General features: G+C 61.3%; 47 protein-coding genes, 1 tRNA gene, 1 other RNA gene and 1 pseudogene. 20 read left to right on the plus strand and 30 right to left on the minus strand.

All coding sequences use genetic code 11. From position 1 onward, the window contains the following. Positions 1–856 precede the first annotated feature (856 nt). The gene (locus tag D3D01_RS20480; RefSeq protein ID WP_121513570.1) at positions 857–1,126 is read left to right on the plus strand and encodes an amphi-Trp domain-containing protein; all 270 of its coding nucleotides are present in this window, start codon (positions 857–859) and stop codon (positions 1,124–1,126) included. A 23-nt stretch (positions 1,127–1,149) separates the two neighbouring features. Here the strand turns inward: D3D01_RS20480 and D3D01_RS20485 are convergent, their stop codons facing one another. The 5 genes from D3D01_RS20485 to D3D01_RS20505 all read right to left on the minus strand — a co-directional run bounded on the left by D3D01_RS20485 (position 1,150) and on the right by D3D01_RS20505 (position 8,578). After that, positions 1,150–1,842, minus strand: a complete 693-nt coding sequence (locus D3D01_RS20485) for a metallophosphoesterase (protein ID WP_121513571.1) — start codon at positions 1,840–1,842, stop codon at positions 1,150–1,152. 155 nt (positions 1,843–1,997) lie between these two features. Beyond that, positions 1,998–4,307: a polyphosphate kinase 1 gene (gene ppk1 / locus D3D01_RS20490; protein WP_121513572.1), complete on the minus strand. Its 2,310-nt coding sequence runs from the start codon at positions 4,305–4,307 to the stop codon at positions 1,998–2,000. Between the two features lie 880 nt (positions 4,308–5,187). Next, positions 5,188–6,096: a CHAD domain-containing protein gene (locus tag D3D01_RS20495; protein ID WP_121513573.1), complete on the minus strand. Its 909-nt coding sequence runs from the start codon at positions 6,094–6,096 to the stop codon at positions 5,188–5,190. 163 nt (positions 6,097–6,259) lie between these two features. Continuing rightward, complete coding sequence (locus D3D01_RS20500; protein WP_121513574.1) at positions 6,260–6,979, minus strand: metallophosphoesterase family protein; 720 nt, start codon at positions 6,977–6,979, stop codon at positions 6,260–6,262. A gap of 351 nt (positions 6,980–7,330) precedes the next feature. Continuing rightward, positions 7,331–8,578 carry an ethylbenzene dehydrogenase-related protein gene (locus D3D01_RS20505; RefSeq protein ID WP_121513575.1) on the minus strand — a complete coding sequence of 416 codons (1,248 nt, stop codon included), beginning with the start codon at positions 8,576–8,578 and terminating at the stop codon, positions 7,331–7,333. Positions 8,579–8,963: 385 nt separating this feature from the next. On the opposite strand from D3D01_RS20505, the gene D3D01_RS20510 reads away from it, so the two are divergent. Beyond that, on the plus strand, positions 8,964–9,641 hold the full coding sequence (locus tag D3D01_RS20510) for an ATP-binding cassette domain-containing protein (protein ID WP_121513576.1): 678 nt from the start codon (positions 8,964–8,966) through the stop codon (positions 9,639–9,641). Beyond that, positions 9,641–10,489, plus strand: a complete 849-nt coding sequence (locus D3D01_RS20515) for an ABC transporter permease (RefSeq protein WP_121513577.1) — start codon at positions 9,641–9,643, stop codon at positions 10,487–10,489. Before D3D01_RS20510 ends, D3D01_RS20515 begins: the two co-directional genes overlap by 1 nt. A gap of 265 nt (positions 10,490–10,754) precedes the next feature. Here the strand turns inward: D3D01_RS20515 and D3D01_RS20520 are convergent. Both D3D01_RS20520 and D3D01_RS20525 read right to left on the minus strand, forming a co-directional pair. Then, positions 10,755–10,829: transfer RNA gene (locus D3D01_RS20520), tRNA-Arg, on the minus strand. Between the two features lie 74 nt (positions 10,830–10,903). After that, positions 10,904–11,179 (minus strand): DUF5798 family protein, encoded by a 276-nt coding sequence (locus D3D01_RS20525; protein WP_121513578.1) that lies wholly within the window; start codon positions 11,177–11,179, stop codon positions 10,904–10,906. A gap of 79 nt (positions 11,180–11,258) precedes the next feature. On the opposite strand from D3D01_RS20525, the gene D3D01_RS20530 reads away from it, so the two are divergent. Together D3D01_RS20530 and ffs are read left to right on the plus strand one after the other, a co-directional pair. Continuing rightward, on the plus strand, positions 11,259–11,672 hold the full coding sequence (locus D3D01_RS20530; protein WP_101350390.1) for a hypothetical protein: 414 nt from the start codon (positions 11,259–11,261) through the stop codon (positions 11,670–11,672). Between the two features lie 79 nt (positions 11,673–11,751). Next, positions 11,752–12,064, plus strand: an RNA gene (gene ffs / locus D3D01_RS20535) — signal recognition particle sRNA. Between the two features lie 384 nt (positions 12,065–12,448). Here ffs and D3D01_RS20540 read toward each other — a convergent pair. Next, complete coding sequence (locus D3D01_RS20540) at positions 12,449–14,122, minus strand: acyl-CoA synthetase (protein WP_121513596.1); 1,674 nt, start codon at positions 14,120–14,122, stop codon at positions 12,449–12,451. Between the two features lie 95 nt (positions 14,123–14,217). Here D3D01_RS20540 and D3D01_RS20545 point away from each other — a divergent pair, with 95 nt between their 5' ends. The 3 genes from D3D01_RS20545 to D3D01_RS20555 all read left to right on the plus strand — a co-directional run bounded on the left by D3D01_RS20545 (position 14,218) and on the right by D3D01_RS20555 (position 17,305). Next, on the plus strand, positions 14,218–14,820 hold the full coding sequence (locus D3D01_RS20545) for a class I SAM-dependent methyltransferase (RefSeq protein WP_121513579.1): 603 nt from the start codon (positions 14,218–14,220) through the stop codon (positions 14,818–14,820). 532 nt (positions 14,821–15,352) lie between these two features. Continuing rightward, on the plus strand, positions 15,353–16,216 hold the full coding sequence (locus D3D01_RS20550) for a fumarylacetoacetate hydrolase family protein (RefSeq protein ID WP_121513580.1): 864 nt from the start codon (positions 15,353–15,355) through the stop codon (positions 16,214–16,216). A gap of 324 nt (positions 16,217–16,540) precedes the next feature. Next, entirely contained in the window at positions 16,541–17,305 is a 765-nt protein-coding gene (locus D3D01_RS20555) for an IclR family transcriptional regulator (protein WP_101350387.1), read from the plus strand. Between the two features lie 668 nt (positions 17,306–17,973). Here the strand turns inward: D3D01_RS20555 and D3D01_RS24325 are convergent. Continuing rightward, on the minus strand, positions 17,974–18,150 hold the full coding sequence (locus D3D01_RS24325) for a hypothetical protein (protein WP_199722304.1): 177 nt from the start codon (positions 18,148–18,150) through the stop codon (positions 17,974–17,976). An 89-nt stretch (positions 18,151–18,239) separates the two neighbouring features. Between D3D01_RS24325 and D3D01_RS20560 the strand changes: the two genes are divergently transcribed. Continuing rightward, the gene (locus D3D01_RS20560) at positions 18,240–18,638 is read left to right on the plus strand and encodes a hypothetical protein (protein ID WP_101350386.1); all 399 of its coding nucleotides are present in this window, start codon (positions 18,240–18,242) and stop codon (positions 18,636–18,638) included. A 27-nt stretch (positions 18,639–18,665) separates the two neighbouring features. Here D3D01_RS20560 and D3D01_RS20565 read toward each other — a convergent pair whose 3' ends face one another. From D3D01_RS20565 to D3D01_RS20580, 4 genes are read right to left on the minus strand one after another with little or no spacing between them, the layout of a single operon-like run. After that, the gene (locus D3D01_RS20565) at positions 18,666–19,709 is read right to left on the minus strand and encodes a cytochrome b/b6 domain-containing protein (RefSeq protein WP_101350385.1); all 1,044 of its coding nucleotides are present in this window, start codon (positions 19,707–19,709) and stop codon (positions 18,666–18,668) included. After that, positions 19,706–20,116, minus strand: a complete 411-nt coding sequence (locus D3D01_RS20570) for a hypothetical protein (protein ID WP_101350384.1) — start codon at positions 20,114–20,116, stop codon at positions 19,706–19,708. The genes D3D01_RS20565 and D3D01_RS20570 overlap by 4 nt, the downstream gene beginning before the upstream one ends. Then, positions 20,113–20,775, minus strand: a complete 663-nt coding sequence (locus D3D01_RS20575) for a 4Fe-4S dicluster domain-containing protein (RefSeq protein ID WP_101350383.1) — start codon at positions 20,773–20,775, stop codon at positions 20,113–20,115. The genes D3D01_RS20570 and D3D01_RS20575 overlap by 4 nt, the downstream gene beginning before the upstream one ends. A gap of 11 nt (positions 20,776–20,786) precedes the next feature. Then, positions 20,787–24,188, minus strand: coding sequence for a formate dehydrogenase subunit alpha (locus D3D01_RS20580; protein WP_121513581.1), 3,402 nt, complete (start codon positions 24,186–24,188; stop codon positions 20,787–20,789). 235 nt (positions 24,189–24,423) lie between these two features. Between D3D01_RS20580 and D3D01_RS20585 the strand changes: the two genes are divergently transcribed. Next, the gene (locus tag D3D01_RS20585; protein WP_121513582.1) at positions 24,424–26,556 is read left to right on the plus strand and encodes a 4Fe-4S dicluster domain-containing protein; all 2,133 of its coding nucleotides are present in this window, start codon (positions 24,424–24,426) and stop codon (positions 26,554–26,556) included. Then, positions 26,553–27,179, plus strand: a complete 627-nt coding sequence (locus D3D01_RS20590) for a molecular chaperone (protein WP_121513583.1) — start codon at positions 26,553–26,555, stop codon at positions 27,177–27,179. The genes D3D01_RS20585 and D3D01_RS20590 overlap by 4 nt, the downstream gene beginning before the upstream one ends. Position 27,180: 1 nt before the next feature. Here D3D01_RS20590 and D3D01_RS20595 read toward each other — a convergent pair whose 3' ends face one another. The 3 genes from D3D01_RS20595 to D3D01_RS24330 are packed head-to-tail and all read right to left on the minus strand — an operon-like array spanning position 27,181 to position 27,831. Continuing rightward, complete coding sequence (locus D3D01_RS20595; protein ID WP_101350379.1) at positions 27,181–27,414, minus strand: hypothetical protein; 234 nt, start codon at positions 27,412–27,414, stop codon at positions 27,181–27,183. Continuing rightward, the gene (locus D3D01_RS20600; RefSeq protein ID WP_101350378.1) at positions 27,407–27,682 is read right to left on the minus strand and encodes a hypothetical protein; all 276 of its coding nucleotides are present in this window, start codon (positions 27,680–27,682) and stop codon (positions 27,407–27,409) included. The genes D3D01_RS20595 and D3D01_RS20600 overlap by 8 nt, the downstream gene beginning before the upstream one ends. Then, positions 27,682–27,831, minus strand: coding sequence for a hypothetical protein (locus D3D01_RS24330; protein ID WP_198560178.1), 150 nt, complete (start codon positions 27,829–27,831; stop codon positions 27,682–27,684). The genes D3D01_RS20600 and D3D01_RS24330 overlap by 1 nt, the downstream gene beginning before the upstream one ends. Before the next feature lie 97 nt (positions 27,832–27,928). Between D3D01_RS24330 and D3D01_RS20605 the strand changes: the two genes are divergently transcribed. After that, positions 27,929–29,146, plus strand: coding sequence for a hypothetical protein (locus D3D01_RS20605; protein WP_121513584.1), 1,218 nt, complete (start codon positions 27,929–27,931; stop codon positions 29,144–29,146). 39 nt (positions 29,147–29,185) lie between these two features. On the opposite strand, the gene D3D01_RS24890 is transcribed toward D3D01_RS20605, so the two are convergent. The 6 genes from D3D01_RS24890 to D3D01_RS20625 are packed head-to-tail and all read right to left on the minus strand — an operon-like array spanning position 29,186 to position 32,655. Beyond that, the gene (locus D3D01_RS24890) at positions 29,186–29,314 is read right to left on the minus strand and encodes a hypothetical protein (protein WP_255410190.1); all 129 of its coding nucleotides are present in this window, start codon (positions 29,312–29,314) and stop codon (positions 29,186–29,188) included. 44 nt (positions 29,315–29,358) lie between these two features. Then, positions 29,359–29,703 (minus strand): hypothetical protein, encoded by a 345-nt coding sequence (locus D3D01_RS20610; protein ID WP_198560177.1) that lies wholly within the window; start codon positions 29,701–29,703, stop codon positions 29,359–29,361. Next, positions 29,700–29,843, minus strand: coding sequence for a hypothetical protein (locus D3D01_RS24335; RefSeq protein WP_199725537.1), 144 nt, complete (start codon positions 29,841–29,843; stop codon positions 29,700–29,702). The genes D3D01_RS20610 and D3D01_RS24335 overlap by 4 nt, the downstream gene beginning before the upstream one ends. Continuing rightward, entirely contained in the window at positions 29,840–30,106 is a 267-nt protein-coding gene (locus tag D3D01_RS20615; protein WP_121513585.1) for a hypothetical protein, read from the minus strand. The genes D3D01_RS24335 and D3D01_RS20615 overlap by 4 nt, the downstream gene beginning before the upstream one ends. A 48-nt stretch (positions 30,107–30,154) precedes the next feature. After that, a complete protein-coding gene (locus D3D01_RS20620) occupies positions 30,155–30,886 on the minus strand; it encodes a hypothetical protein (RefSeq protein WP_121513586.1) in 732 nt (243 codons plus the stop codon). Further along, positions 30,883–32,655 (minus strand): aldehyde ferredoxin oxidoreductase family protein, encoded by a 1,773-nt coding sequence (locus D3D01_RS20625; protein WP_121513587.1) that lies wholly within the window; start codon positions 32,653–32,655, stop codon positions 30,883–30,885. The genes D3D01_RS20620 and D3D01_RS20625 overlap by 4 nt, the downstream gene beginning before the upstream one ends. An 86-nt stretch (positions 32,656–32,741) precedes the next feature. On the opposite strand from D3D01_RS20625, the gene D3D01_RS20630 reads away from it, so the two are divergent. Next, positions 32,742–33,347, plus strand: coding sequence for a molybdenum cofactor guanylyltransferase (locus D3D01_RS20630; RefSeq protein ID WP_121513588.1), 606 nt, complete (start codon positions 32,742–32,744; stop codon positions 33,345–33,347). Between the two features lie 27 nt (positions 33,348–33,374). On the opposite strand, the gene yqeC is transcribed toward D3D01_RS20630, so the two are convergent. Further along, complete coding sequence (gene yqeC, locus D3D01_RS20635) at positions 33,375–34,094, minus strand: selenium cofactor biosynthesis protein YqeC (RefSeq protein ID WP_121513589.1); 720 nt, start codon at positions 34,092–34,094, stop codon at positions 33,375–33,377. A 106-nt stretch (positions 34,095–34,200) separates the two neighbouring features. On the opposite strand from yqeC, the gene moaA reads away from it, so the two are divergent. The 3 genes from moaA to D3D01_RS20650 all read left to right on the plus strand — a co-directional run bounded on the left by moaA (position 34,201) and on the right by D3D01_RS20650 (position 37,557). After that, entirely contained in the window at positions 34,201–35,283 is a 1,083-nt protein-coding gene (moaA, locus tag D3D01_RS20640; RefSeq protein WP_121513590.1) for a GTP 3',8-cyclase MoaA, read from the plus strand. Between the two features lie 51 nt (positions 35,284–35,334). After that, a complete protein-coding gene (locus D3D01_RS20645; RefSeq protein ID WP_121513591.1) occupies positions 35,335–36,420 on the plus strand; it encodes a putative sulfate/molybdate transporter in 1,086 nt (361 codons plus the stop codon). Between the two features lie 123 nt (positions 36,421–36,543). Further along, positions 36,544–37,557, plus strand: a complete 1,014-nt coding sequence (locus tag D3D01_RS20650) for a bifunctional oligoribonuclease/PAP phosphatase NrnA (RefSeq protein WP_121513592.1) — start codon at positions 36,544–36,546, stop codon at positions 37,555–37,557. A gap of 8 nt (positions 37,558–37,565) precedes the next feature. On the opposite strand, the gene D3D01_RS20655 is transcribed toward D3D01_RS20650, so the two are convergent. Further along, entirely contained in the window at positions 37,566–39,488 is a 1,923-nt protein-coding gene (locus D3D01_RS20655) for a beta-CASP ribonuclease aCPSF1 (RefSeq protein WP_101350367.1), read from the minus strand. Between the two features lie 174 nt (positions 39,489–39,662). Between D3D01_RS20655 and D3D01_RS20660 the strand changes: the two genes are divergently transcribed. Beyond that, positions 39,663–39,842 carry a DUF5786 family protein gene (locus tag D3D01_RS20660; protein ID WP_053969115.1) on the plus strand — a complete coding sequence of 60 codons (180 nt, stop codon included), beginning with the start codon at positions 39,663–39,665 and terminating at the stop codon, positions 39,840–39,842. An 18-nt stretch (positions 39,843–39,860) separates the two neighbouring features. Here the strand turns inward: D3D01_RS20660 and D3D01_RS20665 are convergent, their stop codons facing one another. The 3 genes from D3D01_RS20665 to D3D01_RS24340 all read right to left on the minus strand — a co-directional run bounded on the left by D3D01_RS20665 (position 39,861) and on the right by D3D01_RS24340 (position 40,742). Continuing rightward, positions 39,861–40,199, minus strand: coding sequence for a glutaredoxin (locus D3D01_RS20665; protein ID WP_101350366.1), 339 nt, complete (start codon positions 40,197–40,199; stop codon positions 39,861–39,863). A 71-nt stretch (positions 40,200–40,270) separates the two neighbouring features. Further along, entirely contained in the window at positions 40,271–40,513 is a 243-nt protein-coding gene (locus tag D3D01_RS20670) for a BolA/IbaG family iron-sulfur metabolism protein (RefSeq protein ID WP_101350365.1), read from the minus strand. 52 nt (positions 40,514–40,565) lie between these two features. Then, on the minus strand, positions 40,566–40,742 hold the full coding sequence (locus tag D3D01_RS24340; RefSeq protein ID WP_198560175.1) for a hypothetical protein: 177 nt from the start codon (positions 40,740–40,742) through the stop codon (positions 40,566–40,568). A 79-nt stretch (positions 40,743–40,821) separates the two neighbouring features. Here D3D01_RS24340 and D3D01_RS20675 point away from each other — a divergent pair, with 79 nt between their 5' ends. Beyond that, the gene (locus D3D01_RS20675) at positions 40,822–41,205 is read left to right on the plus strand and encodes a DUF393 domain-containing protein (RefSeq protein WP_121513593.1); all 384 of its coding nucleotides are present in this window, start codon (positions 40,822–40,824) and stop codon (positions 41,203–41,205) included. A gap of 9 nt (positions 41,206–41,214) precedes the next feature. Here D3D01_RS20675 and D3D01_RS20680 read toward each other — a convergent pair whose 3' ends face one another. The 3 genes from D3D01_RS20680 to D3D01_RS20690 form a co-directional block, all read right to left on the minus strand. Beyond that, positions 41,215–42,525, minus strand: coding sequence for a lipase maturation factor family protein (locus tag D3D01_RS20680; protein WP_121513594.1), 1,311 nt, complete (start codon positions 42,523–42,525; stop codon positions 41,215–41,217). Positions 42,526–42,605: 80 nt separating this feature from the next. Further along, positions 42,606–43,016: a CoA-binding protein gene (locus D3D01_RS20685; RefSeq protein ID WP_101350362.1), complete on the minus strand. Its 411-nt coding sequence runs from the start codon at positions 43,014–43,016 to the stop codon at positions 42,606–42,608. A gap of 46 nt (positions 43,017–43,062) precedes the next feature. After that, on the minus strand, positions 43,063–43,437 hold the full coding sequence (locus tag D3D01_RS20690) for a helix-turn-helix domain-containing protein (RefSeq protein ID WP_004956789.1): 375 nt from the start codon (positions 43,435–43,437) through the stop codon (positions 43,063–43,065). Between the two features lie 356 nt (positions 43,438–43,793). Here D3D01_RS20690 and D3D01_RS20695 point away from each other — a divergent pair, with 356 nt between their 5' ends. Together D3D01_RS20695 and D3D01_RS20700 are read left to right on the plus strand one after the other, a co-directional pair. Continuing rightward, positions 43,794–44,519 (plus strand): ThuA domain-containing protein, encoded by a 726-nt coding sequence (locus D3D01_RS20695; protein WP_121513595.1) that lies wholly within the window; start codon positions 43,794–43,796, stop codon positions 44,517–44,519. A 226-nt stretch (positions 44,520–44,745) separates the two neighbouring features. Beyond that, positions 44,746–44,988 (plus strand): annotated as a pseudogene (locus tag D3D01_RS20700) (NAD(P)/FAD-dependent oxidoreductase); the annotation flags it as partial.

The following is a 44,988-nucleotide window of genomic DNA, read 5'->3' on the forward strand; positions in this document are numbered from 1 at the left end:
TCTCCGACGAGGTGCTGGCCGACGTCGAAGCGGTTGAGGGCGAGTTAGAGCGCGGCGAAACGGTGTCGCTCGACGAGCTTCCCGACGACCTGACGGACTGAACCCTGAGAAGGCTCCGGCTGGTGTCGCAGAGGGAACTACAAAATTATTCGTCGTCCATGGAAGTATATTGCTTCATACGTTATAAGCGGGAGGATGACCACGTTCGTCACTCGATGAGATGAGCGGACCGAGTCTATCAGGGTGGTTTGTCTCACGGGTTACTTCTGAAGGGGAACAAGTCAGCATCTGCCAAGCGACTTCGGATCGCAACTCCGCCAGCTCTTCAGGAATTATAGAATGGTGCCGAAAGGAATCCGGCGGTTTTCGCATCGCTGATGCTTACCGGCCTCGGACAGTCTCTCATTCAGCCCAGTGGGTACTGGACATAGATGGCTGGCCCACATAGACGATCGCCGATGATGTGCGAGCAGGCGCTCGTTGAGCGAGGCTACGTGGTCACGGTTCGGCATCGGCAGCTGGCGGCACCCGTCGTAGCGACTGAACGGGTTCTGGTGTGTGGTAGGTGGCCGACGCCCGGGAGTGCATACGAGTGGGTACGGGCGCGTGCGGCGTACGAGCGGTGGTGTGGAGAGGTTCGCAGTCAGAGATGGCTGCGGGGCCTGACACCCAGTTTTCTTGCAGCCCTCGTACCCCCTCATCGCACCGTGTACCGGGTGTGATCAGCGTGCAACGAATTGCCTCAAAATCCGGAATCACTGATACCGTACTAGCTTGGCAGTTGCGTCCTATGTCTGGCCGAGATGGTTGGTAGTATTTCGAACAAGTTTTGTATTCTACCTACGATATATATACAATGGCAGAAGCCACCGAACTTGAAACTGAGACGAACCACTCACCAGAACAGGCAGCCCAAATGCTCCGTGATCTCGCCGACGAGATTGCCTCCGGCGACGACATAACCGTGGAGGGCAACAATGCAACAATGACTGTTCCTGGAACGGTTGACAAGATCAGCACCGAACTCGAGGCCGAACACGAAATCAAGGGCGAGTACGATCAGGTCGAAATCGAGATTGAACTCGGATGGACAATCTTCTCTGACGAAGACGCTCAGTCAGAGTAACCGTTGCACCCAGGAAGCGAATTTTACAAGGACTGCGGATCCAGAATTTTATCGCCTGATCGCCGTTCGTAACTCCGCGCAGCTGGGACGCTTACGAAGTCATCTTCAGTCACGTTGTAAGCGGTTAACTCACCACCATGGACACACCCCGTGTCTACCCCGACCGTCCACTCGTTCACGACCGGCTTGCGGCACACGGTGTGTCCGAACACCACGCGAGGAGGGCCACTGTATTGTTCAAACCAAAACAGTCCGTCGTATCCGTTTTCGGGTGAGAGTGAGCGTAATTCTACAAAATCTGTCGGAGTATGCGCTGAAAGCGGTTTATTCGGGAAGACGCCGCCATGGACAACCATTGTATCATTCCAAGAAATAATAAGTGGGAACGATTCAAGAACATCCAGGATTGACGTCGATAGCTCTGTCGGCCGGTCTCCGCGGAGAAGATTTTGCTCCATGTTCCCACGAACGCTCATTGCACGTTCTCTCTCTTTTACAAATTCAACGACAGCGGCACTCGCGGGCCCCTTTCGTATAAGATCACCAACAAACACGACGAGGTCTGACTCGCTCAGTTCGAGACGCGTCCACAGAGCCCGTAACTCGCTAATGCAGCCGTGCACGTCTCCAACAACGTACATTGAGCCGTATTCGTCAGCATTGAGTCGCCTGTGGTGTTTCGCTATGTCTGGCGCGAGGTCCGCGTCCTGAACCATTGCTCGTCATATATTGGACACGCTGGCTCAAATATACACGCTGCACTGGTGAAGGCCAGACAACAAATCAACGCGGCCGGGAAGAACAACGTAGCGCTCCTCCCGGATTTAGTCGGTACCGCGCTGTGCAGATGTGACACGAAACTCATTGTGCATTAGTCACTGTCGCCACTCGCCGCGGACTCCCGGTGAATTTCCTCTGTCGTTTTGGTTTTCTGTGTCGTATTTCCTTCGCCCTGTGCGGAAATCAGTATCCCACCGTCGAGTGGGTAGTCACCGAACGGTTCTGTTGTAGACTGCTGCTCCCGACTTGCACGCATCGTTTCACGCATCAGTATTTCTTGGGTGTTTATAACCGGCTCACCGTCACTCGGATGGCGTTGGTGATACTCTCCGTCGCTGTCCATCTCCCATACTTTGCGGTTATCCGCAAGAATCAGTTCAAGATTGAACGCAAGTTGTTGTCGTATCACTGGATCGTACACCGGCGTGACCGCCTCGACTCGGTAGTCGAGATTTCTGGTCATCCAGTCGGCACTACCGATATAGTACTCAGGGTCGCCCCAGTCGTCGTCTCCATCGGGATCGGCGCGTGCCCCGTTCTCGAAGTAGAAGATGCGGGAATGCTCTAGGAATCGGCCGACGAGCGAGTACACCGAAATGTTCTCGCTGATACCGTCAAGCCCGGGCCGGAGCCGGCAGATATCCCGGACGATGAGGTCGATCTCAACGCCGGCCATCGACGCACGGTACAGCTCCTCGACGATAGCAGGGTCCTCCAAGCCGTTGAGCTTGACAACGATGCGGGCGGGGCGGCCGGCTTGGGCGTGTTGCGCCTCGCGGCGGATGTATCGGGTGAATTCCCGGCGCATCGTAACCGGTGCAATGAGCAGTTCGCGGAATTCCTCGTCCAGTGACGGCCCGGTAAAAAAGTTGAACACCTTGGTTAGGTCACGGCCGATGTCGCGGTCAGCAGTCAACAGGCCCAAATCGACGTAGCCTTTCGCCGTCTCGGAGTGGTAGTTTCCGGTGCCGATGTGGGAGTACAGTTCGACGCCGTTCTCTTCTTCCCTGACGACGAGCGCAGTCTTGGTGTGGGTCTTCAGCCCGACGGTGCCGTAGGCGACGTGGATGCCGTTTTCTTCGAGTTTCCGCACCCATTCGAGATTATTCTCCTCGTCGAAACGGGCTTTCAATTCCACCATCACTGCAACCTGCTTGCCGTTCTCTGCAGCGTCGATAAGCGACTGGATTACCTGTGAGTCGCTGGCGGTCCGGTAAATAGCCGCCTTTACCGCCAGCACATCCGGGTCTTCAGCGGCCGCAGAGAGGAACCGCTGAACGGTATCTCCGAAGTCGTGATACGGGTGATGCAACAGAATGTCATCCTGCTGAATGCGCTCGAAAATATCCCCCTCCCCGTCGCCGTCGCTCAATGACTGGTGCCCGCCATCCTCAAGGCGGGGGTGTGGCTGTGGCATCCACTCCTCCAACGACAGGTCCGGCCGGTCAAGATCAGTTAGCTTCGCAAAGTCGCGGTAGTCCAGCGGGCCGCCAAGATCGTATATTTCACGCTCCTCAAGCTGGAGCTGGTTTTTAAGTGTCGAGCGGATGCGCGGATCGGCGTCAGCGGATATCTCCATTCGAACGACTGTCGCAAACCGTCGCTGTTCCAGCACGTCCTCAACCATGTCGATAAGATCCTCGGCGACCTCCTCGTTGCGTCGTACTTCGGCGTTACGGGTGAGTCGAAACAGCGCTGTGTCGACAATTTTGACGTTCGGTAACAGCAAATCCATATTCTCGCGCACGATGTCTTCGATCAGGACGTACCGTGTATCGTCCCCAATCTGAATCAGTCGTGGCCGGTTCGGTGGAATCTTGATTCGGGTGAATGTCGGCTCTTCGGCGTCTGGTTGGCGTGTGAGGACCGCGAGCGACAACGAGCGGTTCGAAATAAATGGGAATGGATGGGCCGGGTCAAACGACAGCGGCGTCAGCGTCGGCAAGACCGAATCCTCAAAGTACTCGCGCATCGACGCTTGTTCGGCATCACTGAGCTCATGATAATCAAGAATCTGGACGCCTTCATCGGCGAGCGCCGGACGAATCGTCTCTTCGTAACAACGGGATTGCTCTTCCAGGAGCGGTTTGAGCGTCTCGTGTACCTCGTCCCACTGCTCTTGTGGTGTCCTGCCATCAGGAGCGGTTGCCGTCACACCAGCCTCCATCTGTTGTTTAAGCCCACCAACTCGCTTCATCACAAACTCATCGAGATTCCGCGTAACGATAGAAAGGAATCGCACACGCTCTAATAAAGGGTTACGCTCGTCAAGAGCCTCGTGGAGCACTCGACGCTGGAAGGCCAGCGCACTAAGCTCACGATTGAGGTACAGTGACGGGTCGGATAGGTCAGTATTTTCTGCGGTGTACTCTTCGATGTCAAGCGGATCGTTGCTATTCATGTGGGTTTTTTACGTATGTTTTGAGATTTCGGTTTTTAGAATACTCCCCAGAAATCTTAGATTTCAATGCATAGAGGGTAATATTGCTATCGTTCTCTACTTTCCGAACACTAACTTTGGGATATAGAAATATATATGTTTATATTGTAACTATATACTATTATGTACAGCAGTCGGTAGCTTTTGAATCATCACAGAGCGCACTAGCAAATCGCATCCACTGGCGGTTAGGGTTCAAATGCCGAAGTTACTGCTTTGACATCCAGGACAGACCATCCCTTGCGTATCGGCTTCTTCGGTTGCCTCTTTAATATCTCTAATATCGTATTCGTCATAGCATGATTTACAAATCAAGCCGTGGCGGACCATATGAAACACTCAATGTCATTTTAATATAAAGGTGATGGATATCATATATATTCGTATCAATATTTCTCTATTGCTCTCTATCGCTCTCTTGAGAACGGATTGGGTTATTCACAAAATAAAAGCTGATACATTATAAGAACGCTCTTCCGTAGGAGATTGTTGATACAGCTCTCCCGAACGAGGCGAGGATAGAAACTGACCGTTAGACCGTTCAGCGAACTGATTCTCATCTAGCTCGGTCTGTCGCAGAATCGCAAGACAGCTCTACATCAACAATGTGCTACGTATGAGCGTATAAGAAAATACTGGCAGTTGAACCACCTGCATCCGGGCATCATGGCTATGGCCTGTACCTTACCTAAAATCTGGTTCAGATCTATGACGGCAAACTCTCACTCGTTCAGACAGGACCTGACGGGACAGAGTTTTTGCTCCGTTTCAAGGACGGGTCAGGAGAGAACCGGACCACTGCGAAAATGATGAACGAAGCGGACGTGACCGAGCAACGGGCTCAGAGTTGAGGGTCGTACTCACGGGTCGCTGTCCAGTAGCTCCCGATGCGGTCGACGAGCTGATCAGGGTGCTCGGCAAACAGGCGCTCACCGAGTGCCCGCCCCTGCCGATGTAGCTCCGCGCGCCGACCAGTAATACGCTCTCCGAGTGTCGCTCGCGTCGCCTCGTCAAACAGCTCCTCATCGTGCATCATCATACTGAACTCCGCGAGGTCGTTTTCATCACCGATGACATCTGAGAGCGTCTTGAGTTCGGAACGTCGGGCTTTCATTGGGCCTATCCAGACCTGTCGAAGCAGTCGACAGTGGTATCGGTGGTACTTGATTCGCTTTCGCCACTCGTGAAACCGCTCGAATTCGGGGTCGTCGTACGCGTCTTCCATCCGGTTTCGGGCACGCTTGTACGACTTTCGAAGGCCACCTGCGACCGCGTCGTAGCCCTCCGTCGCGATAGGAAGCGTATCAATCCGGTTTCGACCCTCCACGAGATCGGCTCGAACCGCCGACAGGCGGCCATTGAGGTCCTGCTCGTTCGCGAGACGGTCCCGACGGTCCACCAAAACACCCCGAAGGTCAGCAAGCGTTTCGTCACTGAGCGCGTCACGCTCGGACATTATCGGCTGGATGTGGTCATCGAACGTCTCAATGGCCGCTTGGGCGTCCCGAATATCGGAGATGCGGCGACCGGCGTCGCGGTAGTGTGCGTTCTCTTTGCTGTAGGTAGGGAGCACCGGCCGGACTAACCTGATTGCAGCACGAACCTCTTTACACCGTTTCCGGACCTCGTGTACTGTCTCGTGACGGTCCATGTCGCCGTCAATGTGCTCGATTGCTCGGTTAACTTTTCCATCGATGATCCGCTTGATACCCTCGGAAACTCGCTCCTCTGGTTGTAGCGTGTACTCCATGCCTTGGCAATGACTAACGAGACATTAATAATCACTGTGATACATATTTCCCAATACCTTCCAGAGCTATCGCCAGCGGGGAGAGAACTACACCAGAGAATACGAGCGATTGCATAACTACCGAGATGGTAGTTTTCAATGTGCAGAACGAAACTCCCCGTTCTCAATCGGCGGATATTGCAGGGGTTGACTGAATGAGGTCACCAGCAGGTATCGCTTCGGTCGGATGGACCCACTTGTGCTCGGCCCGGTTCTCGTGGGTCTCTTCGGGGGCGACGCTGACCAGTCGGTCAACTGTGTAATTATATGCGGTTAGTTCGTTGCCGTACACGCACCCGGTGTCGAGCCCCAGTGCATGCGGGCCGGCGACCGGATCGGCTAGCGGTTTGTGGCCGAAGAAGACTCGACGAGGTCCAGTGTATGACTCCCACCAGAAGCTATCGTCTAACTCTGCAATGTTTTGCAGATCGTCGGCCGAATGGTTGATTAGCGGTTTTCGGGGATCAATGCCTCCGTGAAGGACGATTGCCTCATCCCATGTAATAGCGACTGGAAGGGATGCCAGATACTCCAGATCATCGTCGTCCAGCGTGTCTAGCTGTTTCTCGCCCCGTAGGAGTTTCTCCTCATTGTTACCTCTGACGGACATGAAATTCGGTCGCGAGCGGACAAGGTCAACCACGCTAGCACTGTTCGGGCCTTTCCGCACGAGGTCTCCGACGAATACGACGAGGTCCTCAGATGTCGGTTCTAGTTCTGCGAGGAGTCGGTCGAGGGTGGACCGACAGCCGTGTACGTCGCCGACAACGTACAGTTGATCCCAAGCATCCGGGTCGATTCGCTTGACTTGTGCTATGACGCTCTCAGAGAACGGCTCATTCATTACTGATACGGTTGGTATTGTCTTGAAAATACGTTTCTATTATAGATAACGGGAGCTATTGTTAAATATATACTTCCTCAGCCAGCTGCCAGTCCTGAACGGGTGGCTTGTCGATAGCATTCCGTAGCCCCTCTATTACACCAGATTTTGAAGTAGCTGTCACGTTGCGAGTACCAGCCTCAATTACTGATAAATACGTTGTTACTAGCACTGGCGCTGTTCAACAGACTGTTCCATCTGATCGAGAGCCCGCCGGCTTTCACCCCGGTTTCATGCAGATTTGAGACTCGGATCCAGAACAGACAGTTCAGCTGCAAGCAGACTGACTCTGTGAAGGGGCATTCTCAACCCTCACAAATCATCCGCTCGCTGGTGAAGCTTCCACATGGTGGTCTCCAGATTTCGAATGGCCTCGGCCTGTTGCCCGTTCACGAGGTCTGTCCAAGACTCGACGCCCGGGAAGACCAGCGGCGTCGTGTGTGTCGGGAGCGTGTCCCAGTCGATATCGGCCGCGGTGGACGCGGACTCGACCTCGTGAGCCACCAAGGGTGGTGGCAGGTCCGCCGTCCGTTCGGGAGTCACGCCGAGACCGAGTCGGTGCGTGTAACCCGCCCAGTGCCAGCGCTTCCCAGCCCCGTGGTGAATCGCGGGTGCCCATAGGTACGTCTCACCCGGAGACAGTTGGACAGTATCTGAGGGATCATTGGTAGCCAGAGAACGTGACATCGTAACGACCCATTCGTCGCCAGTCCACGTGCCAGAGGCAGCCCAGTCGGCGGCGCTCTCGGTCGGTTCACGAACGGGACGGCGGGGAATCATCGCTCCCTCCCACTCAGCCACATCTGGATCAAACGGCACGGTCACGTCCGGTGTGAGTGCGTAAGTTCCCGAGCCCTGTGCTGGGAATTCTCCAGCCGAAACAGCGTCGTAATTGAGCGCGCCATCCTCTACGATATCCGGATCAAACATCAGTTCCGGCCCCGAGTCCGGTGTCCACTCCTGGCTCGTGTATGTCCGACGACCGCTGTCGGCATGGCGATAGTCGAGAACGTGAGCGTCGGTCCCATATCCGACCGGGTCCGAGCGGTGGGCACGCCACATCGGGAGGTCGAGGAACTCGCCGCGGGCTTTCATCGCCCGTAACTCGTCGGGAGACCGCACTTCCCGCCACTTCCCCTCCCACCACTCGCCAGCACATGCGTGCGGGAGGAATTTCCTGATGTCAGATTTGCACAGACGGGTACCGTAGTGAGGGTGGGATTCGACATCGGCCGCAGAAGCCGCACTCGGCAGGGAGCGCATCCCCTCGTGGGTCGTAAGCCATCCAGCGAACTCCTCGAAGCCGCGGACGCTCCCGTCGTCGAGAAAGAAGCTCAGACGGTCTTCATAGAACCCGGTGTGTCTGTCGTCGTCGCTGACCCACGGCGACGGCTCCGCAAACTGTCGCCACTCGCCCTCATAATAAACCAGCATATCGTGAATCCAGCCCCCGGGGTCAGGTTGGTCCCACCGGAACTGGAAATGCAATCGCTCTCGGTCGTGCGCCGCCCGTGTTCGAAGTTGCTTCTCCTGTTCGGCTGGCATCCAATTGCCGCTCATCGAGGTACATCATCGTATCGTGTTCGAATTACTTGGTTCGTGCTACATTGTGGTATGTTCTCATAGCTATACAGCGAGTATGGTATCAGAGATAGGCGACAGACCACGTTTCAGCATGCATAACCCGACGATGAGTATTCGACAGAGTCAGCGGATAGATTCACCCCGCTGTGCTGACAACCCCGCTAATGTCGAATACCCCTGAACGGTCAGACACATCCCGTGGGCTTGCTCACACAGCCTCTGTCTCTCGCAAGTCGGTTCTGATAGATGGCCGATAGGTACCACGGTAGTAGCACGGAGATACGATACCACTCGGTTAGCGTGGGTCGTTCAGCGCAATATTGAGGCACAGTCCCGACCAACAGTAGTTCAAGAATCGCAAATGGAAACCACCACAGTGAAGCTACGGACCGAACGCCTCTCGTTTGTCGCTGGCGATAAGCTAATAGTGAACGGTGTCGACCTCACCGTCGGCGTTGGCGAGACGCTCACGCTCATCGGGCCCTCGGGGGCTGGCAAATCCACCTTGCTCCGTCTGCTGTGTCGAATCGAGGAGCCGACTGAGGGGACAGTCTATCTCGACGGCACCGACTACCGGACGCTTGACCCGACCGACCTCCGTGCCCGTGTCGGAATGGTGCCACAGGATCCCGCACTCCGAGACGGGACCGTCCGCGCGAACGTCACGATTGGCCCTCAACTCCGCGGCGAATCTGTCGAACCGGGCCGGGTCGAGACGCTATTGGGTCGCGTAGACCTGAGCGGCTACGCCGACCGCGAGGTCGCTGACCTCTCCGGGGGCGAGGCCCAGCGTGTCGCAATCGCCCGCACGCTCATGATGGATCCTGAAGTGTTGTTGCTTGACGAACCCACTGCCAGCCTTGACCCCCAGGCTCAAGCCGACATCGAGGCGTTGCTTGAGGAGCTACTGGCCACGTCGGACCGGACAGCGGTCTTCGTCACCCACGACCAAGCGCAGGTCGACCGGATCGCCGACCGGGTCGTTCGGTTCGTGGACGGCCAAATCCAGTCCATCGGCTCGACACAGGAGGTACTCTGATGAATCTACTTCCGGACCTCCCGGTCCCGCCCCAGCTCCGGGACCCGGTTCTGGTGAAAGGGCTCCTACAGGTGGCGGCCGCAACCGCCCTCGGGACGGTCGTGCTCGGGCTGTCGTACGTGCGTGACCTCGACCTGGAGCGGGAACTAGGCGGCTCGTTCGCTCGCGGGTTCGTGCAGGTCCTCGCGATGGGCGCATTGATCGGCGTGCTGTTCTCGATTCCACTGGCGTTTTCAGGGGTGGTTCTCGCGGCGATGATAGGGTACGCGGCGTGGGAGTCCCGCAAGCGCGGCGACGGTGTGCCACAAGCTTTCAGAGTCTCCCTGACTGCGATTGGACTTGGTGCGTCTGTAGTAATCCTCACTATGCTTGCGGCAGGAGCTATTGAGTCGACGGTTCGGAATCTCGTGCCGGTCGGCGGGATGATCATTGCAAACGCAATGAAGACGAACTCGCTGGCGCTGGACCGGTTCAAAAGCGAAATCGAGTCTAACCGCGACGAGATCGAGGCGCTATTGGCAATCGGCGTGCCGCCACAGGCCGCAGTTTCCGAACACGTCACCGAATCGGTTCGAGCCTCGCTTATCCCCGTCGTCGATGCGATGCGAACGCTCGGACTGGTGTACATTCCTGGGATGATGGCGGGGATGATTCTCGGTGGTTCGAACCCGATTTACGCCGCCCAGTATCAGTTCGTGATTATGGGGATGATCTTCGCAGCAGGCGGGCTAACCAGTATGACTACGAGCCTGCTGATTGGCCGGTATACGTTCACTGAAGCGGCCCAGCTCAGACGTTTCGAGGAATCTCAGCCGACGATACTCTCGGCGCTTCGGTCACTCCGATGAATATACGCTCTATATTCAGCACGGACTATTTGACAGCGTCTGGGAAGGTCCTCGAACGCCGTGAGACACCCGAAATAAACGATGGTGACGCCTCAATTGGCGGTTGATTTTCTCGATGGAGAACTGTGTATCTGTGCGCGAATCACCAGACGTCACCGCTCCAACTCAGAACTGTTCGTTTGTCGAACGAAAGGAATCGAGATAATAAAATCATATTTGGAGTTTGAACGCCTGTACGCCGAAATTTCGCATGAATTAAGTGATACGGGCGCTGAGGGATTTGAACCCCCGACGGTTTGGTCCGAAGCCAAGCACTCTGTCCAAGCTGAGCTAAGCGCCCTACGTACGATGGTATGATGATGTTATGATTTAAACCAACCGGTTCCGCCGCGCCATGGTACCGCAGTCACGTGATTACTCCGAAACCGCTTCAGCTGTGTCGGAATCAGTGTCAGCGGCGACCTCGGCAACGACCGTCTCCGTGTCGACGCCTCGTTCTTCGGCAAGTGCCTCGATGAGCGCGCGCTGTTCGGCCAGTTCCTGCTCCATCCCGTCGACGCGGGTGTTCGTCTCGTCGACAGTGCTTCGCAGGTCTTCGAGCTGTGTTTTCAGCTCGTTGACCTTCTTGTAGAGGTCCTCTGCGATGTCGGCGACCTTCTGTATCTTTTTCGCGGTGGAACCCAGTCCCATGGTCACGGATACGGAGAGCCGACATTTCCTCGTTTCGCTCGAACGTCGCTGTTAAGACGCCGCCGGCCACAGCGACGATATGGACGACCTGCGGCTCGCTCCAACTGTCGGTATCGTCGGCTGCGTTCTGTATCTCCTTGCGCTCGCGGTTCCGTACGGCCTCGTCGAGACCGCGAGCGCCGTGGGAGCGTACTACAACTCGGGGGCGTTGTCCCCGCTGTTGCCGGGCGTGTTCGCGCTCGTCTGCATTATCGTGCTGGCGGCCGGCCGCGAGGGGCGGTCGGACCCGAGCGTCGCGGCGGGCGCGAGCATCGGCATGGGCGTGTTCATCGTCGCTTTGAGTCTCCTCTGGGCGGTCACCGTCCCCGAGAGCCTCGTGTTGGGGCTGACCGAGTCAACGCTGATGGAACATCACCGCTGGGGCGTCGTCGCCGTCGGCTGTCTCATCCCGCTCGGTGGCACGTGGTTCGCGCGGGCGCTGGACCTGCTGTAGGCCCGTCTGCCCACTGGGGCGTCGTCCAGCGGTCTGTGGGCGCATCCGAAAGGCCCTTATGGGGTGGCGGCGGACTTTCAGATGGACTAGGTCGGGGGGCTAGGCCCCCCTCCTCGCCCGCACTGTGGTCTTGAGCGGGGACCGAACACCGGGGGCGTCCGGTCTGACGGACGTGGACCCCGTAAGCTAACGTGGAAGCCTCGTCCCACGGGGACGGCGGTCCGCGTGGTCGCACCTGCAGGGGTGTGCCCACGTGGTTAAACGATGGCACCCCGCCAGGCACGGAAGTGAGCAGCGGACCATCGAACACCCGTCGCTCGTGGGGTCGCGGGGTGGAGGAGGCAAACGGGATTACCCGCGTCCGAACGCCGGGCTATCCTGGCTGTCCGTTCCATTCATACTTTCTGCACCGACGACCAGTGTCGTATAGGCACACCGCCGGAGGCTCTGTCGGCGCGCCAGTAGAACAGTCGTGTTTTGGAGTAGATTGTGCCGGGAACCGTGCTATCGACAGGTAACTGACCGGTGTCTCGAATCCGTATTGCATTAGAGTCTCGAAGCGCCGTTAATTTGGTGTCGTATTTCAGATTTGAGCCTATAAAGACGGTATTTATTACTATATATTCCTCACAAATCGCAATTTCTGAACATAATTCGTGATGGGTTCAGGCATTTATGCCGACACATCGATAGAAAACTAGGATACGAACACAGCGCCCCAGAAGTAGTATTCACTTCCCCGATTTCGGAACCAAGTGACTGTTCGGTCCCGAAAGCTACGATGACTCGCCGTCGGCGTGCCACTCCTGGAGTTCTGTGCGCCGGATTTTCCCGCTGGTCGTCTGTGGCAACGCGTCGGCGAACTCGATTTCGCGGGGGTACTCGTACTCGGCGAGGTGGTCCCGGACGACGGACTCGATTTCCGATCGGAGCGTCTCCCGTGCCGGCGCGTCCGCGGCCGTCTCGACGTAGGCCTTGATGATTTCCCCGCGCGTGTCGTCGGGCACGCCGATGACGCCGGCCTGAACCACGTCGGGGTGTTCGAGGATCGCGCTCTCGACCTCCGTCGGCCCGACGCGGTAGCCGCTCGTGATGATGACGTCGTCCTTGCGCGATTTGAACCAGACGTAGCCGTCGTCGTCCTGCCGGGCCAGGTCGCCGGTGACGAACCAGCCCTCGACCTCCTTGGCCGCCGTCTTTTCCGGCATGTTCCAGTACTCGTCGAAGAACACCGAGCGGTCGTGGGGGCGCAGCGCTATCTCGCCGAGGTCGCCGGCCGGAACGGGGTCGGCGACGCCGCGGTCGGCGGCCTCGGGGTCCAGAATCGCCAGGTCATAGCCCGGCAGCGGCTTGCCCATGCTGCCGGGCCGGGTGTCGAACCAGTTCGAGTTGTTGGCGACGACGAGGTTCAGTTCCGTCTGCCCGTAGAACTCGTTGATGGTGACCGAGTCGAACGTCTCGGCCACCCAGTCGACGATTTCCGGCGTCAGCGACTCGCCGCCGACGGCGATGGTCTCGACGTCGAGGTCGTACGTCGCCGTCGGGTTCTCGACGTCCATCAGCATCCGGAGGGCCGTCGCGGGCACGAACGACCGGGTGACGCCGAACTCCGAGAGCAGGCCGAACGCTTCGTCGGGGTCAAAGCCCGAAGCGGGGTAGCCGACGACGGTCCCGCCGTGGTGCCACGTCGCAAAGAGCGTCCCGCCCAGCGCCGCGCCCCAGGCCCAGTCCGCGGGCGTCCAGACGGTCGCGTCCGGGCCGAGTCCCTGGTCGAAGAAGTTGTACGCCGCCGCCGCGCGCCCGAGCCAGAGCGCGTGGGAGTGGCGGACGCCCTTCGGCGGCCCGGTCGACCCGCTCGTGTACAGTATCGCCGTGTCGGTGTCCGGCGTCGCGTCGTAGGGCTCGATAGCCGCGTTCTCCGGTGCTGCGAGCACGTCTTCGAAGGCGTGAACGTCCCCCGGCGGCGCGTCGGTCTCGATTTCGACGACGTGGTCCAGTGCCGGACAGTCGTCCCGGACCGCGTCGATGTCATCGCGCACGGCCGGGTCGATAACGGCGACAGTCACGCCAGCGTCGTCCAGCCGATACCGGAGCGCGTCTGTGCCGAACAGGACCGTCAGCGGAACCGACACGGCCCCGACCTTCCAGTTCGCCAGGTGCGTAACCGGGTTCTGTGGCTTCTGTGGCACGACGACACCGACTCGGTCGCCAGCCTCAACGCCGAGCCCAGCCAACCCGGTCGCGAGCCGGTCCGATAGCGCGTCCAGTTCGCGGAACGTGTACCGCTCGCGCCGCCCGTCGGGGTACGCCTGTTCGAGCGCCACCCGTTCGGGGTCGTCGTGTTTTTGCAGGAAGTCGACGGCCGGATTGTACGACTCCGGCAGGCCCCAAGTGAACTGCTCGCGGGCCTCATCGTACTCCTTGAAGTCCGGCATCACTGTCCAGCCCATGGCATGCTGGTCGTCTGGGTGGCTGTTGCGTCTTTCGGTCATGGTCGTCACGACCGTTCCGGCAGAACTTTCCGTCTTCCCCACCCGAGTTGACCGTGGACTCTACCGACATTCGCGAGGAGTGGGCCGACCGGTCCGGCGGGTACTCCCCCGCGTATTATGCCTACTATGGAGCGGACGAGACGAGTGAGCTGGTGCAGTCGATACTTGCAGAGCATGTCGAGCGAGACGCGGCTATTCTAGAGGTCGGGTGCAGTTCCGGGCGGCACCTCGCCGCATTGTCCGACGCTGGCTACTCTGATCTAACCGGAGTCGATATCAACGCCGACGCGCTGGACATCCTTGCCAAGACGTATCCCGAACTCGCGGCCGACGGTTCGTTCCACGCGATGGCTATCGAGGACTTCGTCACGGATGTCGCGGATGACACGTACGATGCCGTTTTTTCAGTCGAAACCCTCCAGCACCTCCATCCGGATGTCGACTGGGCGTTCGAGGAACTGTCACGGATCGTGGATGACCTGCTAATCACCGTCGAGAACGAAGGTGGCGACGCAGGTGAAGTAAACTACGTCGATGACAACGTCCCGCTGTACTATCGGGACTGGAAGGCGGTGTTCACAGACTGTGGACTTATCGAAGTAGATTCGATAGATGGAAAGCGCGATACTGTTCGGATTTTTCGCGTTCCCAAGTAAAATTGATATAAAAAACGCTGTATTCAGTCTAGTAATAACATATATCAATAATATCGGTTTATACACTCGAATATGGGTAAGAAAATACCGAGTGTGGTTGTAACCGTGTGGGCAGTGCTTGCAGAATTCGCGTGCGATTCATCTATTGCTTGTGACTTGTTGCAAATGGACATTACAAAGATGGTGGCGGATTGAAAGCCGTAATGCTATCACTCAAACACCTGTGCCTCGAATAGGAACTGGGCTGCTGGGTCTCACGACACACACTGGGATATCAGAATAACGTATGTACGTCTGTCATTCAAACTGTTCCGTATTGCTGAACAGAGATCAGCCTGATTGAAAGGTGGTTGTTGCCCGACGGCAGGAAGTTGGGCGTGTGTAGCTCTGTGGAACATAGTGGTTGCGCCCAATTACTTGTCTACCGCCGGATAGCCGCCTTCCACAGCAAATATCAGTGCGGTCTTACGACAGGCAAGAGCCATACGTTGGCAGCACAAGATTCATGTAGTGTTGCAGTTTGCATCTCTGTATGAGATACTACCAGCTACGCGACGGGAACTCACAGCGGTTAGCGGTCGAAACTGGGGACAGTACGTACGATTTGACCAGCGTCAAGCCCCAGCTCCGAACGTTCCGTGACCTCCTCAAATCATCGTCGATTGCGGAGACCGCGCCGGACGAACTCAGCGCCCGCCACCTCGATGCTGCCGAGGCAGTGTCCGAACAGCGGCTCGGAGCTGATGCGACCGATCCCGTTACTGCCGACGAAGTCTGGGCCGCTGGCGTGACATACCAGATCAGCGAAGAAGCGCGGACGGAGGAAAGCGACACGCCCGAGATGTACCTCGACGTGTACGACGCGGAGCGACCGGAGATATTCTTCAAATCGACGCCGAATCGGACTGTCGGTCCCGGCGAAGCGGTCGGTATCCGAGCCGACTCAGACTGGGACGTGCCCGAGCCTGAGCTCGCGGTTGTTCTCTACGAAGGAGAGATCGTCGGCTACACTGTCGGCAACGACATGAGCAGTCGGTCTATCGAGGGGCAGAACCCGCTGTACCTGCCCCAGGCGAAGGTGTACGACCGCTGTTGTTCGGTCGGCCCGGCCGTCGCCACGGACATCGAGGACCCGCACTCGCTGACGCTCTCGATGTCGATTCACCGTGACGGCAACCGTGTCTATCACGGCGAGACCAACACCAGCGAGATGAAACGCACCTGCGAGGAACTCGTTTCGTACTACACCGCACACAACGCAGTCCCCGAGCTGTCAGTGCTACTCACCGGTACTTCGCTCGTTCCCGACGACGATTTCACGCTGCAGGAGGGAGATGAAGTCACTATCGACATCGAGTCCATCGGAACGCTGAAAAATCCCGTTACAGTCGTCTGAGCGACCATCGGACCGAGCACGGGTCAGTACCCGCTTTGGATAGGGTGTCACAGCGTGATACCCCGCTCACCCCTCGGCTTGATTTCGATTGTGCGCCTGTGTGTGGGTCTGGTAGGGATGTGCGCCGACGGAGTTATTACACTTCATTTGACTGCCCGCGCCGTGGGTATCACTGTCTGCGACAATCGGCCGAAACAGACGCGCTACAGTCTGCAATGAGGTGCTATTGATATGCCATGACCGGGACCAGTGTGCCGTCGAAGCCACCGCTCTGTCCCAGATGTTTGAACAACTGTTTAATACGAGGGCGTACCATGACCGGGTATGGCAAAGACCGCTCAAAACCCAGTCAAATCCGCCGAGACGACATTCGAGGTGCTTGACGCACTGAAAGACCTCGATGGGGCCGGAGTCACCGAACTGGCACAGCACCTCGGCATCCCGAAGAGCACGGTTCACAACTACTTGAGCACGCTGGAGCAAGAAGAGTACGTTGTCAACAGAGACGGCGTGTACGAGGTCGGACTCCGATTCCTGGAACTGGGCGCGTACGCCCGTCACCGGGAGAAACTGTTCGAGATTGCGAAGCCAGAAGTTGATCGGCTGGCTGCAGAAACCGGCGAACTCGCGAATATTCTTGTCGAAGAACACGGCCGCGGGTCATACCTGTACCGCGCTCGGGGAGACAAAGCCGTGCAGGTCAAGGCCCACGTCGGAACGCGCGTTCCGCTTCATACGACAGCGCTCGGAAAAGCGATTCTCGCACACATGCCGACCGAACGGATTGATGCGATCGTCGACCGCCACGGACTCGGTGGGGAGGCCAGCAAGTCGATACGCACCAGAGCGGAGCTGGAGCAAGAATTAGCGGACGTTCGGGAGCGCGGCGTCGCTTTCGACGACGAAGAGCGTCTCGAAGGGCTTCGCTGCGTCGCTGCCCCAGTGCTCAACCACGATGACGACATTCTCGGTGCGATCAGCGTCTCGGGACCGACCAATCGGTTCCGTGGCGATCGGTTCCGCGAGGAACTCCCGCAGAAAGTACTGGAAGTCGCCAACGTGATTGAGCTGAACGTCACCTATTCGTGACGGCAGTGTTCAGCGACGGGGAACGATAGTACAATCCTGTGGACGCCACGCTTGAGCAGCGTACTTTCGACAACACGGCCGTACTCGGACAGCGATTGTAGCACAACACAGACCGGTCAAGGGAGAACTCGAAGTGCACGTAAGCGTTTGCCACGTATTATATCGTCACATAACACCCGTAAGGGGACACGAGCCCCTGCTTTCATTGGATACTGTTAGTTCGTAGCGTTGGCTGATAACCGGTGTCTCTGCGTATTGTTCCGTATGAGTGAACGGTTGTCAACGTCATCGTACATCGGTCGGTACTGGATGCTACCATGACTCTGCCGTAGTCCGTATCTCAATAATGGATGTACTACTGTTACGCTAACTGAGACACATCGATTACGCGTTTCGTATCACTGGATATGTTCCAAGTAGTAGCTAAACACACCGAATTTCGATGTAGTACGTCTGAATATCTGTTTTAGACACAATTTTTCGAAATATAGTACTAACACAGCAGCGTAGATGCAAATAGCGCGAAATATATTCGAGTTTTGGATAGAGACAACTATATTCTACTGGTACTGAGATATATTACCACTCATCTGTCTGTATATTTTGCGCAAGGAAGGACACGCTATAGCTATCGCTTCAGCAGTGGCGTGTCAGATCGAGGTGTGCAGTTACGCGAGGAACTGGACGCCCAGCCCCAGCAGGAACAGCACGACGACCCCAATCGAGGATAGTTCGAGCCATCTGGACTGCACGTCAGCGGACCTGATGCTCGCGACGAACAGCGTTCCGACGATACCGACGACGACGACCAGTGCCAGATACACCGCGTTGAGCGCTGATGCCATATGCTATCATTTCACAGCGGTACAGTAAACACTACTGGTTGCACGGCCCCGCCACAACGGTAATGAGAGACAGTCACATAGTCAGGGACATGCGTCTCGAACTGCGAATCTGTAAACACTGCTACGAGGGTGCTCATGGGAACGATCAGAAGACGGCGGTGACACAGGACATGGTCGCCTGCGCCGAACAGGTCCGCGAGTACAAGGACCTCATCGGGCTTGATGCGCTCTATATCACGAAGGTGACGGAAGGCGACCCCGGCGGCGCGGAAGCACTGGATGTCATCGTCGCCAGCATCGAGGGCGATCAGGTCGCGCTCTCCGACACACAGCTGGTCATGGAGGACGGCGACGGCAACATGCTCGTCTATCCGGAACCCAAAGACATTCTCAAGGTCCTGACGCGGAACCTGAACCAGATTCAGGAGCAGACCCGACAGGATGTCGGCGTCGAGCTATCGCCGGAAGGACAGGCACTCATCGCGTAGCTGCACAGAAAACGGTTCTCAGTCGGGTCAGTTCTCGGTGTCGTCTGATTCAGGCTGGCCGCCGTCGGTCTGGGGTTCGCCTCCGTCGGCCGCAGTCGTCGGCTCCCGCTCCTGCTCTAACTGCTGTTCCCAGCGGATGCGCAGGACGTTTCCGTACATCGAGAGCACGAGGCCGACGCCGAGCACGACCATCCCGAGGTTGATACCGACGGTCAACAGGATGCTCGACGGTCCGCCGCCGATGGCAATTTCACGCGGGACCGGATAGCCCTCGTCGAAGATGCTCCCGATGAGCACCGAGACGATGCCGATGACGGTCATCGCGCCGAAGACAGTCGAGACCGTTCGCCACGACGGGGACAGCGAGAGGCGCTCAATCCCCGTGGTGTCCGGCTCCTCATCGTCGTCGCCGTGGTGCTCGGGCACCATGCTCCGGGGGATGAACGCCTTCGTCTCGACGGGGTAGAAGGCGGGGTGCATCCCGTGCTCGAAGATGTGGAACATGACCCCCATCAGCATGATGACGCCCAGCAGGCCGTGGAACGTCACGAAGGCCATCGCGGCCGCCTTGGTCTGGAACATCGCAGCGAGGCCGGTCTTGCTCCAGATGAGCAGCCCCGAAATCGCAAGCAGGGTCAGCTCGATGGAGAAGATGAACACGACGCCCTTGCCGATGTAGGACAGCAGCGGGACCTCGTCGGCCTTGTAGCCGGCGAACTGCCGGGCGCTCGGGTGCCGTTCGTCGACCCGGCCGAGCACGAACTGGATGTCCTGAATGAACGCGTCGACATCGTCTTTCGCCGGGAGAATCTTCGCGAAGTTGCTCCGTCCGGTCGAGGAGATCACCTGCAGTGTGATCCAGAAGACGACGAGCGCGACCAGCCCGATGCCGGTGATGCGGTGTATCGCCGTCACACCGGAGGCCCCGCCCATCAGCGTCAGCATCCACCACAGTTCGTCGTTGAACATGATGGCGTAGCCGGTGAAAAACAGCAGGAACACGTCAAGGCCCAGCAGCGAGTGGAACAGGGTCGTCACGCGCGTGAACTTCCCGTGGTCTAGGTTGCTCACGAGCTGTCACCTCCCTGTCCTTCACCGGGAGCCGGCGAGCCACCGTCGGCCGCGACGGCCTCGCCCACGTCCTCTCCCGGGTCGCGCATCTGGCCGGCGAGCCGCTGGAACGCCGCCCAGTGGATGAACACCATCACGAGGATGAACGCGCCCATGATGACGTCGGCCGCGTGGATGAGCGCGATGAGGAAATCGAGCGCGGGGATGGTGTTGCCGAACACCCAGTCCGCGCCGATACCGCCGCCCTCGACGCTTGGATTGACCCGGTACAGCGACTCGTAGCCGAGCCTGAATCCCTGTGCCCAGAACAGCGCCAGCCCTGCGACCACGAGGCCGACGACCGCGCTGACGAGCACCGAGACGCGGCTGTAGCCGTTCACCTCTGGAAGGTCTTCTGTGTTTGTCATTGGAACTCACTGGCGTCCTCGCCAAAGATGATGTCCATGGCGACGTCGTTGAAGAAGGTGCCACTGTCCCTGTTGTCCAGTTCGTCCGAGATCTGTTCAGGCGTTCCGACCAGAATCGCGTCAGTGGCACACTCCTCGGCGCAGGCCGGCCCCTTGCCGACGTCCTGGCGCTCCTCGCACATGGTACACTTGTCCATATTGCCGCCGCTGCCGACGAGGTTGGCGACCCCCTCGTCCTCGTCGGGGAACTGGGGCGCGCCGAAGGGGCACGCAGAGAGGCAGTACTGACAGCCGATACAGAGGTCGTCTCGGACCCGGACGAAGCCGTTCTCCTTCGAGATGAGCGAGTCGGTCGGACACACCGACACACACGGCGCGTTCGAGCAGTGGTAACACTGCATCGGCACCGCGGTCTCGCCGGGCGATTCGCTCTGTTCCATCGCTCGACCGCTGCTCGCGTTGAGCCCGGAGGCTGCCTCCTGGCCTTCGAGCATCGTCGCGATACTGATTCGCTGTTCGTCCCGTGGGACATCCCACGTACGCTTACAGGAGACGACACAGCCGCCACAGTCGATGCACGCTTCGACGTCCGGGAAGATGCGCGCGTCCTCGCCGGTACTCATCACGCCGTCGTGCATTACTTCATTTCCTGTTGACATACTAGCTCACCTCATTGCACCGTCGAGTTGTCGCGGACGTCGAAGTCCTTCTGGGTCCCGACGTCGTTCACGTCCTGCGGGAAGTCGAAGTCGAGGTCCACGTCGATGTTGTACCGGTCCAGTATCGCCGGTGTCGCCGGGTTGACCGCGACCATCGACACCTTTGTCTCCTGCATCTGTGTCTCTACGTCGTAGCCCCGGGACGTGATGGCGTTCGCCGAGTCCCCGATGGCGTAGGGGACGTGGCCGTCGGGATACTTGTCCTCCAGACTCTCGCCTTTAAATACGCCGCCCCAGTGATACGGCAGGAACACTTCCTGGTCGTTCGGCCGGTCCGTCACGCGGGCTTTCACCAGCACGGAGCCACGGTCCGTCGAGGAGATGACCACGAGATCACCGCCGTCGACGCCGAGTTCTTCCGCCTTGTTCGGCGTAATCTCCGCGTACATGTGCGGCTGGAGGTCGGCGGTGTGGATGTTGTTTCGCGTCTCCGCGCCGCCGCCCTGATGTTCGACCTGCCGCCCGCTGGTCATGATGGTGTCAAGATCTGGACCGTCGTCCTGGTTATGGATGATATCTGTGGCCCGTTCCTGCTCGACGAGGTTGTTCTGGTCGAGGCGGTAGAAGTTCCGCTGTTGGCCGTTCGCTGGCCACTCGTTCAGCAGTTCCGTGTCCGGCCCCTCGATGGGTTCGCGGTGGACCGGCACCTTGTCGAGGAAGCTCCAGACGACGGCCCGTGCCCGGCCGCGCCCGGTCGGCGCGTCGGGCTGTTTGAAGTCGTATTGCTCGTAGAACTCGGGGTCGACGCCTTCCCCGATCATCGTTTCGAGGTACTCGTCGAACACCGCACTTCCGGTGTCAGGGTTGTTCAGCGCCTGCGCAGCGGTGTACACCGACTCCTGATTGTCGAGTGCGTACTGCTGTGGGATGGTGAGTTCGTCCGGCTGGACCTCCTGAGTAGGGTCGACGAGGCTCTGTGGCGGCGTCACTTTCCAGCCCGGATACTCCGGGATGCCGTGGATCATGCCGTCCGCAGCCGTATCGTCGTCGTCGGCCCACTCGGGGTTGTACGGCGCACGGGTCAGGTCAAGCGCTTCTTCCTGACTCTCGTACCGGTCGCCGACGGCGTCGAGCGTCTCCTGCATCGGGTAGTCGTCGTCGGTCGGCATCGCCTCCCAGTCCTCCGGCGTGGGTGCCTGGACGCCCCAGCGGGTCCGGAAGTCCTGCCCTCCGTTGTTGGGGTCCAAGTCGTCGTTCCAGATAATCGGGGTGCCCGGGTGGTCCTCGCCCCAGCAGGGCCAGGGGAGCATCCAGTACTCGCCTGCGACCGGCGTTCCTTCGGCCCCTTTGAGGTCCTCGTTGGAGAACGCCCAGTCGTACTCTAAGTGTTGCTGGAGGCGCTCGGGGGTCTGCCGGTAGCCGATGGTGTTGGTCCCGAGGTTGAACTCCCGGACGACGCCCTCGTAGCTGGACTTGCCGTTGTACAGCTCCGAGCCTGCGCCCCAGTCGAAGTGCTCGCCAAAGCCGAGATAGCCGGCCAGCTCCTGCATTATCTGGAGGTCCGGCTTGGAGTTGTGGGCCGGCCCGCGGACCGGCTCGGACCACTGCACCGACCGGTTCGTGTTGGTCAGCGACCGGTAGTGTTCGTACTGGCTCGACGCCGGCAACAGCAACACCGGCGGGCCGTCCTCGTAGTCCGGGAGGACGCTCGCGACCGAGGGGAACACATCGATAACGACCAGCAGGTCGAGGTTCTCCATCCCCTCTTTCATCTGCTCCATCTCGCTGATGGAGTTCGCCGAGTGCCCCCAGAAGAACGCGATTTTCGTCTGGTCGGGCTGGTATATCGGCGTCTCCTGGTACCGGTCCTCCCGGTCGAGCGCCGACTCGAACCAGCGGGCCACCGTCAGCCCGTTCTGGAACATCATCGAGTTCTCCGCCGGGTTGTTCGGCCCGTGGTCGGCGTTCGGCGGTAGCGAGTCGGCGTCCTCGCTCCCTTCGTAGTTCGGGCTCTGGCGGACATACTTCTCCGGCGGCATCAGTTCGAACCGGTTGTACATGTCCGCAAACGATGTGTCGCCGCTGGTCTCCGGGGTCCGGTCCCAGATTTCGGCCCACCAAGACCAGCCGCCGGCTGAGAGACCGTAATACCCCGGCAGGATATGGCTCGCGACCGCGAGGTCGGTCGCACCCTGGACGTTTGCGTGGCCACGCATCACCTGGAGGCCGCCGCCGCTCCGGGCCGCGCTCCCGGAAGCGAGACTCGCCATCGCGTACGAGCGGATGTTCTGGGTCCCGTTGTTGTGCTGGGTCCCGCCCATCGCCCACTCGATCTGGATGTGGGGCCGGGCCTCGTCTATCATGTCGGCGATGCGCTCGATGTCCTTGGCGGACACCCAGGTTATCTCCTCGACGGTCTCCTTGTCGTACTGGTCGAGTTCAGCGTCGACGTCCTCCCAGCCCTGGACGCGGTCGGTGAGCATGTTCTGCCCGCTGTCGTCCGCGTCCGGGTCCATCGCGAGCCCGTGCTTGTCCCGGAGCTCTTTGATGATACCCATCATCAGGGCCACGTCGGTGCCCGGCCGGAACCGCATGAACTCGTCGGCGTGGGCCGAGGTCTTGGTGAACCGCGGGTCCAGATTGAGGATGGTCCCGCCGCGTTTCTGCCCCTCGAGGATGTGCTGCATCGCGATGGGGTGTGCCTCGGCGGGGTTCTGGCCGATGATGATATTCAGGTCGAAGTTCCGGTAGTCCTGAACGGTGTTCGTCATCGCGCCGTAGCCCCAGGTGTTTGCCAGCCCAGTCACCGTCGTGGAGTGGCAAATCCGGGCCTGGTGGTCGATGTTGTTCGTGCCCATGAACGCCGCCAGCTTCCGGATGGCGTAGGCCTCCTCGTTGGAGTGGTGGGCGCTGCCGAGCAACATCACGCTCTCGCGGCTGTGCTCCGCGTCGACGTCGACGGCCTCGTCCGGTGAGGTGTCGTCGTCGGGCCACAGCGCCCGGATGTCCGTCGCCAGGCGGTCGTAGGCCTCGTTCCACCCCATCTTGCGCCACTCCCCGTCCTCCTGTATCATCGGGTGCTTGAGACGCTTCTCGGAGTGTTCGGTCTCGTAGATGCCAGCCCCTTTCGAACACAGCGACCCGGCGTTTATCGGGTGTTCGTGCCATGGCTCCATGCCGACGAAGGAATTACCCTGTCGCTCGCCGCGGAAGCCACAGCCCACCGAACAGTAGTTGCAGATTGTCTTGGTCAGTTCGGTGTCCGTGTCTGCTCCGTCCGTTTCCTCGCCGTCCTCCTGAAGTGCCCGACCAGCGCCGCTGACGCCGAGGGCGACGCCCCCTGCGAGGGCGCTCGCTTTCATAAACGAGCGCCGGTCGAGGTCCAGTGAAACTGGGTCCTGTTGTGTACTCATGGTGAATGGTGCCCACCCATTACCGATGCTGTCCACGTTTGCCACGCAATCTGGTTTGTCATTGTCTAACTAGGCGTGCTACAAATTCACTGTCATGTATGATAAAAGGTGTCATATTTTGCCATGATTATTACTGGGGATTTTTTGACGGGCCAAAATTTTGAGGGTTGTGTTCACGAACACATATGTGAACACTCCGCAAGTTCTATTACTTCGACAGGATTTTGCATGATTAATGAATACAGGTGCCTTTGTGTGTTCCTGTGGGGGGTCGTGTGACATCGACCTCGAAGCGGTACGGGACGGTGTCGACGATGTCGATGTCGTCGCCAGTTCCGAACTGCTCTGCCAGGACGGGCTGGCCGGGATGTCACAGGTCATCGAGGAGTACGACCTCGACCAGATCATCGCGACGACGCCAGAACCGTCGTGTCAGGACCGCATTCGCGGGCTTGCGGACGAGCACGGCCTGCACCCCGAGGCGTCGGTGTTCGTCGACCATCGGGAGACCAACGCCTGGGTCCACGGCGAGGCGGCGGCAACCGACAAGACGGCCCGCCTCATCAACGCGACACGCGCGGGACTTCGCAAGGAAGCACCCTCGCGGACGGTGTCGAAAGACGCCGGCAACCGCGTCGCCGTCGTCGGCGACCCGGGGACCGCCCGGTCGCTGACCGACGACGCCGACGTGACGGTCATCGCGGACGGGCAGGACTTCGCTGACGTGGAAGGGCTGAGCAATGTGACGATAGAGCGCGGGCGCGTTGTCGACATCGAGGGCTCGTACGGCGAGTACGAACTCACGCTGGAAGCCCGCGTTACCGACGACTGCATCGACTGCATGGACTGCGTGCGGGAGGGTCCCGACGGCATGGTGACGGAGTTCCCCGTCGACATCTACCCGGACGCACCGGACGGCGCGTGGACGGACACCTGTCCGACCGACGCCATCGACCTGGCGGGGGTCACGCACACCGTTGAGGTCGACCAAGTCATCTACCCCGGCGGCCGCGACGACGCCCGCGGCGGCCGGCTGGGCTTTTACACCGGCCCGGTCGACGCCGGCACTATCGCCGCCGTCGAATCGCAACTGGGCGGCATCGAGAAGCCGCAGTTCCTCGACCTTGATATGGACGTCTGTGCCGCCGGCGCGTCCAGTCAGGAGGGGTGTACGGCCTGTGTCGACGCCTGTCCCCACGGCGCGGTCGACCGGCCGACCATCGACTCCGTGGAGTTCGACGAGGCCGCCTGCGAGAACTGCGGGGCCTGTACGAGCGCCTGTCCGACGGGCGCGACACAGCTCCGCGAGCCGTCGAACCGCCGGCTCGCACGCGAGGTCGAGGCGCTGCTGGAGGACGACGCCGACGGTGGCCTGCTCTCGCGCGGCGACGGCGGCATCGATACGCAGGTCATCGCGTTCGTCTGCTCGGAGTACGCCATGGAGCGGCTCCGAGCACACGGACGCAAGGCCGTCCAGTCGGGGGACCTCGACTACCCGCCCATCCTCCCGGTCCAGGTCAACTGCACCGACACGGTCGGCGAGGCACACGTCATGCACGCGCTGGCGGCCGGCGCGGACGGCGTCGCCATCGTCGGCTGTGGCGGCTCCTGTCTCCACTCCGGGCCGGACCCCAAGCAGGACCTCGTCGACCGGCTCAGTCAGGCGACGACCGACCTCGGCCTGGGCGACCGCGTCGGCTTTTTCGCCCCGGAAGCGGGCAACCCCGAGGCCTTCGCCGAGTCACTGTCCGGGTTCGTCGAGTTCGGCCTCGACGAGACGCCGATACCGGCCGGCGACTACGAGGCGACGGGCCGCAGCGACGCCGACCGCGAGGAACCCCGCCCCAACCCCGACTTCGACAGCCACGGCTGGACTCTAGAGAGCGTCCGAACCATCCTCGACCACGTCGACCCCGAGCGGGAGGTAATTCGCGGGCTGAAGGACTTCGGCGTCATGGACGTCAGCGACGCGTGCACGCTGACGCCGACCTGTACGAACCTCTGTCCGACCGACGCTATCCAGCGGACCGGCGAGGGCGAACTGGCGTTCAACCACGCGGACTGCGTGAACTGCGGGCTCTGCGAGGAGGGGTGTCCCGAGACGGCGATTACGATGCACGACGGGCTGGACCGCTCCCTGCTCCCGGAGAACCGGGGCGGCGAGGCCTGGGTGACCGTCCACGACGGCGACATGCTCGAATGCGTCCGCTGTGGCAAGCCGTTCACTAGCGTCGCCTCCGCGACCAAGATCGAGGATGAGGTCGGCAGTCAGGTCGAGGGCCTGGCCCCCGACGCCGACCACTCGGTCTTCGAGTACTGTAGCGACTGTCGGAGCCGTCTGCTGTTCGATCAGGGGGAGAAACGATGAACGACGCGGCCGTCTACGAGGCCCGCCTCGAACTGGTCGATTTCGTCATCGATGTGTTCTGGGACGTGCCCGACGAGGCGTTCGTCGAGCGGCTGTTGAGCGGCGACGTGCAGCTACCGGGCGACTCCATCAACGACCAGTTGGACGAGGGCTTCGAGATGCTACGGGCGTGGATCGACGACAACGCGGACCGGTCGGTCTCGGCGGTGCGTGACGACCTCGAACGGGAGTACACGGACCTGCTCGTCGGCCCGCGCCCGCCGGTGTTGCCCCACGAGACGAACTACCGCGAGGACACGGAGTTCATCGGCGAGAGGCTCGCTGAGGTCGATGCCAGCTACGCCGCGGCGGGGTGGGCACCCCCCGAAGACTACCCCGAAGAGGACGACTTCATTGCCGTCGAGCTGGCGTTCCTGCGCTATCTCATCGAACGCCAGCGCGAGGGCGACGAGGAGACCGTCGGCTACGAGCGGGTGTTCATCGAGCAACACCTCAGTGAGTGGGTCGTCGACTTCACCGACGAGATGCGCGAGGAGGCCGACGACGGACTGTTCCTCGCGGCGGCGCTAGTCTGTGAGGGCCTGGTCCGCTTCGAGGACGAAATCGTCGCCCAGATCGGCTAGGCTACTGGATGCGGAGGACGAGCCCCACGCTGGCGACGAGGCCGACGACCAGCAGGACCTTCACCGCGGGCAGCAGGAACGCCATCGCCTGTTCCATGAGAAAGAGCGACCGCCAGGTATTGACCGACTGTGCGATGACTGCGACCGCTCCCGCACCCGCGACCAGCACGCAGAGCAGCGTGACCGACACCGCCGCGACTACCCCGAATGGGTTCACACGCAGTCGCTCACGCATCGGGGACCACCCGTCGACCGACGACGAGGACCACGAACAGCGGCACGAGGACCATCAGGAGGCGGCTGACGAACAGCCCGATGTAGCTGATGGTCGATTCGAGGTGAATCTGCCAGTGCCAGCTCCCCTTGAGTTCGGCGATGAGGCCGATTGTGCCGACAACAAGCAGTGACAGCGCCAGCAGCGTAGCGAGGGTGTAAACCAGAATTCGGAGATATCCGAGAAGTGAAACGGCGGTCAGCCTGGAATTCGATTGCTCGGTGGCCATCAGGTACCCTCTCCGGCCCAGTGCTGCTGATAGATATCGTACGTGATGACGGCGAGGACGACCAGCCCGACACCGAGGACTGCCGCGCCCATATCGGGTGGAAACGGGAGATTGAGTCCCGGTTCCGAGTGAATGGGTATAGTTAACATGAGATGTGATACGGACTGACAAGTAAAAAACCGTTGCGACCTGTTCTCCTGAGACAAAGCTTTTCTCCACGTAGTCCCACCCCTGTGATAGTATACCATGACTTCGCGCCGCGGACTGCTGCTTCGGCTCTCTGCACTCACCGGAGCGGCCGGTCTCAGCGGCTGTTCGTCCTTGCTGGCCAGACAAGCGGAGTCGCCGACGGGTGACCTCGACCCGAACCCGCGAGCCGACGAACTCCCGATACGGCAACACGCCTGGAACGAGCGCCTCCGGAGCGATGCCGCCGGCAACGACCTGCTGCCACATCATTTCCGGCTGTTCATGCTCGACCTCGACACCGAGCCGTCGGATGCAGCCGCGGAGACTGTCGAGCTAGCGATGCGAACACTGGAAGACGCGTATGAATTCAACAGTGCAGGGCTCCTGCACATGCTCGCCTGGGGGACGAACTACTTCGACACCTACGGGTCGCTCGATACGTCCCCGATACGCAGCCCGCGAGTCCTCTCCCGGACGGACGACCCCGACCTGCAGTCTTTCGACGCGATGCTCGTTCTCGCGAGCGACGTTCCCTCGCACCTCGCCGCCGCAGAATCCGCGATGTTCGACACGCGGCCGAGGCTGGCCGATACGGAGATTCAGGGCCGGCTTGGTGACGTGTTCTCCGTCGCCGACCGCCGCGGCGGCTTCATCGGCGAGGGACTCCCGGCGGCCCACGCTGATGCCGAAGGCGTCCCTGCCGACATCCCCGAGGAGTCTTATATGTTCTCTGGCTTTTTTGCCGGCCGGTCCGGCACCCAGGCCAGCGAGGACCGCGTTACAATCGACGACGGCCCCTACGCCGGCGGGACGACGATACACCTCTCACGAATCAACGAGGCGTTCGATACCTGGTGGGAACTCGCCCAGTCCGACCGCGTCAAGCGACTGTTCTCGGCGGAGTTCTCGCCGGCGGACATCGACAGGGGCAACCTCCCTTTCGCCGACATGGTCCGCGAGCACGCGAGCAGCGAGGGGGAGGTCGGCCACTTCGAGAAGGTTGCCCGCGCCCGCAAGGACGGGGAGCCGATTCTTCTCCGGCGGGACTTCAACACGATCGACGGCGGTCAGGCCGGCCTGCATTTCCTCTCACTACAGGAGCACCCGCGTGACTTCGAAGAGGTCCGGGACGCGATGAACGGCTGGTGGCTCCGGGAAGAACACGAAGAGCTCCGGGACCGGCAGAACAACGGTTTGCTGGAGTTCATCGAGGTCGCGTCGCGCTCGAACTTCTACGTCCCGCCACGCGACAAGCGGGCCTTCCCGGCCCCGTAGCCGCCGCTGGTCAGCTGTGAGAATTGAAGGCGGCCGCCGCTACTCCTCGTCGCTCGTCGTGTCATTCTGGTTCACGTCAGCCGGCCAGACGCCGTGGTCCCAGACCTCGAAGCCGTTGAACGTCTCTGTCGCACCTTTGGGTTTCCACTCGCCTTGTTCGTGTGCCATTATGTATCAACTGTCACAGTGACTGGGCTTAAGTTTTGGTGCCGTCACTCAGACGGGGTCCCCGGCGGTTTCTGCTCATCTGTCACTTCGTCGAGGAACGCGTTGGCGTAGAGGTCGACGTGCATCTTCAGAACGGCACTCTCGTCGATCCCGCTCTCTTCGGCCTGTCGACGGAGCAACGCGGCCAGTTCCTCGGTCGGTTCGTACCGTATTTCGCGGCCGTCGACCTCGAAGACCACGTCGTGGGACTGTGAAACGAGGTGTTCAATCTCTAGCAGCGCCTGCTCGACTTTGGTCTCCAGCGCCTCGTCAATGTCCTCTAGCCGCCGGTCGGCCCACTCCTGGGCGGCCTCGTACAGCCGGTCGCTCACCTCGAAGGCGAGCGTCAAAACGACACCCCCTCGCCCTCGAACTCGGGCGTCCACAGCGTCGTCTCCTCACACACCGGACACTCCTGCCGGCGCAGCTGCCCTTCGAACGCCGAGAGGTCTATCATCTGGCCGCATTCCTCGCAGCTGTAGTAGGTCATTCTTCGGATGGCGGCCACGACTGCGGAGCCGGGTCCGTCTCGGTAATCTCGGAGTACAGGACCACGAGCGCCCCGAGTACGATGGTCAACACGAGCACCCCAGCGACCCCGCCCATCGCGTTCTGGCCAACGAATGAGGTTGTCCCGGTCGCGAGGTCGATGGTCGACGCGACATCGAACAGTGTCAGTAAGAGCCAGACGAAGGCTCCCAGTACCACGAACGTGAGTATCTTCGACTGCTGGATCGCGGTTCGAAGTGTCATTGTCGTTCGTGTATGACAATGACCAGCAAGCATTATAAAAATACGGCGTTACCCGTCGACGAGGTCCCAGTCCGCTTTCTCTGCGGCGTCGGCGAGCGGAACGAACTCCCAGCCGGCCCGCTCGGCGACGGGTTCGTCGTCCGGGCGGCCGACCAGGACCATCCGCTCGGCGTAGAACATCGAGTGCTCGTCGATGTCGGCGAGGCGCTCGGCCGGCTCCTGGCCCGCGCCGCTGAAGAAGTCGGCGTCGATGCCGTGGTCGCGCTGGAACTTGTTGATGACGAAGGCGTCGACGTCGCCGACGATACCGACCCAGTCGGCCCACGCCCGCGCCTCGCGGAAGACCAGTTGCGGGTCGGCGAACTGCCGAGCCGCGTCGTATGTCACGGCCATCGTCATGTCGTCGATGCCGCCGCCGTGGGGGCCGCTCGCCTCGACGGCCTCCTCGCCGGCGTCCGGGTCCTCGGCGACATTCGAGGCTGAGTCGGTGTCGGCCGCGGCCGCGCCGCCCGCGCCGCCGCTGTCCGTCGGGATGCCGACCGGCTTGTCCTTGTTCTCCCGCGGGACGTGAGGGACCGGCTGGCTGCCCGGGCTGTCGGCCGATTCGCTGTCCGCGTCTGCGCTCGCGTCCGTGGCGTCGTCAGCCGATGCCGCCCCGTCCCCGGCTGGCACCGGTTCGTCCTCGGGTTCGCCCTCCCCGCTCCAGAACCAGTCGCCCCGGTTCGGCGTCTCTTCGTCGTCCTGTACGTCGAGGTCGTCGAGGTCTATCTGGTCTGTCATTCTCCGAGTGTCCTGCCTGCCGGGAGCGTCGACGGGTCGAGTGCGTCCGTGAGGCCCAGTCGCTCTATCGTCTCGCGGGTGGGCCGGCCGTCGGCGTCCCAGCCGCGCTGGCCGTAGTAGGCGTCGAGCATCGCGTCGAAAGACTTGGCGTCGACCGCCGCGCCCGCGTTCGGTCCCGAATCGAGCGGTTCTTGTAGCTTTGCCGGGAGTTCGTCGTCGGCCCGCGAGACGCCCTCGCGGACATTGAACAGGCGCGTGAGTGTCCAGACGCGCTCACCGACCGTCGCGAGGTCGCCGTCCGTGTCGAGGCCGATAGCGTCGAGCCACTCCGCGCCGAGGTCGTTGAAGGCGTCGCCGACGAAGTCGTCGACGATGAGACACCACAGTGCCGAGCGCTGGTCCTGTTCGCGAACGACGGCCGCGGCCGCCCGCTCGGGGCTCCAGTCGCCGTCGAAGGCCTCCCGCTCGATGGGGAGCGCCCGCCGGTGGCAGGCCCCGCGGTCGCTGGTCGCGTACGCCAGCGCCATGCTCCGCGCGCCGCGGGGGTCGTAGGCGGGCAGTTCCATGGCCTTGACCGTCGGCAGGAGGTCGGCTCCGCCCAGACGGTCTGAAGCCGCATCGACACCGTCGGCCAGAGCGTCGCCGAGCGCTGTCTCCCGCGCGACAATCTCTTCGAGGAGCGCCTGCGCATCGTCGGGACTTCCGTACTCGAGCGAGCGGTCGAGCAGGCCGGCATCGCCGGCCTTGATGGCCCACGCGACGGCGCTCCCGGCGCTGATGAGGTCGAGCCCCAGCCGGTTGCAGGTCTCGCCCAGCGCCGCCACGGCATCGAAGTCGTCGATGCCCAGGCCGGCCCCGAGGCTCATCGCTGTCGCGCCGCGCGGGATGGTCTCGCCGTCTTCGGTCTGGACGCGGAAGCCGCCGGGGCTACCCTCGTCGTCGTACTCCCGGCCTGCGGCGAGTTCTTGGACGGCCTCGATGCCGACGCCGTCGGCGCCCTCGAACTGGCCGTCCTCCCAGCCGCGCGTCGAGAGCGCGCCGACCTCGTTGGCGAAATCGACCGTCTCGACGGTCCCGCTGGCCTGTAGCCACTGGCCGGTGTCGCCCTCGCGGTACCGCTTTGCGTACCGTTCCCGTAACTCCGCGAGGTCCGTCGGCGGGTCGCCGCGCACGACGACGGCTTTCAGCCGTTTTGCGCCCATCACCGCCCCGGCACCGCCTCGCCCGGCGTGGTGTTCGCCGCCGTCGGAGGCGATGGTGGCGAATGCGACGCCCTGCTCGCCGGCCGGCCCGATACACGCCACTGCGGCCTCGGGGAACGCCGCGTCAGTTTCGGCTGTGTCCTGTCCCCACGTCTCGGCGGGTTCGACCGTCGCGCCGTCGTCCTCCACGACAAGTGTGACCGGCTCCGGCGCGCGCCCGGTGACCAGAATCCCGATGTGGTTCCGCAGCGCGCCGGCTAGCGTGTCCGGAAACGTCCCGCCCGCGTACGAGTCGAGGAAGCCGCCGGTCAGGGGCGACTTCGTGACTGCGGCATATCTCGTCTCACCCGGCAACAGCCCCGATACCGGCCCGAGCATGAACAACAGGAGGTTCTCGGGGCCAAGCGGGTCGGTGCCGGTGTCGAGTTCGTCGTACAGGTACCGAGCGCCGAGTCCCTTGCCGCCCACGAACTGGCGACGCCAACCCTCTGGGACCGGACGGCTTTCGACTGACGCCGACGACAGGTCGACGTGGAGCATCCGGTCCCGGTTGGCTACTGTCATCATACCTCACTCCTCCGTCTGTCGACTAAAGGATTATCCCCACCAGCCATGCACGAAGCGCCTTTCTGCCAGAGCCGAGAAGGCAGGGTATGCGCGCAGGCACTATCGTCGCTGGCGGCCGGTCGACGCGGTTCGGCAACAGCGACAAGGCCGTCGCCGACCTCGCTGGCACGCCGATGATTCGCCGCGTCGCCGACCGACTGGGTCAGGTCGTCGACGAACTCGTCGTGAACTGCCGCGAGGACCAGGTTGAGGCAATCGACGGCGCGCTGTCAGGCCACGCCCTCGACCCGACGTTCGCGCTCGATGCGGACCCCGACCAGGGGCCGATGGCGGGCATCGCGACCGGGCTGGAGGCCGTCGACAGCGAGTACGCCGCCGTGGTGGCCTGCGATATGCCCTTTGTCGATCCGACATTCGTCGACTACCTGTTCGAGCAGGCGGCGTCCCACGAGGCCGCAGTTCCGCGCCCGGACGAGTGGTTTCAGACGACGCAGGCAGTGTATCACGCGGACGCGATGCACGACGCCTGCCGGCGAGCGCTGGAGCGCGGCGAGCACAAGGTCGTCGAACCGCTGTTTGACCTCGATTACGTCGTCGTCGAACGCGAGGACGTGCTCGAACACACCACGCTGGAGACGTTCGAGAACCTCAACACCCGCGAGGAGTTCGAGGCCGCGGCCGAGCGGTTTTGAACGAACGGGGCCGGTGTCGGCTCGCTCTCAGACGACTGCCACCAGCGGATCGTCGTCTCGCATTTCCGCGAGCACCACGCGTGGCACGTCGGCGCGGTCGTGAATCGCCTCGGCGACAGCCCGCGCGTTCGTTTCGAGTCTCTCGTCGTCGACCATGTTGAGCAGCGGAATCGCGGTCGCGTCGGCTGGCACATCTTTCAGCCCGCCGCGGCCGCTGGCGAGCACCGCGGCGACATCTCTCGGTCGAATCTCGTCGCCGGGGGCACGCCCTGTGATCGTGGCCACCTCGTCGACCCGATGGACAATGTCGTCCATCAGCGGTTCGCCGACGACGTGTGCGCTCGCGATGGGGACGACCGTCGATGCCGTCGCGGGGAGCTGTGGCTCGCGGTCGCTCGGCGCCTTGAATTCCCGCATCCGCGCGCCGTCAGCTTTCACCAGAATCGGGGACGCGATGTCAGCCAGGTCGGCGACGGTTTCCGGGTCGTAGCCGCGGTAGCGGTCCGGTCGCTCCTGTGCCGGGACGACGCCCAGCGGCCACGCGGTCGCGCCGTCGATGGCTGACCGGGGGCTCTCCGTCACGACAACGTCCGCGACCCAGCCGTCGAAGATGGGTATCCGAACCGTCGCGGTGACGACTGCCTGCTCCAGTCGCGCTGCGAGCGTTGCCATCGTCGTCTTCTTCCCCCCAGCGCCGACGAAGCAGGTGGTCCCATGTCGCCCGTCCAGCGCGTCGACGATGTCCATACACAGTGCAGGGCGGTGGTCTGGTTAATCGTTACCCCGTGTCCGACGACGGAATCGGAACAGTCACGCCATTTAATAGGCTGTGCTGTGAATAGTTAGCAAGGATATGCTCGAAGACGACTTCGGTCGCGAGGTCTCCGGTGTCCGCGTCTCCCTCACCGACCGGTGTAACTTCGACTGCGTCTACTGCCACAACGAGGGGCTGGGCGACACACGGGGCCCGATGGAGGCACAGGATGACGAACTCACTGCCGACACCATCGTGGCTTTCCTCGAAGTCGCCGCCGAATTCGGGGTCGATTCGGTGAAGTTCACCGGCGGGGAGCCGATGCTTCGGGAAGACCTCGAAGAGATTGTCCGGCGCGCCCCCGATGAAATGGAGGTGTCGATGACGACCAACGGCACGTTCCTCCCCGGCCGCGCCCCGGACCTCGTCGACGCCGGACTCGAGCGGGTCAACGTCTCGCAGGACGCCCTCGATAGCGAGGCCTTCGCCGAACTGACACAGAGCGGGGCCTACGACCGGGTTCTCGAAGGCGTCGAAGCGGCGCTGGACGCCGGCCTCGCCCCGGTGAAGCTCAATATGGTCGTCTTCGAGCCGACCGCGGGCTACGTTCCGAAGATGGTCGACCACGTCGCCGAGAACCCCGGCCTCCAGCTCCAACTCATCGAGTACATGCCCGAGCTGGCCGGCCACCCGGAGTGGGCCATCGACATCGACCGCGTCCACGACTGGCTGGAAGACCGCGCCGACAAGGTCGAACACCGGGAGATGCACGACCGCAAGCGCTACTGGATGCACAGCAGTGACGCGGCGGTCGAAAGTAGCGGCGCGACCACATCGCTGGCCGCGTCCGACGGCGGCGTTCGGACGGAGCCGGTCAACAACCACAACAGCGGGATGGTCGAAATCGTCGACCCCGTTGGCAACGAGAACTTCTGTGCGAACTGCCACCGCGTCCGGCTCACCCACGACGGGTATCTCAAGGGCTGTCTGAACCGCAACGACGACCTGCGCGACATCGGCACGACCAAGGAGTCGATGCGCGCCGCGTTCCGCGAGACAGTCGACACCCGCGTCCCCTACTACGGCGAGTACATGGTTGAAACAGAGGACGGCGAGTGGGAGATAAACGAGGCGTACATCGACACTGACGGGGACCGTGCGCCCTACGAGTACTCGGAGTAGCGGCCGCCGCGGGCCGGTACGCTCACTGTTTCGCCGTCGGTACCAACCGTCATGAGTTTCCGGTTTCGCGACCGGACGACGGTTTCGCTGTCGTGGACCGAACTGACCGGAGCAGTCGGGGACTCTGCGACGGTGCTCCCGGTTGTCGTGGCTGTCGCCGTGCTGACAGAGCTTTCGCTCCCGGTCATGCTCGTCTGGTTCGGCGTGTTTCAGGTCGTCTGGGGGCTGTACTACGGTGCTCCGATATCGGTCGAGCCGATGAAGGCTTTCGCCGCGCTGGTCATCGCCGGGACCATTTCGACCGGGGAACTCGTCGTCGCAGGGCTCCTGTTGGCAGTGCTTTTACTCGCGCTTGGCACCACACAGTCGCTCGAAACTGTCAACCAGTACGTCGATGACACTGTTGTTCGTGGGGTACAACTCGGCGTCGCGCTGGTCCTGCTGGAGACCGGCGTCGGTCTCGGACTCGACGACCCGAAGCTCGTGGCCGTCGCCGCCGGTATCGTCGCTGTCCTTGCGGTGGTCGGCTACAGCGGGCAGAGCGCCTTCGCCGTCTTCGTCTTTGGAGCGGCCATCGCCCTCGTGGAGACCGGGGTTCCGACGCCAGCCGTTCCAGCGGTTGACGCCATGTTTATGCTCCCGACGATGACACTGTCGGTGCAGACGGTAGAGGCTATCCTCGCTCAGGTCGCGGTCACGGTCGGTAACGCCGCCCTCGCCACGTCGGTCCTGCTCGCCGATTATTTCGACCAGGACGTATCCGCGGACCAGCTCTCGAACAGCATGGGGCTGATGAATCTGGTCGCGGTTCCTTTCGGCGCGTTTCCGATGTGTCACGGGAGTGGCGGCGTCGCCGGGAAGTACGCTTTCGGGGCCAGAACGCCCGGTGCAAATCTGATACTCGGCGCGGGCTACGTGCTGACCGCGTTCCTCGCTGTCGGTGTCATCGCGGCCTACCCGACGGCGCTTCTCGGGATCATTCTGGTACTGATCGCGCTCCAGTTGGGCTGGACCGGGGTTTCCAGAACGGACGACTTGGCAGCTGTCGCGGCTATCGGTGTCTTCGGTGTGCTCGTCAACCTCGGTCTCGCACTCGTCCTCGGCGTTCTCGTCCAGCAACTGCGCGCCCGGTCGTGAGCATTGCAGCGCGTCCCGCGAGGGCCGCCAACCGTGGCTTTCCGGCTGTTCTTGGCTTCTATACACTGCGTGTCTGCCGGCCCCCACACGCTTGTATCAGGAGGTCGAAGGGACAACTGATAGATGCGCCCTGCAACGGAACTCGAAAATCTGCTTGGAAAGGCCGACTCACTCACTATCGTCTGCCACAACAATCCCGACCCCGACTGTCTTGCCAGCGCGCTCGCGCTCGGTCGCATCGCGGCCGCCATCGGCATCGACGAGCGGCGAATCCTCTACAGCGGCGAGATTTCACACCAGCAGAACCGCTCGTTCGTCAATCTGCTGGAGATGGACCTCCGGGAGTTCGACCCGGCCGACGTGACCGACCGCGAGTCTTCGGAGCTGCTCGCCTTCGTTGACCACTCTGTTCCGGGGTCGAACAACCGGGTCCCCGAAGATGTCTCGGTTGACATCGTCATCGACCATCACCCAGCCGAGGATATCGCGGCCACGTTCGTCGACCACCGGGAAGAGATCGGAGCGACGGCGACGATACTGACCGAGTACCTCCGAGACCTCGACATCGAACTCAATGACCGTCTGGCGACAGCGTTACTGTTTGCCATCCGGCGGGAGACGCTGGGGTTCCTGCGCGGCGTGACGCCGGACGAGTACGGCGCGGCCGGCTTTCTGGCCGACACGGCCGACTCTGGCCTGTTGCGGCAGCTCTCCTCGCCGTCTGTCAGCGGCGCGACCGTCGACGCAATCGCCGACGCAATCGAGAACCGGACGGTCCGCGGGTCGGTGCTGATATCACACGTCGGCCGGACAGGGGAACGGGACGCACTCCCGCAGGCGGCCGACTATCTGGCGACGCTTGAGGGCGTCGAGACAGCCATCGTCTTCGGCATTGTCGAAGACGCTATCCAGCTCAGCGCCCGTTCGACCGACTCCCGGGTCAACATCGGCGACGTGCTGAGCGAGTCCCTGAGCGATGTTGGGAGCGCAGGCGGACACCGCGAGATGGCTGGCGGCGAGGTGCCACTCGGTATCTTCGCCGACTACACGAGTGACGACACCGTCCTCGTCGACATCGTCGGGCAAGTGATCTCGGCGCGGCTGTTTGCCGGATTGAATCTCTCGGAGGAGAGCTAACTCGCCGTTCAGGACAGCCGGAACGTTTCGAGGTTCTTCGGGTTGTGGGTCCGCATGTTGAACTTCTGGTACAGCGCCGAGGACAGCTGGTTCGTCGTTGACGCGTCGCCGTGGACACAGAGGATTTTCTCCGGCCGCGGATGCATCGTCTCGACGAACGATTCGAGCCCCTGTCGGTCGGCGTGTCCGGAGAAGCCGTCGACCGTCTCCACGTTCAGTCTGAGGCTCACCCGTTCGGCGCGTGGCCCGCTCGTGTCGCCGAGGGTGACCTCGTCCTGACCCCGCTGTATCTGCCGACCGAGCGTCCCCTCAGCCTGATAGCCGACGAACGCCATCGTGTTGTCCGGGTCGCTGCCCAGCAGCCGGAGCCAGGACATCACGGGGCCGCCGGTGACCATCCCGGAGGTCGTCAGAATGATAGACGGTTCGTCGTCGGCGATGTCCCGTCGCATCTCGTCGCCGCCATCGACTTGCTCGAACTGCTCTGCGAGGAACGGGTTCTCGTCCTCGTAGAGGATACGCTGGCGGAGGTCGTCCCGGAGGTACTCCGGATACGCGGTGTGGATGGCCGTCGCCTCCCGAATCATCCCGTCGAGGTACACCGGCATCGTCGGGATGTCGCCCTTTCGCATCGCTTCTTCGAGAACGAGCATGAGTTCCTGCGACCGACCCACGGCGAAGGCCGGAATCAGTACCTTGCCGTCGTTCTCGTGGGCCTCGTTGATAACGTCCTTGAGGACCCGCTCGGAGTCGGACTGGTCGGTCTGGTAGTCGTTTTTCCCGCCGTAGGTCGACTCAAGCACGAGTGTCTCGACTCGCGGGAAGTCGTTGACCGCGCCATCGAGCAGGCGGGTATCTTTGTAGTGGATGTCCCCAGAGAAGGCGACGTTGTACCGACCCTCGCCGATGTGGAAGTGACACACCGCCGAGCCGAGGATGTGCCCGGCGTTGTGCATCGTGAGCTTGATGTCGGGCGCGATGTCGGTGACGTTGCCGAACTCCAGTGGAATCGTGTGTTTCAGCGCGTCCCGGACCTGCTGGCTCTCGTAGGGTGGGGTGCGGCCCTCCTTCGAGGCCACGTCGAGGTAGTCCAGCTGGAGCAGGCCCATCAGGTCCCGCGTCGGCGCGGTCGTGTATATCGGCCCGTCGTAGCCGTACTTGAACAAGATGGGGATGAGCGCAGAGTGGTCCAGGTGGGCGTGGGTCAGGACGACGGCGTCGAGAGAATTCGGCCCAGCCGCGAGGGCTTCGGGTGCTTGGAGATACGGAACCTCGCCCTCAGCACCGGGTTTGTCACCGCAGTCGATGAGGATTCGGGACTCCGGCGTCGAGAGGATGAATGCGGCGCGACCGACTTCACGACAGCAGCCGAGCGTCGTGAGCCGAACCCAGTCCTCGTCGCTCGTGGTAGGTCGGTTGATCTGGCGACCGACACGCTGGAGGATGTCCCGGCGTTCCTCGCGTTCCTGCTTGAGATAATTCCGGACGTTCGAGACCGTCGAGGACTCCATCGGCGGCGTCCGGACGACCTCCGGGGTCCAGCCGACGGAGGCGGAGATCTCGTCGAGGGTTGCCCCGTGGCGGCCGATGACGCGACCGGGCTTTTCGGCTTCGATGAACACTTCGCCGGTCTGGCGGTCGAAATCCAAGTTCTGGACGCCAGCGTCCTCGGGAATCGTCTGCGTGATTCGAGTCCGCGCTTCGTTCGGCGGGACGAGTGCTTCTTGCGTGGGGCGAACGTTGATTCGTTTCCGCAGCGTCTGTGCGAGATTTCTGACGATACCGTCGCGGTTGGCAACCGTCTGCGCGTCCGGCGTGTAAATAACTAGTTCCGGTCCCTCGAACGCGACAGATTCGATTTCGATGTCGTCCGGTGTCTCTTCTTCGACCTGTGCTTTAATTCGATCAAGTGTCTCGTCTGCGGAACTCATAAGTTTGGAGATGGAGGCCCGATAGCCGTCGGTAAAACCACGGCTCTCGACTGCCGTTATCTAGCGGGAGTGCAAGCACAGTAAAGAACCTTTGCTTGTCTCGCTATGTCATTGGAGGGTTGCAGCTCGGCGGGAACCGGCGAATTTTAGTGTGGGACTCCGAGTTGTACGTGTATGGGCTTTGGTAGCTACGATGAATCCGAACAGAAGGACAACGACGTAGATGCAGACGACAGCGATGGCGTTGCGGTCCACGAGAACGACCACGACGGATCGGTCTCCTTCGAGACGGAGGCGACCACGAGCGACCTCGTCGACAAGCTCGGCGACATGAAAGACGAAGACGAAGAGTAACGCCGCTCCCGACCGCAGTTACTGACCGACTTTTTCGCCGAGTTCGCCGCGCTCGTGAAGCTGTTCGAGGATATCGCTGCCACCGATGAACTCCCCGTCGACGAACGTCTGTGGAATCGTCTCTCGCCCGCTGTGGCGCTCTAGAGCCTCCCGATAGGCATCAGTCGCTTTGAGCACGTCCACTGTCTCGATGTCGTCGCGGTGCTGTTGCAGCAGTGCGAGGGCCTTCTTCGAGTAGCCACACTGTGGCATCAGCTCATTGCCTTTCATGAACAGCACAACCTCGTTGTCTTCGATGACGCTGTCTACCTGATCCGTGACTTCATCCGGAGAGAGTTCTTCGGGCTCAAATCCCATACCGTCACTAACAGCGTCGGCAATAAAGGCGTACCGACGGTCGAGCAGAGCCGCACCGCCGGGGTACACGGTTACTCGGCTTCTTCGGGCGTCAGCGTCGTCAGCTCGATGGCGTGAATGTCGCGAGTGAGATGCTCTCCCAGCGCGTCGTGGACACGCTGGTGCTGGTCGACCAGCGACTCGCCCTCAAACGCCGGCGAAACAACGCGTACCGCGTAGTGTTTGTCGTCGTCGGGGTCCCGCGGCGTGGTGACCGTCGCCTGTGCCTCCGGAAGCGCGTCCTCGATCAGTTCGGCGACCGCATCCTCGTCCATACGCGCTCTGTGGAGAGCGGCGGGCAAAACAGTTGGCGTCACACAGTCGTGGTCACCGAGTGATTGACAGCTCCCGACCGATACCGACCCCGAGGGCGACCAGTCCCAGAACCGCGAGCGCGACCCCGCCGAGCCAGAGCGCCGAGAGCGAGGCCGTAAGTCGGACGGTCCAGAGCCCGGCTACCAGCGCCAGCCCGCCAGCAACGACCAGCTTGACGAACCGCTCCATGCCCGTGCCTGCGGTGACCGGCGGTAAATCCCTGCCGGCTGAACCACAGGTGTTTGTGCCTCTGGCACGTAGCTCGTATATGAGCGACGCAACGCTCGTCTACGACGACGACTGCGGTTTCTGTACGTGGTGGGCGGACTTCATCGACGAGCGGTCCGACCTCAGGGTCGCGGGCTTCTCCGAGCTAGACGACGACGTACTAGAGCGACTCCCGGACGACTACGAATCCTGTTCGCATCTGGTGACCGAGAAGGACGTGTACTCCTGCGGGGAATCCATCGAGACAGCGCTCACATACACCGACATGGGCAAGGCGGCTCGGCCGCTGCTCTCGTTTCTCCGGCAGTTCGAGGATTACGAGCGATTCCGCGAGCGGGCCTATCGGCGGATCGCCGATAACCGTTCGAAGTGGGGGAAGGTCATGTCGAAGACGCCGCCAGCGCGCAGGAACGACGCGAACTGACGCCCCATCTCAAACGTCGGCGAGTCGCAGGTCACCGTCGCTGATCGGGCTGACATAGGTGCCGACGCGTTCGCGCTCCCACCACTGCCCAGTCTCGCGGCGCTCTTCGGGCGTCGTGAACCGATACCGGTAGCGGACCGCACGGACGTGCGTCGGCGTGGTCTCCGAGAACGGCACCGAGGCGAGCAGTTTTTCGGTCGCCTCGTCGCCTGCAAGCAGTCGGTCCAGCAGCGCGAGAAACCACGGACTCCGTCGCGGCGAAGAGGTCATCGCCGCGAACCACAACTGCCAGTCAAGCCGGTAGTGGTAGGGCGCGAGTTGCCGCGGCCGCTGTGCTGGGTCTGTTGGTTTGCCTTTGAACTCGTAAGTCTCCCATTCCGTGTCGGCCGTGACGACCTCGTCGGTGGTCCCCTGGACGACGATTTCGTAGCGCGTTCTGGTAATCGAGCCGAACGCGCCGTAGGCGTTGACTAACCGGAGCGAGTCGAAAGCGGTGTTCATCACCTGCTGCTCCGAAAGGATGTTGCGGACCGGTCCGACGCTACGCCAGAGGACGACAGCAGCGAGTCCGACCGACAGCGCCTGCAGGTACAGCGGCGGCGCAGTCGCGCTCGGAGCAGTGACCGGGAGGGTTGCTGTGAAAACGTCGTCCCTGAATGCCGCAATAGCCTGAACGATAGTGAGGGCATTGAGCCACGAGAAGTTCCCCGTCAGCATGAGCCAGCCCTGAAAGCCGATGGTCGCTACCCCCGCTACTGACGCCCACGGCTGTGGCGCGAAGTAGAGGAACGGTACGGCGACTTCGACGACGTGGTTTCCCAGCACTTCGAGTCGGTGGAACCGGTCGGGGAGGTGGTGGGCGTACCAACTCACCGGGTTCGGAATCGGCTGGGTTTCGTAGTGGTAGTCCAGTGCGGTGAGGTCCCGCCAGCAGTCATCCCCGCGCAGTTTGATGAGTCCGGCACCGAACATATTTCGGAACAGCGCCCACAGCAGGAGCCACAGGAGTATCGACACGGGGACCGCGTACGGACGCGGGAGCCACGATGGGACTCCGACGAGTGCCAGCGCCGAGAGCCCGACGCCGGCCCAGGCTGTGATGCCGATGACGCGGTCGTTCGGATAGACATAGAACAGACTGGGCCGGTCACGGAACTCGTAGCGGTCGACGTACTGCTGTATCGGCAACAGGCCTTCCTCGCCCGCGAGCGGACGGAACTGCGTGGCTGCGACGACGAACGCCAGCAGGTAAATAACCGCCAGCGCCCGGTGGAACAGCATCCGAACGAGCCAGTACGCCGCTGGCTCCCACGGCAGCATACACCGGATGTGGCTCAGCCACGGACTAAACCGTACCGGGCGACGGCCATGTCAACCGTACTCAGCCATTATCTGCCTGTTCAGGCCAGCAGTTGCTGGTGTGTCGGCTTCATACAGCGGTCCTGGACGACGCGGCGGCCAGCAGCTTCGGCGCGTTCGACGGCCTTGTCGTCGTGGATGCCGAGCTGCAGCCAGATGACGGCGTCGTCGTCGCGTTCCAGGGCCGCGTCGACGATATCGCTGACCTCGTCGCTGGGCCTGAAGACGTCGATAATGTCTATATCACCGGGAATATCTGCCAGTGAGTCGTAGGCCTTCTGCCCGAATATCTCGTCAGCAAAGGGGTTGACCGGTATCACCTCGTACCCCTGTTCGGTGAGGTACTTCGGAATTTCGTGGGCGTCCTTACCGGGGCTGGTCGAGCAGCCGACGACGGCGACGCGGTCCAGTTCGAGAATGTCTCTGAGTTCGTCATCCGAAGTAACGGGCATACACGACAGTTCGTCGGGCACCAATAAAAGCGATTGCCTGCGGGACCTACTCTGCGGGCTCATCAGCCTCTGTCGGTTCCTGCAGGTAGGTCTCGCCCCACGCTGCCATTTCGGTAATTACGGACTCCAGTGACTCTCCGTGTTCGGTGAGCGAGTAATTGACGCGAAACGGCTGTTCGTTGATTACTTCGCGGTCGACGAGCCCCTTCTCCTGCAGGTCTTCGAGGCTGTCGGAGAGCACTTTAGATGAGATACCGTCGACGTTCTCCTTGAGTTCGTTAAATCCTGAGGGGCCGTTATCAAGCAGCCGGTGGATGATAACGGGGTGCCACTTCTTCCCGATAAGGGACGCCGTCGTGGTTATGGGACACCAGTCCTCGCCAGCACACCAGACGGAAAGCTTCTCCGGTGAATCGCTCATATCTTGTTGTGATTTCGGCCGCGGCCGGCTAATAACTACCCCTGTGCAGGTACCGGAACCACCGTCTGTGGACTACATCGGGAGACACGGTGGACACTCCCACACCGATGTCGGAAAGAACTATGACCCGCCATATCCAGCGGTACCTGATTATGGCTTCCCAGCACGGTTGCTGCCGCAGGCGATTTCAACTATTGTCGCAGCTCGTCGCGTCGGCTGGTCGCGATGTTCGAAAAAACCAGTCGAATGCCTGAACAGGTACCGGGATCACTTCGATCCTCGCTAGTATTGACACGTTGCTCTTCAGCCGCGAGCGAGTAGTCATATTTTTCTCTGGTTATTCAGTGTATTCTTGTATGGTTGCAGTCACCGTGTGGAACGAAAACCGGCACGAGCGGGCGACAGGCCCCGCCAATGCGATGTACCCCGACGGGATCCATACGACGTTGGCTGAGATGCTTACTTCCTACGGCCACACTGTTCGGACAGCGACACTTGACGACCCTGCCAACGGACTCACCGAGACGGTGCTCACCGACACTGACGTGTTACTGTGGTGGGGCGATGTCGCACATGATGCCGTCAGCGATGCGGCTGCGAGCCGCGTTGAGCAGGCTGTCCGTGACGGAATGGGGTTCATTCCGCTTCACTCCAGCCACGAATCGAAGCCGTTCGAGGCGCTTATCGGGGGAACTGGTACCCTGCGGTGGCGCGAGGAGGGCGAGCGTGAGCACGTCTGGGTCGTCAAAGCGAGCCATCCTATTACCGACGGACTTCCCGAGGAGTTCGAACTCGAACGTGCCGAGATATACGGAAAGGGGTTCGACCTACCGATACCCGACACCCTGGTGACTGTAAGTTGGTGCGACGACGGCACGGTATTTCCCAGCGGGTGTTGTTACTACCGTGGTGCAGGGCGTATATTCTACTTCCAACCCGGTCACGAAACGTTTCCCGTGTACCACCGGCCAGTCGTCCAGAGGCTCTTGCACAACGCCGTTGCGTGGGCCGCGTCGAATGAGCGCCATCACTCCACGCCGAACAGTCCTGCTCATCAGGACAACCGTCGTGGTGCCTGGTAGCCCGACTGACTCCCAATTGCTGTCTGGAAACGACCGCTCGAAGCGTAATTGGTGATTAAGAGTCGTCTTTCGGAACGGTAGGCGCTGTTTTCCCTCGGGATGGTGACCGAAGGAAACTGCAAACTTAGGAAACTGGACCACGACCATGAGCCAGTATGCGAGGACAACAGCAGAGCCGTAGACCGATTCCAAAGGGTTTGTATCTAATGACTCCGGAGAGTGGCCTATGACAGAGAACGTGGTCGTGCTCGGGTCGGGGTATGCCGGCGCGGGGGCAATAAAGAGTTTAGAGGACGAGTTAGACGGTGAGGCGGACGTTGATGTCACGTGGGTTTCTGAGACGGATTATCATCTGGTCTTGCACGAGTCTCATCGGTGCATTCGGGACCCGAGTGTCCAGGAGAACATCGCTATCCCTGTTCACGAGATCAAGCAGCCCTCGACCGCCTTCATTCAGGACGAGGTCGTC

The organism is Haloarcula sp. Atlit-7R (assembly GCF_003666065.1).
Taxonomy (GTDB): Archaea; Halobacteriota; Halobacteria; order Halobacteriales; family Haloarculaceae; genus Haloarcula; species Haloarcula taiwanensis.

Excerpts from the sequence above, each read along its gene's own strand:
- D3D01_RS20480 (WP_121513570.1), top strand. The coding sequence starts at position 857 with ATGGCAGAAGCCACCGAACTTGAAACTGAGACGAACCACTCACCAGAA.
- D3D01_RS20485 (WP_121513571.1), bottom strand. The coding sequence starts at position 1,842 with ATGGTTCAGGACGCGGACCTCGCGCCAGACATAGCGAAACACCACAGG.
- ppk1 (WP_121513572.1), bottom strand. The coding sequence starts at position 4,307 with ATGAATAGCAACGATCCGCTTGACATCGAAGAGTACACCGCAGAAAAT.
- D3D01_RS20495 (WP_121513573.1), bottom strand. The coding sequence starts at position 6,096 with ATGGAGTACACGCTACAACCAGAGGAGCGAGTTTCCGAGGGTATCAAG.
- D3D01_RS20500 (WP_121513574.1), bottom strand. The coding sequence starts at position 6,979 with ATGAATGAGCCGTTCTCTGAGAGCGTCATAGCACAAGTCAAGCGAATC.
- D3D01_RS20505 (WP_121513575.1), bottom strand. The coding sequence starts at position 8,578 with ATGAGCGGCAATTGGATGCCAGCCGAACAGGAGAAGCAACTTCGAACA.
- D3D01_RS20510 (WP_121513576.1), top strand. The coding sequence starts at position 8,964 with ATGGAAACCACCACAGTGAAGCTACGGACCGAACGCCTCTCGTTTGTC.
- D3D01_RS20515 (WP_121513577.1), top strand. The coding sequence starts at position 9,641 with ATGAATCTACTTCCGGACCTCCCGGTCCCGCCCCAGCTCCGGGACCCG.
- D3D01_RS20525 (WP_121513578.1), bottom strand. The coding sequence starts at position 11,179 with ATGGGACTGGGTTCCACCGCGAAAAAGATACAGAAGGTCGCCGACATC.
- D3D01_RS20530 (WP_101350390.1), top strand. The coding sequence starts at position 11,259 with ATGGACGACCTGCGGCTCGCTCCAACTGTCGGTATCGTCGGCTGCGTT.
- D3D01_RS20540 (WP_121513596.1), bottom strand. The coding sequence starts at position 14,122 with ATGGGCTGGACAGTGATGCCGGACTTCAAGGAGTACGATGAGGCCCGC.
- D3D01_RS20550 (WP_121513580.1), top strand. The coding sequence starts at position 15,353 with ATGAGATACTACCAGCTACGCGACGGGAACTCACAGCGGTTAGCGGTC.
- D3D01_RS20555 (WP_101350387.1), top strand. The coding sequence starts at position 16,541 with ATGGCAAAGACCGCTCAAAACCCAGTCAAATCCGCCGAGACGACATTC.
- D3D01_RS24325 (WP_199722304.1), bottom strand. The coding sequence starts at position 18,150 with ATGGCATCAGCGCTCAACGCGGTGTATCTGGCACTGGTCGTCGTCGTC.
- D3D01_RS20560 (WP_101350386.1), top strand. The coding sequence starts at position 18,240 with ATGCGTCTCGAACTGCGAATCTGTAAACACTGCTACGAGGGTGCTCAT.
- D3D01_RS20570 (WP_101350384.1), bottom strand. The coding sequence starts at position 20,116 with ATGACAAACACAGAAGACCTTCCAGAGGTGAACGGCTACAGCCGCGTC.
- D3D01_RS20575 (WP_101350383.1), bottom strand. The coding sequence starts at position 20,775 with ATGTCAACAGGAAATGAAGTAATGCACGACGGCGTGATGAGTACCGGC.
- D3D01_RS20580 (WP_121513581.1), bottom strand. The coding sequence starts at position 24,188 with ATGAGTACACAACAGGACCCAGTTTCACTGGACCTCGACCGGCGCTCG.
- D3D01_RS20585 (WP_121513582.1), top strand. The coding sequence starts at position 24,424 with ATGAATACAGGTGCCTTTGTGTGTTCCTGTGGGGGGTCGTGTGACATC.
- D3D01_RS20590 (WP_121513583.1), top strand. The coding sequence starts at position 26,553 with ATGAACGACGCGGCCGTCTACGAGGCCCGCCTCGAACTGGTCGATTTC.
- D3D01_RS20595 (WP_101350379.1), bottom strand. The coding sequence starts at position 27,414 with ATGCGTGAGCGACTGCGTGTGAACCCATTCGGGGTAGTCGCGGCGGTG.
- D3D01_RS20600 (WP_101350378.1), bottom strand. The coding sequence starts at position 27,682 with ATGGCCACCGAGCAATCGAATTCCAGGCTGACCGCCGTTTCACTTCTC.
- D3D01_RS24330 (WP_198560178.1), bottom strand. The coding sequence starts at position 27,831 with ATGTTAACTATACCCATTCACTCGGAACCGGGACTCAATCTCCCGTTT.
- D3D01_RS20605 (WP_121513584.1), top strand. The coding sequence starts at position 27,929 with ATGACTTCGCGCCGCGGACTGCTGCTTCGGCTCTCTGCACTCACCGGA.
- D3D01_RS24890 (WP_255410190.1), bottom strand. The coding sequence starts at position 29,314 with ATGGCACACGAACAAGGCGAGTGGAAACCCAAAGGTGCGACAGAGACG.
- D3D01_RS24335 (WP_199725537.1), bottom strand. The coding sequence starts at position 29,843 with ATGACCTACTACAGCTGCGAGGAATGCGGCCAGATGATAGACCTCTCG.
- D3D01_RS20615 (WP_121513585.1), bottom strand. The coding sequence starts at position 30,106 with ATGACACTTCGAACCGCGATCCAGCAGTCGAAGATACTCACGTTCGTG.
- D3D01_RS20620 (WP_121513586.1), bottom strand. The coding sequence starts at position 30,886 with ATGACAGACCAGATAGACCTCGACGACCTCGACGTACAGGACGACGAA.
- D3D01_RS20625 (WP_121513587.1), bottom strand. The coding sequence starts at position 32,655 with ATGATGACAGTAGCCAACCGGGACCGGATGCTCCACGTCGACCTGTCG.
- D3D01_RS20630 (WP_121513588.1), top strand. The coding sequence starts at position 32,742 with ATGCGCGCAGGCACTATCGTCGCTGGCGGCCGGTCGACGCGGTTCGGC.
- yqeC (WP_121513589.1), bottom strand. The coding sequence starts at position 34,094 with ATGGACATCGTCGACGCGCTGGACGGGCGACATGGGACCACCTGCTTC.
- moaA (WP_121513590.1), top strand. The coding sequence starts at position 34,201 with ATGCTCGAAGACGACTTCGGTCGCGAGGTCTCCGGTGTCCGCGTCTCC.
- D3D01_RS20645 (WP_121513591.1), top strand. The coding sequence starts at position 35,335 with ATGAGTTTCCGGTTTCGCGACCGGACGACGGTTTCGCTGTCGTGGACC.
- D3D01_RS20650 (WP_121513592.1), top strand. The coding sequence starts at position 36,544 with ATGCGCCCTGCAACGGAACTCGAAAATCTGCTTGGAAAGGCCGACTCA.
- D3D01_RS20655 (WP_101350367.1), bottom strand. The coding sequence starts at position 39,488 with ATGAGTTCCGCAGACGAGACACTTGATCGAATTAAAGCACAGGTCGAA.
- D3D01_RS20660 (WP_053969115.1), top strand. The coding sequence starts at position 39,663 with ATGGGCTTTGGTAGCTACGATGAATCCGAACAGAAGGACAACGACGTA.
- D3D01_RS20665 (WP_101350366.1), bottom strand. The coding sequence starts at position 40,199 with ATGGGATTTGAGCCCGAAGAACTCTCTCCGGATGAAGTCACGGATCAG.
- D3D01_RS20670 (WP_101350365.1), bottom strand. The coding sequence starts at position 40,513 with ATGGACGAGGATGCGGTCGCCGAACTGATCGAGGACGCGCTTCCGGAG.
- D3D01_RS24340 (WP_198560175.1), bottom strand. The coding sequence starts at position 40,742 with ATGGAGCGGTTCGTCAAGCTGGTCGTTGCTGGCGGGCTGGCGCTGGTA.
- D3D01_RS20675 (WP_121513593.1), top strand. The coding sequence starts at position 40,822 with ATGAGCGACGCAACGCTCGTCTACGACGACGACTGCGGTTTCTGTACG.
- D3D01_RS20680 (WP_121513594.1), bottom strand. The coding sequence starts at position 42,525 with ATGCTGCCGTGGGAGCCAGCGGCGTACTGGCTCGTTCGGATGCTGTTC.
- D3D01_RS20685 (WP_101350362.1), bottom strand. The coding sequence starts at position 43,016 with ATGCCCGTTACTTCGGATGACGAACTCAGAGACATTCTCGAACTGGAC.
- D3D01_RS20690 (WP_004956789.1), bottom strand. The coding sequence starts at position 43,437 with ATGAGCGATTCACCGGAGAAGCTTTCCGTCTGGTGTGCTGGCGAGGAC.
- D3D01_RS20695 (WP_121513595.1), top strand. The coding sequence starts at position 43,794 with ATGGTTGCAGTCACCGTGTGGAACGAAAACCGGCACGAGCGGGCGACA.